A 55,809-nucleotide genomic window follows, 5' to 3' on the forward strand; every position below is an offset into this window, starting at 1 on the left:
GATGATGCTTTCATCGGTAGCGGTCGCTGGATCGTCGACGGTTGCGGAGTCGCGGATTACCATCGTCCATTCGTTCGAACTTCCCGTCGTGGGAACGCTTGGTGTGAAGCTGATGTCGAGCGTTTCAGACGTTCCGAGGTTGCCGAAATACTCAACCGAGAGAGGCAATGTATCGCCTGCAGCGCCTGCTTCGGTATCAACCGCGGGCAGGTTCACGCCAAGGTTCATCTTCGTCGTCGGGTCGCCAGCTGTCTGGTTGGCATTGATGACCACGGGCTCAAGGCCAGCGGTGGTGTCGCGTGGCATGACCGAGATCGTCCCGTCGGCATTTGCGGGCCAACCCATCAGGACAAGGCCGGATTCTGTTTTGAGCGTGCCGTCAGCATCGGTGCGAAATGCGCCGGTTGTGGTCAACAGGAGCGTCGGGTCACCAGAAGACGCTTCGACCTCGACCGAGGTGGCCACAGGCAACATGCCACGGTCCGACACCGCGATATCAAGCGCGTTCGAGGTGCCCACAAGCGCACCGCGTTCTTCGATCAAGCGGTTGGTTGAGGCGCGCACGCCACCAGCGGAATACGACCCCGCGCCATTTGAATCGTTGATCACCATACTTTCGAATTCAGCGACCACGCGTTTATAGCCGTAGGTTCCAGAGTTCGCGATATTGTCTGAAATTGTAGCGAGCCGGGTGGCGTTGGCTGCCAGACCGGCTACGCCAGCGTTCAGCGAAGAGGAAATGGACATAAAAGGCGCCTTTCTGCTGCAGTGTCCGAATTGCCGCTAGATTGGCGCGCTTTGGTTTAAGATCGTCCTAACATCTCAAATTTTTCCAACTTCTTTTTAGCGACGACTGCGCAACAAGATGACTTCAAGCCTGTTATTGCGTACATCCATCGGCTTTTTGACGCTTGGTTTGCGGTCCGCAAAGCCCGTGACGCGCTGAATACGGTTCTTATCGAACTCCGCCGATTCCAGCAGTTCGCGCATGGTTTGCGCACGCGCCGATGACAGTTCCCAGACCGGATCCCGCTTGAGCATTTGCGGATAAGACCGCGTGTAGCCGTTGATTGCGACCTGATTCTTCACCAAGCCGAAAACACGCGTCAGCATTTCTGCAAGCTCGCGGGTCAGCGGTTCTGGCGTGGCACTATCACCGTCAAAAAGCGGCTCTCCGGGAAGATCGAAAAACTCTACGATCAACCCCTCATCGGTCACTTTGGTCACGATATGGCGCGCCAGCTGTTCCGAGACCATCGACTCACCGCCGACACCCGTCAGAGCCTTTTCAAAGTTCTTCGCGGCTTGGTCGAACTGCGCCTTTTCCGTGTCGTCTTTGTCCTCGGCCGAGTTTTGACCTTTGGCCTGATGTTCCTCGCTCGGATGCTGCGCGGTGGCGCCAGTGCCGGTCTGCGCGATCTGATCTTCGGAAAAGACAGACTCGCCACCAAAGGCCCCATCGCCACCACCGGAAATCCGGTTGATCGGAATCGTCGGACTAAAATAATCCGCGATTCCCTTGCGTTGTTTTTCAGTCGTTGCATTCAAAAGCCACATCAACAGAAAGAAGGCCATCATGGCAGTCACAAAGTCAGCATAGGCAACTTTCCACGCCCCACCGTGGTGCCCGCCGCCGCTAACGACCTTCTTGCGTTTGATGATGACTGGAGCCGCAGTATCGCGCGCACCCATCACACCACCTCATTTTCACCCAAGAGGAGGTTTAGCAGGGCGGGTTTAACGCGCGGTTTACAGATAAAATGCGCGCTATCTTGCTCAGCCCTTGTTGTTGGCCGGGCAATCGCTAGATTTGGCGCATGACGGGGCCAGTATTTCAGCAAGACCAAGACCTGAGCGGGCTGATTGCCTGTCCTCGCTGTGATGTCTTGCACCGTGCCGAGGAATTGGCCGATGGACAAAGGGCGAGATGCGCGCGTTGCGGCACGGTTCTGATGTGGCCGCGCGAGGGTGCGTTTTTGCATGTCGTGGCGTTCTCGTTCACCGGGATGATCCTGATGATCGGGGCGATTTTCTTTCCGTTTCTCGAAATCGCGGCGAGAGGTCTGTCGCATAAAAGCTCGATATTCGGGGTTGCGATGGCGTTTTCGGACGGGTTTCTGGCGCCACTGGCCTTCGCAGTGCTGACGATGATCGTGGCGTTGCCGATATTTCGTTTTGCCGCCCTGATCTACACGCTTTGGCCGCTTGCCAATGGTCGACCAGCCTATCGCCATGCCGCCACCGCGTTCCGGCTGGTGCAGGAACTGCAACCTTGGGCGATGGCCGAGATTTTTATCATCGGCACAGCCGTGGCACTGGTGAAAATTGGCGGGCTTGCGACCGTGTCATTAGGTCCGGCCTTTTGGGCGTTTTGCGTCTTGATCATCGTGATTGCGCTGAAAAACAGCTTTGTCAGCGACTGGACGATATGGAAAGCAATAGGACAGAAATGAACGCATTAACGGCGACTGATGCCGGGCTGGTCGGCTGCACGCGTTGCGGTCTTGTCTGGCATCAAGATGAGTCGCATTGCGGGCGCTGTGGGGCGCATCTGCATGTTGTGAACAGTCACGGGCTTCAGGCTGTCTGGGCGTGGTGGATTGCGGGGCTGGTATTTTACATCCCGGCCAACCTTTTGCCGATGCTGGTTACGACAACGCTGGGCCACGCGCAAAAGAATACCATCGTCGGCGGTGCGATTGAGTTGTGGAAACACCACAATTACGGGGTCGCGTTGATTGTATTTGGTGCCTCTATCATGATCCCGATTGGCAAATTCATTGCCGTCGCCTATCTGGCAATTACGGTCGGCAATGAAAACCGACGAGGTGGGGCACCGCATTTGCATATGCTAGAGGTTGTCGAGTTTATCGGGCGATGGTCGATGATTGACGTGTTTGTCGTGGCGATCCTGTCTGCGCTTGTGCAACTGGGTTTCGTGGCATCAATTCATCCCGGCCCGGCGGCGGCGTCTTTTGCGCTGTCAGTTGCTTTTACAATGCTTTCCGCACAAAGCTTCGACCCGCGTCTGATCTGGCGTGGCATTAACAGAGAGAAAAGATGACCGACACGCCAGAGCCCGGTCCGGCCAAACTTGACACCTCCAAGGCCCCGCGTCCGATCTGGTCGCGGCTTTCGGTGGTTTGGATCGTGCCATTGCTGGCGCTGGTGGTCACGCTTGGGGTCGCCTTCAAGACGTACTCTGATCGCGGAGTGCTTATTCACATCGACTTCAAAGACGCCACCGGAGTCGAAATTGGCACGCCGCTGAAGTTTCGCGAAGTTGATGTCGGTAAGGTTGAAACTATCGGCTTTACGCCGGATCTGACGCAGGTGCGTCTTGGCGTGCGCGTGGACAACGACGTTGCGTCTTATATCGACACGAAAACAAAGTTCTGGCTGGTGCGCCCCGAAGTGTCGGCGCGCGGGATCGAAAACCTCGGGACGGTGTTGTCCGGCACCTATCTTGAGGGGTTCTGGACCAACAAACCCGGTGCCCCGCAAGTCCAGTTTACGGGGCTTGAGCAGCCGCCGATCTCGCCAGATCCCAGCAAGGGCACCAGTATCGAACTGAGCGCGAGTGATGCGGGCGGTATCGTGGACGGCGCGCCGATCTTGTATCGCGGGATCACGGTGGGCCATTTGCAAAATCTGCGTCTGGACAAGGACTCATCGGGCGTGATCGTGGATGCGTTCATCGAGGCGCCGTATAACAAATTGCTGTCGACCCAAACGCGGTTCTGGGACACGTCCGGGTTCTCGGTGAAAGTTGACACATCAGGCCTAAGCCTTGATGTGCGCTCGCTGGCGACGCTGGTGCAGGGTGGGGTCGAGTTCGACACATTCACAAGCGGTGGCGGGATCGTGGATAACGGTCACTCGTTCCGCTTGTTTGCAAGCAAGGACACGGCTGAAAACTCGATCTTCCAATCCGATCAGGTCGCGCCGCCACGTTATACGCTGTTGTTTGATGATCCGGTGCAGGGGCTGAGTGTTGGCTCCAAAGTGCAATTCCGCGGCGTCGAGGCGGGCGAGGTTACGGGACTTGCGATCAAGATCCGTGAAGATTCGACGGGTCAGCGATTTGCACAGCAGGAATTGACGATCGCGCTTTCGCCCGACCGTTTGGGGCTGGCGCGCGATACGGACGCTGAACAGGTCACGCAGTTCCTTGAAGGCCAGATTGAGAACGGGTTGCGGGCGCGGATCGCCTCGGTTGGGTTGCTGGGCGGAACGATGGTCGTCGAGCTGACCGATGTGCAAGATCAGCCCAAGGAAACGATGAATCTGGATGCGAAACCTTACCCCACTATTCCGACGGCACCGATGTCTGAAAACGATCTCGCGAAATCGGCCAAGGGGGTGTTCAAGCGCGTCGAAGATTTGCCGATTGAGGATCTGATGAACTCTGCCATTCGCACGCTGGATTCGATCTCGGCTGTGGCAGAAAACGAAAACACGCGCAAAGTGCCGGGGGAACTGTCCGGGCTTCTTGAACAGCTACGTACCTTTATGGGCGATCTGAACAAGCAAGGCGCTGCGGATAAAACAGTGGCGGCGCTGGATCGTGTGACCGAGGCTGCGTCTTCGGTTCTTGAGGAAATCTCTGGCCTCGATCAAACGCTTGATTCCGCTGATAAGGCTGCGCAGGCCATCGCGGACATGCCGCTGGGCGATATCGGTAAGAAAATCGACACGAGCCTCGCCAGTATCAATGACTTGTTGAACAAGCAGGGCACGCAGGATCTGCCGCAATCTCTCAACGACACGCTGGAACAAACGGCCGCGATCTTGGAGCAGTTGCGCAAGGCGGGCGCGGCGGAGAAGCTGAACCAGACGTTGGATGCGACACAGCAAGCGGCTGGGTCAATTTCCAAGGCGGCTGATCGCTTGCCCGAGTTGACGCAGCAGTTGCAAGACCTTGTGGGGCAGGCGCGTGCGCTGGTGGCGACTTATGGTCAAGGGTCGAATTTCTCGAACGAGACGAATAACATGCTGCGAGAACTGCGCCGCTCGGTTGCCGATATCGGCGCGGTGGCGCGGCTGATTGAACGCAACCCGCGTGCCTTTATTCTGGGCCGCTGATTGGAGATACCGATGACATTGTTGCGCCTTATCCCGCTGTGTTTGCTAGCCCTCGCCGCGTGTTCGGACCCTGAAAAGGTCGCGCGCTATCCGATCGAGCCGCCTGCGGCCACCAAGACCCTTCCCAATCGGCTTGGCACTGCCGAGCTGCGCGAAGTGTCGTTGCCGCAATATGCCACGGCGCAAGAGATTCCCTATCAAACGCCCGATGGGGCGTTGCGGTCGAACCCGGATAATCTGTGGGCAGATGATCCTGCACGTTCGATCACGCTTGCACTGGCGCGCCAGATTTCGGCGGTGTCGGGGGCAACTGTGTTGTCTGACCCTTGGCCGCTTTCTGATCCGCCGCGTCGCCGCATTGAGGTGCGCATCGAACAGATCCTGCCGGGCGCAGATGGTGCTTTGCATGTCGCGGGGGTGTATTTCGTCTCACCAGCGGGTCTTGATGCTGGAAATGACGTCGTGCGTCGCTTTGACTTTACAGTGCCGATTGCAACGACCGAACCCGGCGCCGCGCCGACCCCCGCCGCCATTGTCGCGGCTCAGGGTGCAGCGGTGAGCGAATTGGCGCGGCGGATTGCTCAGCTTAACTAAGTCTCGCTCAGGAAGCGTCCGAATTCGCCTTTGGCAAAGACCAGCGGGGCGCCTTTGGAGGGCATGCTAAAACGTGTGACGCGACCGATGATGATGGTGTGATCGCCCCCGTCATGGCGGGCCTCTGTGATACATTCGAACCGCGCGAGCATATTCTCAAGCAACGGCACGCCTTCGGCATTGAGCGTGTATGGCAGCCCGTCAAACCCGTCGCCGCGCTTGGTGAAGCGTTGCACCAGAGCCTCTTGGTCGTCGCGCAACACATGAACGGCAAAAGCGGGCGTTTGCGTGAAATGCGCGTGGCGCATCGAGCTGCGCGCGGCAGACCACAAGACCAGCGCAGGCGACAGCGAAACCGAGGCAAAGCTGTTTACGGTCATGCCGACCGGTGTGGCCTCATCGGAGCATTCACAGGCTGTGACAACGGTCACGCCCGTCGCGAACTGCCCTAATGCCTTTCGCAACAGCCGCAGGTCGCTCGGGTCTGGCACATGGCCAAGCCCCAACGCTTCCGCTTGGGTCATCGCCGCCTCGATATCGTCGCTTTCACTCATTCTCTCTCCTTGCCTGTCCCCTGAAATAAGGGACGGGCTGGCAAGAGCAAGCCTTAGCGGTCCAATCTGAGAAAATGATCCAGAGAAAACACGCCTGGCCCCTTTTTGATCACAAGTATAAAGCAGATCGCCCAAAGCCCATGTGTTAACCACGCATCGGGAAAGACAAAGGTCTGAATGACGAGCGTCATCATCAGCAATGCCAGCGCCGAAGCTCGCGTAAACAGACCCAAAACAAGCAAGATCGGCATCAGGTGCTCGGCAAATGTCGCCGCGACCGCAGCGATGTGGGGCGGGATCACAGGCAAAGCATAAACGTGTTCAAACAGCGTGTAAGTTGCGTCCTTGATCGAGAGGCCATCCACCTTGGTGCGCCCGGATTTCCAGAAGATCACCGCTGGAAAAATCCGTGCAGCGAGCAGAACGACACTGTCAGGAATGCGTCCACCTACCTTTGGGATATGCGAATATAGGCGAAATAGTCTCTGATTTGAGCGTTGCGCCAAAGTTTGATCGGTCATTTCAGCCTCCCTCAGGTGATGTCTGAGATCAATTCGTTTTGGATTAACAGGACCAGCGCTTTGGTGAGATCAAGCTCTGGTCCTGCTTGCGTGCAGGCAGTCGCAAGTGTTTGCAGCGCCAAAAGCTGTCGAATGAAAACGCCGGTCTGCGGCGAGATCACTTGTGTGATGACATTCGCAAGGCCGCGCCGCGCGATCATCACGGTTTCGGGCCGCCAGCTTTCAGGAGAGGGCGGGGCCGGACCGTCCGGTTGTTGCGAGGCCCAGATGCTACCTGCCGGCGTTGCAAGCGTCAGGATTTGTACGGAGGAATGCAGGTGAAGCCGATGATGTTGCGCCAAGGTGTTTAGCTGTGTCGCGTCAACCGGCTTCGCATCAGCCGCATGATAGGCGCGGCTGCGTGCCCACTCGATGCGTGCGACGTCAGGAAGATAGGGTAGAGACGAAAGAGACCCTAACCCCGCCAAAAACTGCGGAAACTCGATGCCCCAATCGGTGAGTATCGGGCTACGCGGGGGGGACTGTTCGATGAATATTTTTGCCATGCCTGCAAAGCACTCTTCCCCGACAAGCCGTTCTGTCGCCGGAAACTGTCGCGATAGCGCTTGCGCCAATCCGTAGGCGACATTGTTGCGATAGACGTTGAAACGCTGGGCAATCTCTGAGGCATCATCCGCTTGCGCCCCTACCGGCAATTGATCGGCGTTCAGCGCGATCTGAAAGCTACGCGCAAATTCAAGATGCGAGGGCATGGCGCGTGTCCTCTAATATTCGGGCCGCACGATGCGCTTCGGCCATCAGGGTCACAAAATCGGGCACGTCATTGTCCCACTCAACCAAGCTGGGCAGCGGGCCAAATTTAGAGACTATTTCACCATAAAGCGTCCAAACGGGTTCACTCACGCGTTTGCCATGCGAGTCGATCAGCAGAGGGCCAGAGGGCAGTTCTTCGCTGTGATGCCCGGCCAAATGAATCTCGCCGACGGCCTGCATCGGGAACGCTGCAAGATAGGCGCGCGGATCTGTGCGATGGTTTACGCAAGATACAAATACGTTGTTCACATCCAAAAGCAGACCGCACCCGGTGCGCTGCGCGATCTCCGTCAGAAACGCGGTCTCGGGAATATCTGATTGCGTAAAGGTCAGATAGGTCGCGGGGTTTTCGAGCAGGATTTTGCGCCCGAGAACCTCTTGCAGGCGATCTATGTGATCACACACGATACGCAATGTTTCGGTTGTGTAAGGCAGGGGAAGAAGGTCGTGCATCCATGTGCCGCCATGGCTTGCCCAGGCAAGATGCTCGGAAAAGCTCTCAGGTTGATAGCGATCACAAAGGGTCTTGAGCCGCGCTAAATGGGCTTCATCCATCGGGTCAGGGCCGCCAATGGACAGCCCGACACCATGCACGGAGATGGCATAGTCCACGCGCAACCGTTCCAGCATTGCATGCGGCATTCCGCCGGCATTCATGTAATTCTCGGCATGCACTTCAAAGAAGCCGAGATCCGGTTTCGTCTCTATTACTGCGGGAAAGTGCTCTGGCTTAAAGCCGAGGCCGGTTTTCGCGGGTAACATTTGCGCCTCCATGATGGGGTGCCGGGGCAGGTCCAGGCCTGCCCCGATGCGTGATCACATTTCGATCGCTTCAAGCGAGCCCATGTGGTCGGGCGTCTTGATCTCGGTGCAGGTGCCAGCCGGAACGAGCTTCCAAGCGTTGCCTTGATAATCCTGCGTGGAGGTGCCCGCGCAGGTGGTGCCGGGACCAGCGGCGCAATCGTTTTGACCCGCCAGCGCCACGCCAAAACATTTCTCCATCTTCTTGGACATGTCCTCAGCATGTGCAGCGGTCGCGATACCCAAGGCACAGGTGACAGCGGCGGCGATCCCCATCGTGGTTTCCATCTTGCTCATTTTTAGTCTCCCTAATTGGTTGCGGGCACGTTACGGCCCTGTAAACCATTCGCATCCGCTCACCGAAGCGTTACGTTGACAGAAGAAAAAAATTTTGCGTAGGAGCGGTAACGAATGCGGGCCGCTCCGCGAAGGGACGGGATGATGCAAGATCGCCAAGCAGAATGGACGCGGTTGCTGCGCGCTGCCAATGGCGGGGATGCGGAGGCCTACAAGGCATTTCTTCATGCCGTGACGCCGGTTTTGCGCGGGGTTGTGCGCGCGCGCTCGGCAGGGTTGCCGCCCGATGATTGCGAGGATGTGGTGCAAGAGGTGTTATTGGCGATCCATCTCAAGCGGCATACATGGCGTCAAGATGAGCCCGCCGCGCCGTGGTGTTACGCGATTGCGCGCCACAAGGTGGTTGATGCGTTTCGAAAACGCGGGCGCCGGGTGCATGTGCCGGTTGACGACTTTGCCGAGATTTTGCCTGCCGCGCCGGTGGCCGACCCCACCGAGCGCAACGACATAGAGAGGGTGATCGATCATCTTGAGCCGCGCGCTGCGCAACTGGTGCGCGCTATTGGGCTTGAGGGGCAATCGATTGCTGAGACCGGCGACATGCTGGACATGAGCGAGGGAGCGGTGCGTGTCATGCTGCATCGAAGCCTCAAGAAGTTGGCTGCGCTAAGAGAAAGGCTGATCGAGATATGAAAACCGATGATCTGCTGAACATGCTGGGCACTGACCGCGTGGCCGAGAGGCCCTCGGGCACGGTGCTGTGGCGTTGGCTGGTGCCTGCGGCTCTGTTTTCCTTTGCGGCGATGGCGGTGGGGCTTGGCGTGCGATTCCCGCTGTCTCAGAGCCTGTTTCCGCCTGAAATTCTGCCCAAATTCGTGTTGCCGCTTCTGCTGGGAATATTGGCCGCGCCTCTTGCGATGCGTTTTGCGCGGCCTTTGGCGCGACCGCGGCTGGCTTGGCTGTGGGTGATCCCGTTGCTTGGGCTTGCGCTGCTGGCCTTTGCTTATATCACGACGCCGTCGCAGGCGCGTATGATGGCGTTCACGGGCAAGTCGATTATCCCCTGTTTAGTCTCTATTCCTGCACTTTCCGCACCGCTTTTGGCGGCGTTCCTGATGGCCTTGCGGCGTGGTGCGGTGATGGCACCAATGCGCGCGGGTCTGATCGCAGGCTTTGCCGCGGGCGGTTTGGGCACGGCGATCTATGCGCTGCATTGCACCGAGGACAGCCCGCTGTTCTACGTCATTTGGTATGGTGCCGGGATTTTGATCACGGCCGGGGCAGGTGCGCTGATTGGGCGTAAATTGCTGCGGTGGTAATCAGGTTAGCCCGGCCAGACGCTCAATTCGTTCAAAAAGGCCGCGTGCAGAGCCGGGTTGGCCACGACCAATCCGTTGGATTGCGGCACTGGCGCATTAAAGCGCAGCGCCTTGCCTTGCCGGTCGGTTGAAACCAGACCAGCGCGTTCGGCGATCAGGCTCGCAGCGGCGGTGTCCCACTCCCAAGCGGGGCGGAGCGATATCGTGGCATCAAACTTTCCCTCGGCCACAAGGCACATACGCCACGCCAAAGACGAGCGGAAATGGCGATGATACCCCGGTACGCCCCGTTTCCACTGGCTGGGATTGTCCGAAAGTTTCGAGGTCAGCACCTCGGCCCCGTCGATCTCGGCGCGGTTGCCGGTGGTAATCGGCGCGCCATTCAGCAAAGCGGGGCCGTTGATCGTCGCGCTATAGGTCATGCCAAGCGCGGGCAGGTGCACGACGCCCGCCACGATACGGCCAGCCTGTGCCACCGCAAGCGCATGGGCGAACCCGCCATCACCATGCAAAAACGCTCGCGTCCCGTCGATCGGATCTATGATGAAGGCCTGCTCTGCATCAACGCGCGCAGGGTCATCGACGCTTTCTTCCGACAGCCAGCCGTAATCGGGCCGCGCCGCGCGCAGGTTTTGCTCCAGCATCGTGTTCACAGCAAGATCGGCCTCAGAGACGGGGCCTGCCCCATCCTCTTTGTCCCAAGCCTTGGGGTCTCTTTGCCAATAGCGCAGCGCGATTTTTCCCGCCTCTTCGGCGGCGTCGCACAAAAGCTTCAGATCAGTCACCGGCAAGCGTCATCCCTTCGATCAAAAGGGATGGCACGATGTGACTTAGGTGCAGGCGCGCATCGTTGGCTGGGCGGATCGAGCGCAACATGTCGCGCAGGTTGCCCGCGATTGTGCATTCATTGACGGGATATTGAATCTCGCCATTTTCGACCCAGAAACCTGATGCACCGCGCGAATAGTCGCCGGTATTGGGGTTGATCGTGGCGCCGATGAACGAGGTCACGAGCAGTCCGGTGCCCATATCCGCCAGCAGCTCGGCGCGGCTTTGATTGCCTTGAGTTAGGGTCACATTTCCTGCACCCGGCGATGGCGGCGACGAGGTGCCACGCCCGGCATTGGCGGTCGATTTCAACCCCAACTTGCGCGCTGTCGCCAGATCAAGTGTCCAGCTGCGCAACACGCCATTGTCGACGATGGCGCGGCGCATTGTTGGCAGGCCTTCGGCGTCAAAGGGGCGCGATCCCGAAATGCGTTTGCGATGGGGCTCTTCGATGAGCGAGAGCGCGTCGGGCAGCACGGCTTGATCCATCGCATCGCGCAGCCAAGAGGCCCCGCGCGTGATCGCTTGACCGTTCACCGCTGCCAGCAGATGCCCGATCAGCGAGCCTGAGATGCGCTCATCCAGCAGCACGGGATAAGCGCCGGTTTTCGGGCGGCGCGGATTGGCGCGCGCCGCGGCGCGTTCGCCTGCGAGACGCCCGATTTCGGTGGCGCCGGGCAGGTCTGATTGAAAGATCCGGCTTTCGGCGGCCCAGTCGCGTTCCATCTCAAGGCCCTCGCCCGAGATCGCCACGGCAGAGGTCGAGCGGGAACTGCGGCTGTAACCACCGTTAAACCCGTTGCTCGCCGCGAGATGAATGCGGCGGAAACTATAGGCGGCAGAGGCCGATTGCACCTGATGGACGCCCGCGACCTTTAGCGCCGCGGCTTCGGCCATGCGGGCATCTTCCTGCAAAGCTGCGGCTGCGGGTTCTTCGGCGGGATCGGACAGCTCGAGGGCCGCGACATCCCAATCTTTCGCAAGATCGGCGGCATCCGCCAGCCCGATATAGGGATCTTGCGGAGCCTCACGCGCCATGGCGACCGCGCGTTCCGCCATCTGTTCCAGCGTGCGCGCGGAGGTATCAGAGGCAGAAACGCAGGCCTGCCGCCCGTCCATCAGCACGCGCAAACCGATCTCGACGCCTTCGGCGCGCTCGGCCTGTTCCAGATGACCCGCGCGCACGTCAATCGCGACGGATCGCCCATCAACGGCGATTGCGTCAGCTTCAACGGCACCCGCGCGTTTGGCAGCAGCCAGCAACGCTTCGGTCAGCTTTGGCAGGGATTGCTCGGTCATGCTCACCTCATGAATGACTTGGGGCCGCCCGGTCGTGCCGGACGGCCCCGGTTGTTCTGCTACGTCTCTTACTGGACGCGTTGACCATTGACGAGGATTTCCCCGCCATCTTTGAATTCAACCTGCGACTGCATTTCGTCATCGCCGGTCGGCTTGGCGTAAAGACCCAACATCATCCGGCCAAACATGATTTGATCTTGCGGAACCAATCCGGCGGCAACCAGATTATCCATCAACGCATTTGCGCCTTTGAGGGTGAAATCAAGCGTGCCAATAGGTTTCGGGGTCGGTCCGGCGTTGTCAAACTCGACTGCACCATTCCCGCGCAAATCCGCGCCCGCAACGGTTAGTTGCAGCGCATCCACATTGGCGCTGTCCACTTTCATCGGCGGTACCGACATATTTGCCGTTTCGGGGGAGAAAAGGTCAGACGTGACCGTAGCGTTACCTGAAAGATCAATCACCAAACTTGCCGGATCGCGCGGCAGCTTGCTTTGAGGATCAAACAGCGACCAGACATTGTCCGACAGCGTCAGCCTCTTGAGCGCGATTTTCGCTTTGTAGGGTTGCGTGTCACCTAACGCACTCACTGGAATTGTGAAATCAGCGTCCAATTCATCCATCGCAGCCGAGACCGGGAAGGGCAGTTTCTGCGACGTCATTTCCAGCGTCGCTTTGGTGCCGGTTCCGGCGTAATGCATCCCGTCTTTGGCCATTTTGACGTCGAACGAGCCAGATTGGGAGCTGCTTTTCATTTGCACGGGGCCATCTTTGGAATCTGCCGTGATCTCATAACTTCCAGCGCCGTAGCTTGCTTTGAAATCGAGATTCATGCCGGCGTTCAACGCTTGATCAAGTTTTTCCATTGCCACGCCATTGGGCAGGATGAAATTGCCGGAATACGCAACATCCGCGATTTGGCCGGTCATGTTGAACGTGCCGCTGGATTCCGGGTCAGCGCCGGATGCGGTGAACTTTACCAGCGCGCTTTTGATTTGCGAGGCAACGTCATGGCTGTCGCCTTGTTTCATCTCGTAGCGTCCGGTCGTGTCCTTGATCGAGGCCCAGACTTTGACCGGCACTGTTTCACCATCCGTGCCAATTTTTTGATCCATCTCGATGGTCATATTCGGCGAGGTGATATCGTAGATCATATCTTCGGGAGAGCCCGAAACGACGACCGATGTTCCCGTCTGGGTCATCACCATATCCATCTGCATCGGGTCTTCTTCCGGCAGATCAGCGGTGGCTTCGCCGGTCATTTTTTCAGCCATCGTGGCCTCGACCGTGCCATCGCCGCGATCACGCAGCATGATCTTGGGGATGGTCATGGTGAAACTAGAATCATCCATCTCGTTAACGAGTTTCACGTCAGACACATTCAGCGTGTCGCCCTGACGATCTGTGCTACCGGCAAGCACCTCATAGCCATAGGCCTCATAGCCCTTTTGCCATGCGTCCCAAACCTGTTCCGGCGTGACATCCGCGAATGCGGCTGTCGTCGAAAGCAGTGTGACGCAAACTGCGCCGATTCCAGCCGTGTTAACCCGTGCCATAACGCACCTTTCCTGATACCTGAATCTTGGCGCCATCCTCTTGTGACCTCGGGTGATGGTCAAGGGGGCGCGGCGCTGTTAAAGCGGAACAATCCGCTCATTAACGGAGATATGCATGATCCGGCTTAAGATTGACGAAGGTTTTTGGCTTGTCACGCTTGATCGGCCGGAAAAAGCGAACTCGTTAACGGGTGCGATGTTGAATGAAATCGCCGATATCGCCGAGCGGGCGCGGGCCGAAGACGCGCAGGTTTTCGCGATAACCGGGGTCGGCAAGGTGTTTTCAGCCGGGGCTGATCTGGATGAGGCGCGCGCCGGGCTTGCGACGGATCGCGTCTGGGAGCGCTTGTCTGGTGCGATTGCCGCGTTGCCCTGTCTGAGTATCGCGGCGCTGAATGGCACTTTGGCGGGCGGTGCGATGGGCATGGCGCTCGCCTGTGATTTGCGTATCGCGGTGCCGGGGGCGAAGGTGTTTTATCCGGTGATGAAACTGGGGTTTCTGCCTCAGCCATCTGACCCCAAACGTATGGCAAAGCTGATTGGCCCTGCGCGCACCAAGATGATTTTGATGGCGGGACAGAAAGTGCCCGTTGAAGAGGCGCAGGCTTGGGGATTGATCGACCGCATCGTTGCACCAGATCAGCTGCTTGAAAGCGTGCGCGATTTGGCGGGCGATGCGCTAGGGGCAAAGGCGACCCATGTCGCGGCGATCAAGGCGCTGATCGCCTGAAAAAGCCCGGAGAGCTTCTCCGGGCTTTGAGTTTGGCACGAGGCTGCGTTTACGCGAAAACGCTCTCTTTGCCGAAATGCTTAACAAGCATGTAATAGACCACGGCACGATATTTGCTGCGCTCCGAGCGGCCATAGGTTTCGATCACGGAATCGATCGCTTCCATCAGCGCGGGGCCATCGGCCAGCCCAAGCTTTTTCACGAGGAAGTTATCCTTGACGGTTTCAAGCTCGGATTTGTCCGAACCGGCAACGGTCGACGCATCGGCGTTATAGATCGAGGGGCCGCAGCCAATCGTCACTTTCGTCAGCAAGTCCATATCCGGGGTCATACCGCATTTGCTTTTCAGATCGTCCGCATATTTGGCGATCAAATCGTCTCTTTTACCCATTTGTCCCACCTGTTTTCGAATTTCGGCCCTGAAGAGGGGCCTGTGAATGCGCGAAGCCTAAGCCGAGTTAAGGAAATTAAAAAGACAAAATCTACGGGGAAAACAGCTGTGGGATTCCCCCGTTGGATGTTGCGGAATTTGCAAAGGCTTTGCCCTTTCGCCTGTTTTCCCTCGACGCCGAATGAAGAAGGGCCGCCCCCGAAGGCGCGACCCTGTCATTTGATTGGCAGCGATTCAGTAGCGGTAATGTTCCGGCTTATAGGGGCCTTCGACAGTGACGCCGATATAGGCGGCTTGATCGGGCTTCAATTGCGTCAGTTTCACGCCGATCCGGTCCAGATGCAGGCGCGCAACCTTTTCGTCCAGCGCCTTGGGCAGGATGTAAACGCCGGGCTGGTAATCCTCGCCCTTGGTCCACAGCTCGATCTGCGCGAGCACCTGGTTGGTGAAGCTGGCCGACATCACGAAGGAGGGGTGGCCCGTGGCATTGCCGAGGTTCAGCAAGCGTCCTTCAGACAACAGAATGATGCGATTGCCCGAGGGCATCTCGATCATATCCACCTGTTCCTTGATTTTGGTCCATTTGTGGTTCTTCAGGTTGGCGACCTGAATTTCATTGTCGAAATGGCCGATATTGCCGACGATCGCCATGTTTTTCATCTCGCGCATGTGCTCAATGCGGATGATGTCTTTGTTGCCGGTAGTGGTGATGAAGATGTCGGCGCTATCGACCACATCTTCGAGCAGCACGACCTCGAACCCGTCCATCGCCGCTTGCAGCGCACAGATCGGATCGACCTCGGTAACTTTTACGCGCGCGCCTGCACCGAATAGCGATGCTGCGCAGCCTTTGCCGACGTCGCCATAGCCGCAGACCACGGCGACCTTGCCTGCCATCATCACGTCGGTTGCGCGGCGGATGCCGTCGACGAGAGATTCCTTGCAGCCGTATTTATTGTCGAATTTCGACTTGGTCACCGAGTCATTCACGTTGATCGCCGGGAAGGGCAGTTGTCCCTTTTTGTGCAGATCATACAGGCGGTGAACGCCAGTCGTCGTTTCCTCAGACACACCCTGAATGGCGGCTTTGGTTTTGGTGAACCAGCCGGGAGTTTCGGCCATGCGCTTTTTGATCTGCGCGAAAATGACCTCTTCCTCTTCCGAGGTCGGCATTTCAATCAGGTCTTTTTCACCCGCTTCGACACGCGCGCCCAGCAAGACATAGAGCGTCGCGTCGCCGCCATCGTCGAGGATCATATTCGCGCCTTCGGGGAACATGAACGAGCGATCCAGATAATCCCAATGCTCGGCCAGTGACTGGCCTTTAATTGCGAAGACGGGCGTTCCGCCAGCCGCGATGGCCGCCGCTGCGTGGTCTTGCGTCGAATAGATGTTGCAGCTTGCCCAACGCACATCGGCGCCCAGCGCGATGAGCGTTTCGATCAAGACTGCTGTCTGGATCGTCATGTGCAACGACCCTACGATCCGCGCGCCTTTGAGAGGCTTGGAGGTGCCGAACTCTTTGCGGCACGCCATCAGCCCCGGCATTTCGGTTTCGGCGATTTCAAGTTCCTTGCGGCCATACTCGGCCAGCGCAATATCTTTGACGATGTAGTCGGCCATTCTCGGCTCCTGAAAGTTCATTTGCGCCGTATGTAACACCGCTGCCTTAACCCGGCAATAACGGCAGCAATGACCTTAGGTCGCTGGCAAAATGCCTTCTTTGTGCAGTAGAGCAATGGGGTTTTCGCCGCTTTTCCAGTCCATGCCCGAGGACACGACGCAGGAGACGCCATCTGCGCGCGTATAAAGTGCAGTCCAGGTGCCCATCACATTCGAGCCAAGCAGCTCAACCTTGCGGTTTGACCCAAGGGATTTTTCAAAACGCGGGCTTTCGGCGAAATCATCCTGCAGAACCTTGAGCATCTCCCCTCGGTGATCGCAAAACGGCACATCCGGCGATTGCGCAGCACCAATCGTTGTGATTTTGTCAAAGGCGGACAGGTCGCCATAAGGTATCGCGGCGCTGTTAGAATCCATTGGGCGACCGCTGCCGACATAACCGTTGAGCATTGTCTGACGGGGTGTTTCCATCTGCGGATCAGCGCTATTGCTGACGCTCGCCAACGCGATGGTTGCGGGGATGCTAAGCGCGAGGACGCCTGCGAAGATAACTTTTGAACGCGAGAAGCTCATCGAGCCCTCCTTTCATTGTTTGTTGACCGTTGAACGCGCGATTTTGCGAAATGTTCCGCGCAGTGCTTGCGTTTACATGCCAACGGGTCTTGGCTAGGGGTTTGAACACCTTTGGTTAAATACGCAGAGAACGGATTTTTGGATGAAACGCGCGTGGCAAAGAATGCTTTCGGGGCGTCGGCTTGATCTGCTGGATCCGACGCCGGTCGATATCGAGGTTGAGGATATCGCTCACGGGCTTGCCTTTGTGGCGCGCTGGAACGGGCAGACCTTTGGCGATTGGCCCTATTCGGTTGCTGAACATTCGCTGTTGGTCGAGCAAATTTTCACCCGCCAGAACGCGAAAACCGAACCGCGCTGGCAATTGGCGGCGTTGTTGCATGATGCGCCGGAATATGTGCTGGGGGATATGATCAGCCCGGTGAAAGCAGCCGTTGGTGAAGGGTATGGAGAATTGGACGCGCGGTTGGTGGCGGCGGTTCATATACGGTTCGGTCTGCCAGCCGCTTTGCCGGTTAAAATAAAGCGCGCGATCAAAAAGGCCGATATCATTTCTGCCCGCCTCGAGGCCGAACAGATTGCGGGGTTTTCTAAAACCGAAGCGGATCGCATCTTTGGAAAAATTGATGCCGATGTCGCGGCGGAATATGAGATTCGCCTACGCCCGCCCTCGCAGGTGCGCAAAGATTATACGCAGCGCCACGCGGACTTGCTGGCGCAGATGGCGATCTGAAAAAGGCCCGCGCATGGCGGGCCCTTTTAGCGGAATTCATGCTATCTTAGATCGCGAGATCATCCAGCGACTTGCCATCGTCAAGCGCGGCCTGCACCCAAAGCGGCTTGCGCCCGCGACCGGTCCAGGTCTGGCTTTTATCAGCGGGGTTGGCATATTTCGGAGCAACGGTGCGACGCGGCTTAACACCACCTGCGCTTGTCAGTTCAGCTAGTGAAAAGCCCATATCACGGGCGGTCTTTTCCAGCTGGTCGATCGCTTCTTTCTTTTTGCGATCCTGAAACGATTCGATTGCTTTCTCTACACGCTTGCGGAGCGATTTAAGCTCGTCCAGCGGCATATTTTCTAGATCCATGTGAATACCTCAATTACTGATCAATGAGGTGTTCATATCATATTCAATAAAGTTTCAAGTAGGCTTTTCGTTAGCGCGGGCTACGTTTGGCGAGAATTCGCTGCAAAGTGCGACGATGCATATTCAATCGACGTGCCGTTTCCGAAACATTGCGATCGCATAATTCGTAAACACGCTGGATATGTTCCCAACGCACACGGTCCGCGCTCATCGGGTTTTCGGGCGGCGGCGGCAGGTCTTCGCCACGCGCCAAAAGCGCATTTGTGATATCCGTCGCATCCGCGGGTTTCGCGAGATAATCCGTGGCGCCCATTTTCACCGCGGCAACGGCCGTAGCGATTGCTCCATATCCGGTCAAAACAACAATCCGGGCATCAGCGCGTTTTTCGCGCAGCAATTCGACGACATCTAAACCGCTGCCATCTTCAAGTCGCAAATCAATCACTGCATAGGCAGGCGCGCTTGATTGCACGATGGCACGTCCTGCAGCGACGGTTTCCGCAGCTTGCGGCTCAAACCCGCGTTTCTCCATCGCCCGCGCGAGGCGCGTGAGAAACGGCACGTCGTCATCTACAAGAAGAAGCGAACGATCCTGCCCAAGTTCGGCGTTGTTTCCGTCTACCATGCTATCCCCCGGCGTGTTGCGCTTGTTAGGTTCTAAAAGGTTGCGCCGCTGCGGTCAATTTCCGCTTTTGGCGCCCTTCCACGCATCGACAAAGCAACCGATGCGGTCCGCCATTTCTTTAGGCGGCGTGTCGCGATTGAAGTATTCCACGAAACCGATATCGGGAAACACCAGATAGCTTTGAGTGGAGTGGTCGATCAGAGTGTAGGGGTCGCCCGGATCTTGCACGTGATAGTAGGTGCGATATTCCTTGGAGACCTGCTTGATCTGTTCCGGCGTTCCCGTCAGTCCGATCATTTTCGGATCCATGATATCGGTGAATTCCTTGAGCAGCTCTGGCGTGTCGCGCGCGCTATCGACCGAGATAAAGATCGGCGTTACCGAGTAGCCTCTTTTCTCAAGCAGCTCTGTCGCCTCGGCATTGCGCGCATTGTCCAGCGGGCAAACGTCGGGGCAATAGGTGTAGCCGAAATACAAAAGGCTCGGTTCGGTGATCACATCCTTATCGGTCACCTGTTTGCCGTTCTCGTCCGTTAAGGTAAACGGCCCGCCAATCTGGCCAGCACCTCCCGCGACAACGCTGGATCGGCATTGCGCGAAGATATCGCTGCTTTCATTGCGCGAGATGGAAAACCAAGCGGCGCCAAGGCCAATCGCGACGATGGCAGCGGCGGCTAGTGCGGCGGTGGATGTTTTCATTGTGAAGGCTCCTTCATCACACTCCATTGATCGCGCGAGAGCGGGCGACTATCAATGCTCTAGCGCAGGTTTTTATTCACTGTGCCCTTTCGACGCGGAGAAAACATGCCCCAGCGCCATGAGGCCCAACTTGGCCCCCCCGAGACCCATCAGGATTGGGTGCGACTGCGCACGCTGATTTTTCTGCGCTGGGCGGCGATTGTGGGGCAGCTTGGCGCTATCACGATCACCTACTACATATACGATATCGCGCTTGATTTGCCACTATGCTTGGCGACGGTTGGGGCCGCTATCGCCGCAAATATCGTCGCGATCTACCTTTTCCCCGACACCAAGCGTCTGACGCAAACCGAAGCGGCCGCCACTTTGATGTTCGATATGGCGCAACTGGCGCTGCTGCTGTCGATCACCGGCGGGCTGAATAACCCCTTCGCGTTGTTGATCCTTGTTCCGGTGACAATTGCGGCGACGGCGCTCAGCCGTTCGGCCACGATCATTTTGGGGCTGGCGACGATGGTGATGATCTCGATTGTCGCGCTGGTCCATCTGCCGCTTGAAACACATTCAGGTGAAGTCCTGACAGTGCCTGCGGTTTTCGAATTTGGCTATTGGCTGGCGATCGTGATCGGAGTCGCTTTTCTGGGGGCTTATGCGCATACGATCTCGAATGAGAACCGGTCTATGGGCGATGCGTTGCGCGCTACGCAACTGGCGCTGGCGCGCGAGCAGAAGCTGACAGATCTGGGCGGTGTTGTGGCCGCCGCCGCGCATGAGCTGGGCACGCCCTTGGCCACGATTAAGCTGGTGTCGTCGGAACTCGCCGATGAGTTAGAGAACAGCCCCGAATTGCGCGACGACGCGCTGCTGATCCGTGAGCAAGCGGATCGCTGCCGCGATATTTTGCACTCGATGGGGCGGGCGGGCAAAGACGATTTGCATCTGCGCACCGCGCCCCTGCTGGCGGTATTGCGCGAGGCAGCAGAACCCCATTTTGAACGCGGCATCGACATTCTCTTCGATACGCGGCCCCTGCCCGGCGGTAGTGAGCGCCAGCCCACGATCTATCGCTATCCTGAACTGATCCATGCGCTTCGCAACTTCGTGCAAAACGCCGTGGATTTCGCGCGCACCACGGTCTGGGTCGAGGCGGAATGGGATGATGAGACGATCCGCGTGCGTGTCAGCGATGACGGGCGCGGCTATCCGAGCAACGTGCTGAACCGCATTGGCGACCCGTTCTTGCAACCGCGCTCCAACGCGTCAGAGCGCAAGGAATATGAGGGCATGGGCTTGGGTGTTTTCATTGCAAAGACCTTGCTAGAGCGCACGGGCGCGCAGTTGGCGTTTTTCAACGGCGATGCGCCTTATGGCGCGCGGTCGGATAAGCCGCTGCGCTGTGGGGCCGTGGTCGAAGTGCGCTGGCCCGCTGCCCAGATTTTGGCGCCTGAAACGGGGGCTCTGGGGCTGAACCAGCCGATCTTGGCCTAAACGCCTCGCATTTGCCCTATTCGCTTAACGCGCCATTAACCTATTTCCTCTCATTCTCGCCTTGGGACAGGTAAGAGAGGCCAGGTGATGGCGAATATTTGGTTTGAGGCGGGAGTCATTGCATTCACCTCGATTGGATCGGGTGTGCTTGCGCTTTTCATTCTTTGGAGGGTTCTCGGACGCAGTGCTGCGCCGCAATTAACGGCTGTTGCGCATCCGGCGTTAGAAGAAACCGTTTTCCTGTTTGACGATGAGGTGTTGGTCGATGCCAGCGGCCCTGCGCGCGCCTTGCTTGAGGCAACGCCAATGGGGGCCAGCGACTGGGCGCGCCTGTCTGCGTTCGTCGCTCCGCGCTTTCGCGATTTTAGCGCGCAGATGGCGTCATTATCCGAGCATGGTCGGCTTGAGATGACCGCGAAAGAGACTGACGCAGGACTGCGGCCGCTCCAACTGCTTGCCGAGAATGTGAACGGGCTGGCGCGGATCACGCTCAGCGATCCCAATGCCGAGGGAATTGGCAAGCTGGTCGATAGCCTGTCGCAATGCGCCCTTGAAGATGAGCTGGAGATGATGCGCCAGACGCTGGATCGCTCCCCCGCATTGGTCTGGCGCGAGGATGAAGGCGGTGTCGTTGGTTGGGCGAACCGTGCCTATATTCTGAAGTCCGGCGCGTTGGAGGCAACGGAAGACGGGTTTGTCTGGCCGCTTCCCTCGTTGTTTCAGATCGACGCGGATACGATGAGCAAAGGCTCCCGCAGGCTATCGCTAGACGCCCGTGATGGCAGCAAATCTTGGTATGATTGTTACTCATTTGCCCTGCATGCAAGCGTACTGCATTTTGCGCTGCCCGCCGACGCGACCGTGCGCGCAGAAAAGGCGTTGCGCGATTTTGTGCAGACGTTGACGAAGACATTTGCGGATCTGCCCATCGGGCTTACGATTTTTGACCGTCAGCGGCAGCTACAATTGTTTAATCCCGCGCTGATTGATTTGCTGCAACTGAGCCCGCAGTTTCTGTCGGGTCGGCCCACGCTATATGCGTTTCTCGATCGGCTGCGCGAGGCGCGGATGATGCCCGAGCCGAAAGACTATCGCAGCTGGCGCCAGCAGATGACGGAACTGGAAGCCGCCGCCGCCGCCGGGTTTCACTCTGAAACCTGGAGCCTGCCGGGCGGGCAGACCTATCGCGTGACCGGGCGTCCGCATCCTGATGGCGCAGTGGCGTTTCTATTCGAGGATATCTCGGCGGAAATTGCAGCGACGCGGCGGTTCCGCGCTGAGCTGGAAGTGAGTCATGAAGTGCTTGATCAGTTGGACGATGCTGTCGCGGTGTTCCAATCCACTGGCGAGTTGGTGCTGTCAAACACGGCTTACGGCGCGATGTGGTCTCTCGATCCCGAGGCGGTTTTGGGTCAGATGCCCCTGATGGATGCGATCGGGCATTGGCAAAAGGGCTGCAAGCCGACCGCCTTTTGGGCGAAGCTGCGCGAGCGCGCCAATCGGATCGGAACGCGCGATAGTTTAAGCGAAACGATTTCGTTGCGTAACGGTGAGGTTCTGACATGCACCCTAAGCACGCTAAGCGGCGGGGCCTTGATGGTGCGTTTCCTCAGCAATAGCGCAGCCGTCGTAAAACAGCCCGCTCCGGCGCGGCGTGAAAGCAATTTGATTGCGCACGGTTAACCCCTTGCAGCGCGCGGGCAGCAGCGTAAAACTCGCGCTATGCATTCGCGAGCGCCCTGTCTGACCCTGCCCGATCCTGATGCGACCAGCCGGTTTGGCGCGGTTGTCGCCGACGTGCTGCAATCTGGTGATGTCCTGCTGCTAGAGGGTCAGATCGGCGCGGGAAAGACGCATTTCGCCCGCGCGCTGATCCAGCACCGTCTGGCGGCGCAGGGGTTACATGAAGATGTACCTTCGCCGACCTTTACACTGGTTCAGACCTATGAGGCCGATTGTGAGATTTGGCACGCAGACCTTTACAGATTAAGCCATCCAGATGAACTGTACGAGTTGGGGCTTGAGGCCGCCTTTGAAAGTGCGATCTGTTTGATCGAATGGCCGGACCGTTTAGGCTCTAATACACCGGAAAACGCCCTTAAACTGTCGTTTGAGTTGACACATGACGGGCACGCCCGCCGCGTCTGTCTGAGTGGAAACACCGATTTGGCGGCACGGATTATGGAGCATTGGAATGGTTGATCCTCGTGCCCTGACCCGATTTCTGGCGCAGGCCGGATGGGCCGATGCGACGCGCGTGAAACTGGCGGGTGATGCCTCTGCGCGCAGCTATGATCGGTTGTCGCAAAATGGGCGAACGGCTGTCTTGATGAAGGCGCCACCGGGCGAAGAGATGGCGCGGTTCCTGCGCATCGGGGACTATCTTGCGCAAGCCGGGTTTTCGACGCCCAAAGTGCTTGCGCGCGCCGAGGCTGACGGGTTTTTGCTGCTTGAAGATTTTGGCGATACCTTGGCGGCGCGCGCCTTAACGGACGCGCCAGACCGCGAAGATGAAATCTATGCGCAAATCACCGACTTTTTGTTAACTTTACAGGATGTACCACCGCCCGATTTCCTGCCGCTCCTTGATGGGCCAGCGCTCGCGGAATTGCTGGCGCTGACGCCAGAATGGTATCCCTGTCGCTCGCTTGAAACTGCCGCTGCGCTCACTGAGAAAATCGCGTCTCTTTACACCGAGCTTGCGCAAGAGCCGAGCGGGATTTGCCTACGCGACTTTCATGCCGAGAACATCATTTTGCTTGATCGCCCCGGGGTGCGCGCCCTCGGAATTCTCGATTTTCAAGACGCGGTGCGGTGCCATCCGGCCTATGATTTAGTCTCTGTTTTGCAGGACGCGCGCCGCGATGTCTCGCAAGCCTGTGCGCAACGTGAAATTGCCCGTTTTGCGGCACGAAGCGGGATTGAGGGTGATCGTTTTGCCGCGATTTATGCGTTGCTGGGCGCTCAGCGGGCGCTTCGCATTCTCGGCATATTTGCGCGACTGTGCCTGCGCGACGGGAAAGCGGGTTATTTACAGCTGATGCCGCGGGTCTGGCGCAATATTGAACGCAATTTGCGCCATCCCGCGTTGAGCGCCATCGCGCAGGATCTTTACGCTGCCTACCCTGCACCTACTGCCGCACGTATCGCTGAACTGGAGGCCGCATGCGCGACACGCCGCAATCCGTAATACTCTTCGCCGCCGGGTTCGGCACACGCATGGGGGCCTTAACCAAAACCCGCCCCAAGCCCTTGGTCGAAGTCGCCGGAAAGCCGCTGATTGATCATGCATTGGATCTGATCAAAGAGGCCGGGGTCGAGCGTGTCGTTGCGAATGTCCATTATCTCGCCGATCAGGTTGAGGATTATCTCGCCGGGCAGAACGTGATGATCTCGGACGAACGGGCGCAGATTTTGGAAACCGGAGGAGGGCTGCGCAAGGCTCTTGGTCTTCTCGGCGAGGGGCCAGTGATGACGTTGAACACCGATGCCGTCTGGCGTGGGGAAAATGTGATCACAAAGTTGCGTGCGCATTGGGACGGCACAAAAATGGATGCGCTGCTGGCTTTGGTGCGCCCGGAAAATGCGCTGGGTCATTCCGGAAAAGGGGACTTTTCGATGGATGCGAAAGGCTGTCTGATGCGCGGGGAAGGCTACGTTTACACCGGTGCACAAGTCCTGAATCCATCTGGAATAGGGTCTATTTCGCAAGATGTTTTCTCGCTCAATTTGCTATGGGATGAGATGATCGCACGGGGCCGCGTTTACGGGGTGCTCTATGATGGCGGTTGGTGTGATGTCGGGCAGCCTAGCTCAATTGCTTTGGCTGAATCCCTGCTGCGTGGAGATAGCTGATGAGCGTTTTCGCGCTTCCGCCGGGCGTGGATTTCCCGAAAGAACTGGTCACGGGCCTGTTAGAGCGCATGGCATCGCAGCCGCCTGAATCGATGGCGCGGGTGCAGCTTTATCTGAACTCGGGTCGAATGCTGCGTCGGGTTCGCGAGGAGTTTCAACGCAGTGGTGCGCGCTATCTGCCGCGTCTGCGTCTGGTAAGTGATCTTGGGCAAGATCCGCTCGCCGGGATGCCGCTGGCCGTGTCGCCATTGCAGCGCAAACTTGAACTGGCGCAGCTGGTCGAACAATTAACCCGCGCCATTCCCGCATTCGAGGCGGGTTCAAGCCATTTTGCGCTGGCAGAGAGCCTTTCTGCGTTGATGGCCGAGATGCAAAGCGAAGGCGTGCATCCCGACGCGCTTGAGGCGATCGAAATTTCGGAAAGCCATGCCGAGCACTGGCGTCGCAGCCTTGATTTCATTCGTATCGTCGCGCGCTATTTCGAAGACGATGCGGCGCTTGATGCCGACGCGCGTCAACGCCAAGTCGTCGAGGCGATCGCGCAGCAATGGCAAACGCACCCGCCTTGCGACCCGATTATCGTCGCTGGATCGACCGGGTCACGGGGGGCAACGGCGACGTTCATGCGCGCGGTTGCTAGGCTGGATCAGGGCATGATCGTGTTACCCGGATTTGACCGTGAGATGACAGATGCGGCATGGAATAGTCTCTATTCTGGCGTTTTTCCTATCGAAGACCATCCTCAGTTCCGCTTCCGTGCCTTGCTGGACAAGATGGATTTGGCGGTCGGCGATGTTGAGGATTGGCGGGCCGCAACCCCGCATGACGAGGCGCGCAACCGCCTGATCTCGCTCGCCTTGCGCCCCGCGCCTGTCACCGATCAATGGCGGGTCGAGGGGCGGAACTTGGGCGATCTGCGCGACGCTTGCCAAGGGTTGACCTTAATTGAGGCGCGTGATCCTCGCCAAGAGGCCTTGGCTTTGGCGCTTATCTTACGCGAGGCCGCCGAGACGGGCACATCCGCCGCGCTGATTACGCCGGATCGCTTGCTTGCACGCCGGGTGACCTCTGTGCTTGATCGTTGGGGGATTATTCCCGATGACAGCGCAGGCCAACCGCTGCAACAAACGGCTCCCGGGCGGTTGTTGCGCCATGTGGCAACCTTTCTGGGTCAGCCGATGACGATTGCGGATCTTCTGGTGCTGCTCAAGCACCCGCTTTGCGCGACGGGGGCCGGTCCGACCGCGCGCGGTGAACATTTGCGCCTGACGCGCGATCTCGAGTTGGAGCTTCGCCGCAACGGCCCGGCCTTTCCAACACCGGATGCGTTGCGCGCTTGGGCGTCGAAAAAGCCAGAGGATCGTGAGGTTTGGGTCGGTTGGCTATCTCGTGTTTTAACCACATTCGAAACCCCGGAAAAAACATCACTTTCCGCCAGTGTAGACACGCATTTGACATTGATCAGTTTGATTGCCGCTGGCCCGGATGGAAGCGTCAATACCAGCGAGCTATGGCGCGAAGAGGGGGGCCGCGAGGCGTTGCGTTTGATGGAAGAGCTGCAGCGCGAGGCGTCGCATGGCGGAGACATTACACCCTCCGCCTATGCCGATCTGATTAACCGACATTTGCAAAGCGGTATCGCGCGTAGCGGCGTTTCTGCCCATCCGTTGATTGCGATCTGGGGCACGCTTGAGGCGCGCGCGCAGGGTGCCGAGTTGGTGATTTGCGGCGGGTTGAACGAGGGGAGTTGGCCCGAGGCACCCGCGCCAGATCCTTGGCTGTCGCGGCAAATGCGACTGGAAGCGGGTCTATTGCTGCCCGAACGTCAGATCGGCTTATCGGCGCATGATTTCCAACAAGCCGTTGCGTCCAAGACTGTCGTGCTAAGCCGCGCGCGGCGCGATGCCGAGGCCGAGACGATCCCGTCGCGTTGGCTCAATCGTGTGCTAAATCTCGTTCAAGGTTTGCCGGATCAGCATGGACAAGAGGCGATCGACGCGATGCGTGATCGGGGGACGCAGTGGTTGCGATTGGTCGATGCCTTGGAAGCGCCGCGGCTGGAGCTGCGCTCTGCCACGCGCCCTTCGCCGCGACCACCCGTGGATCAGCGTCCGAAAAATCTCTCTGTTACGGCGGTTCAGACCCTAATTCGCGATCCTTACGCAATTTATGCGAAACGTGTTCTGAAGCTCTTTCCGCTTGATCCGCTACGGCCATCCCCCGATCCGCTTTTGCGTGGACAAATTCTGCATGAGATTGTCGAGCGGTTCACGCGCGAGCGGCCTGTGAATGAAGAGGCAAGTGATGCACGCAAGCGTTTGATCGCGATTACGGATGACGTCCTGGAAACCGAAGTGCCTTGGCCGAGCACGCGGCGAATTTGGCGTGCGCGGATTTCTCGGATTGCGCAGAAATTCTGTGAGGATGAGGTGGAAAGGTTGCAAGTCGGCACCCCTGCTATCATCGAAGAAAAGGTCACTATTCCACTGGAAAACGTCGATTTCACCATCACGGCGAAACCGGACAGAATTGATCTTCTGAGTGACGGGACAGTGCGGATCTATGACTATAAGTCGGGCGCTTTGCCCAGTGAAGCCGAGGTGATCGCATTCAATAAACAGATGTTGCTTGAGGCTGCGATGGTTGAGCGCGGCGCATTTGAGACACTTGGTCCGCGTGCTGTCAGCGATATGACCTATGTTCGCCTTGGCGGCGGTGGTGAAACACGTGACATCAAAGGCAAATCGAAGGATCGGACCGAGACGCCGGAGGAGGCATGGGCGCGACTGACCGAACTGGTTGCACGCTATCAGCGACCGTCTCAGGGGTTTACGGCGCGGCGGGCGATGCAAAAGACGCGCGACAGCAGCGATTATGATCTGCTCTCGCGGTTTGGTGAGTGGGACGCGACGGATGAGCCTGAACCGGAGGATTTGGAATGAGCCGGGATGAAGCCAGCGAGCGGCAGATCCAAGCCTCGATGCCGCGAGATTCGGTTTGGTTGGGCGCGAATGCGGGTTCGGGCAAGACAAAAGTTCTGACGGATCGAGTCGCGCGGATGCTGCTCAACGGCACCGAACCGCAACGGATTTTGTGTCTAACCTACACCAAAGCCGCCGCCGCAGAGATGCAAAACCGTCTCTTAAAGCTGCTTGGCGGCTGGGCGATGATGGAAGAATCCAAGCTGCGCAATTATCTTGCAGCGCTGGGCGAAGAGGGTGTGATCACAGACGGGCGCTTGGCCGAAGCGCGCCGGCTGTTTGCGAAGGCGATCGAGACCCCCGGCGGGCTGAAAATCCAGACGATCCATGCGTTTTGTGCCTCTTTGTTGCGGCGTTTCCCGCTTGAGGCCGAGGTGCCTCATGGATTTAGCGAGATGGATGACCGCGCGGGTGATCTGATGCGCGAAGATCTGTTGGAGGAGATCGCGCTGGGCCCTGACCGGTCGGTGTTGGATGCGCTGTTGCTTGCCTATTCGGGTGAAGATCTAGAATCGATATGTCGTGAAATTGGCCAAAATAGAGCCTATTTTATACCAGATCGCAGCCGTGCCGAGATTTTCTCCAGCTATGGTTTGCCAGATGATGTGACGGCGCAAACTATAGCCGCGCGCGCCTTTGAGCCGGGTGATCTGGACTTGATCCAAGGCGCAGCGCCGCTTTGCTTGGCCAGTGGCACCAACGACCAAAAGGTCGGCGCTGTGTTTGCACAGATCGACACGCTGGACCTCACGGCGCTAGGTAAGCTTGCCGATGTGATGAACCTGAAAAGCGGTGCCAAGGTGCCTTACGGGCCCAAGGGCGACAAGTTGCTGACCAGAGCTTTACAGGAGAAGCTTGGCGACGCCGTATTTGAGGCGCTCAAGGATTTGGCGGAGCGGGTGGCTGACACGCGAGAAGAGCGTCTTGCTTTTGTGGCCGCTGAGCGTAGCCATGTGCTGCATCGTTTTGCGCAAATCTATTTGCCGCAGATCGCGCGCTATAAGGCACAGCGCGGCTGGCTTGATTTCGACGATCTGATCGAACGCGCCGCTGCGCTGCTATCGAACCCTTCGGTGGCGCAATGGGTGCTGTTCAAACTCGACGGTGGGATTGATCACATTCTGGTCGATGAGGCCCAAGATACCAGCCCCGGCCAGTGGCGCGTGATCGAACGGATTGCCGATGAGTTTACCTCTGGGCAGGGCGCGCGCGAGGCAGATCGCACGTTGTTTGTTGTGGGCGATCGCAAGCAGTCGATCTATTCCTTTCAAGGTGCCGATCTAGAGCATTTTGAGGCGATGCAGAGCCACTTTCAGGCGAAATTCGAGGGTATCGGATCGCCTTTGCGAGCGCTTGAGCTGGAGCACTCCTTCCGGTCCTCTGCCGCTGTGCTGCGCGTTGTGGATCAGAGCTTTGCGCAAGGCGCGGTGCAGGGCTTAGGCGGCCCGCCACATCATATCGCTTTCCAGACCGATTTGCCGGGGCGGGTCGATTTGTGGCCGGTGGTCGCGCAAGATGTCGCGAATGAGGACAGTGACTGGCAAGATCCGGTTGATCTGGTGCGTGAGACCTCGGACACGGTGGTGCTTGCGCGCGCGATCGCGGCTGAAATTCGCGCGATGATTGATCAAGGCGTTCAAATCCCGGATCGCGAGGCGGATACCGGGGCGCGTCGGGTGCATGAGGGCGATTTTCTGATCCTCGTGCGCCGTCGCTCTGATCTATTCGCCGAGACCATTCGCGCCTGCAAGGCCGCCAACCTGCAAGTTGCAGGGGCTGACAGGCTGAAATTGGGTGCGGAATTGGCCGTGCGTGATATTCGCGCACTTTTGGCATTTCTTGCGACGCCCGAGGACGATTTGTCCTTAGCAGAAGCCCTGCGCTCGCCTCTTTTGTGTTGGAGCGAGGCAGAGGTTTACGCTTTGGCGCATGCGCGTGAGGGGTATTTGTGGCAGGCATTGCGTAAATCTGAGGCGCGTCCTGACACGTTGAAAATCCTTTATGATATGCGCGATCACGCAGATTTCCTGCGCCCGTTTGAATTGGTTGAACGGCTTTTGACCCGTCATGGCGGGCGTGAGCGGCTGTTGGCGCGTTTGGGGGCAGAGGCCGAAGACGGGATTGACGAATTGATCTCGCAAGCCCTCGCCTTTGAGCGCAGCGAAGTGCCTAGCCTGACCGGGTTTCTAGGCTGGCTTGAGGCCGATGAGGTCGAGGTAAAGCGCCAACTTGAAGGGGCAGGGCGTGCTATTCGGGTGATGACGGTGCATGGATCGAAGGGTCTTGAATCGCCAATAGTGATCTTGCCCGACACGGCAGAGCGCAAACCCAAAAATGACGCGCAAGTCGTCAAGCTGGCGGGGGATGTTGCGGGCTGGAGTGTCACCAAAGACCTCGCGCCCGATGCGCAACGTCAGGCTCAAGAAGAGACTGCGGCGCGACGTGAGGCGGAATCGCTGCGTTTGTTATATGTGGCGATGACGCGGGCCGAAAAGTGGTTGATCGTTGCGGCTGCGGGCAAGACGGGCGAGGGCGAGGATAGCTGGTATTCGCGGATCGCGGAAGGGATGGAAAAGGCCGGAACAGAGACTTTTTCAGGCTATAGCGCGCCGCTTAACGATCTTGGCCAGATCCAACGTCATAGTCACGCTAAGTGGCCTGAAGCCTTAGCGGATACGCCGGCCGAGACTCAGACATCGGCGATGGCGGTCTTGCCAAAATGGGCGCATGAAGCCGCTCCAAAGATTCATGAAGCTGAAATGGCGCTTTCTCCGTCCAATTTAGGCGGCGCAAAGGTGTTGCCGGGCGAAGGGGCAATACTGGACGAGGACGCGGCAAAGCAACGCGGACGCCAGTTACACTTGCTGCTGGAACACCTGCCGCAGCGCGACAAAGCGGAGTGGCCAGAGGTTGCGCGTTCATTGCTGGGATATGGCGAAGATGCGCTGCTTTGGGCCGAAATAGAGCCTGTTTTGGCGGAAGCGAGCCGTGTTCTGGACGCCCCGCACATGGCGGAGTGGTTGGGTGAAGGTGCGCTTGCCGAAGTCGAGATCAGCGCCGAGCTGCCTGAATTGGGCAATCGCCGCATTCACGGCTTCATCGACCGCCTCGTGATCGGGGACGATGAAATCCGCGTGTTGGATTACAAATCCAACGCCGTGGTGCCCGATCACCCCGATCAGGTGCCCGAGGGATTGGTGCGCCAGATGGCGGCCTATCGCGGGGCCTTGCGGCTGATCCATCCCGACAAGCTAGTGCGCTGCGCAATTTTGTGGACGGCCTCGGGCGAGGTGATGCCGCTCGGTGACGCACAGCTTGATGCGTCATTGCGCACACCCCCAGTATCTTGACGCAGGGCGGGTCAAATCCTACGTTCACCTCAACCGAATTAACAGGAGGCTGATATGGCTACCGTTGCTGTTACCGACGCCACGTTCGACGAAGAAGTGCGCAAGTCCGACGTTCCCGTCGTCGTTGATTTCTGGGCTGAATGGTGTGGCCCGTGCCGGATGATCGGCCCGTCGCTTGAGGAGCTGTCCGAAGAAATGTCGGGCAAGATCAAAGTCGTGAAGATCAACGTCGATGAAAACCCCGACAGCCCGGCAACGCTGGGTGTACGCGGTATTCCGGCGCTGTTCCTGTTCAAGGACGGCGAAGTGGTGTCGAACAAAGTTGGCGCTGCACCCAAAGCTGCGCTGCAAAGCTGGATCGAATCGTCGATCTGAACGTTTCGCAAATGATCAAAAAGGGCGCCTTCGGGCGCCTTTTTTTCATATCGGCCAGTCGAAATTTTTGAGATGAGCGCGTAACTGCTCTTCAAATTCGGGGCGGCCGGCGTTCAACGCGTTGCGCTGAAAAAACCAATAGAGATAGCGCGCGACTGGCGGGGTTTGGTTGAGCCTGCGAAACGCGGCATCTAACCCATCGCGCGGAACAGATCCCGCGATATGGTGAAACTCTGACTTCGCAAACAGGATCGCGGGCTTGCGTAAAAAGAACCCTTCCAGCGCGAGGGCGCTGTTTTGCGTTGCGACATAGCGGCAAAGCGGCAGCAGGTCTGGCGATCCGCCCAGTTGAAAGCGAAAGCGGGAGAACTGCGATGCGATACGCTCAAGCGCGGTGATTTCGTCGGGTGTATAGGTTTCCTTAGGGTGCAAGGTGGCCACGACCGGCCCCGCATGACGCGCCAGAACCTCCTCGATCATTTGAATTGGGCTCATGGCCTGAAACGAGCGGTGATCGCGCAGCTTTCCTTGCAGTGCGATCAGGGCCAAATCGTCTTCGTTCGTCGGATTCGCGCCGGAATAGAGCCTGTTTTTCCACATCCCGAAGAAATGCGCGGCCTCCGTTCCGTCAATGTCATCGGCATTGAAATCCGCCTTGGCGACCGGCCATTCCCAACGCTCGGCGCTGTCCTCGATATGCCAAAACGCCCCGACATAGCTGCGCCGGCAAGTCAGCGCGCGCGCATGGGTCGGTGGCTCCATATGATACAGCGCATAGCCCGGTTTCTTGCGCGCGGCGCGCCGTGCGGCGGGGCTGGTTTCATGCAGATCGACGCTCCAGTTCACTGTCCGTAGCGCGCCAATCAGACGGGTAAAGAAATTGTGTTGCCCCTTGCGCACCTGAGACAGGGTCGCCGGATCGAGGTAGATGGAAAGGTGCCGCTCTGTCATGGCCGGACGCTAGCGCGCGCGGGCGAACCGGGCAAGCGGGGTTGCAGGGCGCGGCTTGCGGCCTCATATCTGCGTTAACACGGAGGTAGTTATGGCAGACGACAAGTTCCCGGGTTGGCACGGCACAACGATCATTGGCGTTCGCAAAGGCGGTCGGGTGGTCGTGGCGGGTGACGGGCAAGTGAGCCTTGGCCAGACCGTCATCAAGGGCACCGCGCGCAAGGTGCGCCGCCTCAGCCCAGGCGGACATGATATTGTGGCGGGCTTTGCCGGATCGACCGCCGATGCGTTCACCTTGCTGGAACGGCTTGAGAAAAAACTCGAGGCCTCGCCGGGTCAACTGGCGCGCAGTTGCGTTGATCTGGCAAAAGACTGGCGGATGGACAAATATCTGCGCAATCTCGAAGCGATGCTGATCGTGACCGACGGTAAGGATCTTTTCGTGCTGACAGGTGCGGGCGATGTGCTGGAACCCGAGAACGACATCGCGGCGATTGGCTCGGGCGGGAATTATGCGTTGGCAGCGGCGCGCGGCTTGATGGAAACCGATCTCGATGCCGAGGCTGTGGCGCGCAAGGCGATGGCGATTGCGGCTGATATTTGCGTCTACACCAACGGCAACCTGACGGTGGAGACCATCGGTGAGTGAGATCACGAAGGACGATCTGCGCGCTGCCGTCGCCGCTGGTCATCTAAGCGAGGCACAGGCCGCAAGCGTGATGGCGCTCGCCGCCAACCGCATATCCGGTCGTGCCGCGCTACCAGCCGAGGACGAACCGTTTGAGCTGTTTCGCGGTTTTGCAGAGATATTCGTGACCGTCGGCCTTGCGATCCTGATTGCCGGCACGTTCGGGTTTTTGTTGTTTCTGGGCGGGAATGGTGGCTACGTCTTTCTGATCCCGCTCACAGCGTTATTCGCCGAGTATTTCACCCGCAAGCGCCGCATGGTGCTGCCCTCGATTCTGCTGACGGTGACGCTGGCGGGCGCGGTTCTGGCGAGTTTCCTCGGCATCCCCATCCTTAGCATACGCTTTGTTGCGCAGGATCCGAGTTTGAACCTCGCGCTCGGCGTCACGGCGCTGGCGCTGATTGCGTGGTTTCTGCGCTACCGCGTGCCGTTTTCGATGTTTCTCGTCGGGCTCTGTGTGCTGGCGATCCTGCTTAATCTTGCCAAGGGGCTCGGGCCGGATGTCGAGATGGCGCAGACCATCGATATGTTCGATCTTGCGCAAGGCTCGCCGATTTCACTGGCGATGTTGCTGTTCGGCTTTCTCGCGCTGGCGGGCGGCATCTGGTTTGACATGCGCGACCCGCATCGGCTGGGGCGGCAATCGGCCTCGGGCTTTTGGCTGCATGTGCTGGCCGCGCCTGCGCTGGTGAATACCGTGGCGCTGACCTTTTACAAAATGGGGCCGGGCACCGGGTATGGCTTCCTTTTGCTGGCCCTGATCGTGGCCGCCGCGCTGGCGCTGATCATCGACCGGCGGTCCTTTTTTACCGCTGGCATCGGCTACATGATCTTTCTCAGCTTCTACGCGTTTGGCGATGCTGCCGATCCGCGCAGTTGGTGGGTGGTGCTGATCCTGATCGGGCTGGCGTTGACTGCGCTTGGCTCGTTCTGGACCGAGCTGCGCACCCGCCTGATGCGCCTGCTTCCTCAATTTCCCGGCAAATCTCGCTTGCCGCCTTATGTTACGGAGTGATCCATGACCGACCTGACCCCCCGCGAAATCGTTTCCGAGCTTGACCGTTTTATCATCGGGCAGAAAGAGGCCAAGCGCGCCGTTGCTGTGGCGCTGCGCAATCGCTGGCGTCGTCACAAGCTGGCCGATGATATCCGCGAAGAGGTCTATCCCAAAAATATCCTGATGATCGGCCCGACCGGGGTCGGCAAGACCGAGATCTCGCGTCGTCTGGCAAAGCTGGCTAAAGCGCCGTTTCTGAAGGTCGAGGCGACCAAATTCACCGAGGTCGGCTATGTCGGGCGCGATGTCGAACAGATCATCCGCGATCTGACCGATGTTGCGCTGGTGCAGACTCGCGATCAGATGCGCGAGGACGTTAAGGCGCAGGCTCATAAATCGGCTGAAGACCGCGTGATCGAGGCTTTGGCAGGCAGTGATGCGCGCGAGGCAACGCGCGAGATGTTTCGCAAGAAACTGCGCGACGGCGTGCTGGACGACAAGGTGATTGAGGTGGAAGTGTCGGATACCTCTGGCGGTATGCCGATGGGCATGATGGGTGGCCAGCCGGGCATGGAAACGCAGATGCAGGGTCTGCAAGACCTGTTCAAGGCGTTTGGCGGCAACCGCACGGCCAAGCGCAAGATGACGGTGGCCGAAAGCTATGACGCGCTGATTTCGGATGAGGCCGACAAGCTGCTCGATGATGAAAAGGTCAAAGCCGCAGCACTTGAGGCGGTGCAATATTCCGGCATCGTGTTCATCGACGAGATCGACAAGGTCACGGCGCGATCCGATGCACGCGGAGCCGATGTATCGCGTGAGGGCGTGCAGCGCGATTTGCTGCCGCTGATCGAGGGCACGACGGTTTCGACGAAACACGGCCCCGTAAAAACCGACCACATCCTGTTTATCGCCAGCGGCGCGTTTCACATTGCCAAACCCTCGGATCTACTGCCCGAATTGCAGGGGCGCTTGCCGATCCGGGTAGAGCTGCGCGCTTTGACAGAGCAGGATTTCACGCGGATTCTGTCGGAAACAGATAACGCGCTGACCCGGCAATATATGGCGCTGATGGCGACCGAGGACGTCACGGTCTCATTCACGCAAGACGGCATCGAGGCGCTCGCCCGGATCGCCGCCGAGGTGAACCACTCGGTCGAAAATATCGGTGCGCGCAGGCTTTATACCGTCATCGAACGGGTGTTTGAGGAACTGGCCTTTACCGCGCCGGACCGTGCGGGGGAAAGCGTGACGATCGATGCTGATTTCGTCGAGAAGGAACTGGGTGCCTTGACGCGCGACAGCGATTTGAGCCGATACGTTCTTTGAGACTGGCATCATAGCGCAGCTTTGCTATCGTGCGCTTGTCTGGTCGGAGGCCAACATGCTGCGCGTGATGATTGTCATGGTTCTGGTTGTGCTATCTGGCTGCGCACCGCGCGGTCGGCTGGCCTATCTGGCGCAGCCATCTCCCGAGGCGCGCACGATCTTTGTCGGCTCCACGCGCGCGCCCGATCCGGAAACCCGGCAGCCTTTCGGCACAGCCCGTAGCTTCGATCTGCGTCTGGCGAAGTTTGACGTGGCAACACCGCCCGATCATCAAACTGGCACTATCGACTACCCGAAAAATGGACAACCAGCCGACCCGCAAACGCAGTTCATGGTGTCCAGCGCGCAAATCGACATGCCGCAAAATGCGTTTCGCCGCGACCTAAGGGCGGCGCTGGTGCGGCAGAACGGGCAGGCGGTGGTGTTCGTTCACGGCTTTAACAACGATTTCTCCGAAGGGCTGTATCGCTCCGCGCAGCTTGGTGCTGATTTCGATTTGCCCGGTGTTCTGGTGCATTATTCATGGCCCTCACGTGCGCATGTTCTAGGCTATGCCTATGATCGCGACTCCGTCCTGTTTGCGCGCGATGGTTTGTCGAAATTGCTAACAGACTTGCAGGCAGCAGGTGCGCGCCAGATTCTGCTGATCGGGCATTCTCTGGGGGCGCAACTGTCGATGGAGGTGCTGCGCCAAGAGGCGCTCGCGCATAACAAAGGCTTGTTTGACCGGATCTCAGGAGTCGTCCTGATTTCGCCAGATATTGCCGTTGAAGTCTTTGAATCGCAGGCCGATGCGATTGGTGCGTTGCCCCAGCCGTTTGTCATTTTTACCTCGCAGCGTGATCGCGCCTTGCAACTGTCGGCGCGCTTGTCGGGACAGGAGGACAGGCTGGGCGATCTCAAAGATTTCAAGCGTGTTGCGCGTTATCGCGTCACGGTGGTCGATGTAGGGGCCTTCAGCGTCGGAGACGGGCATTTTGATCTCGCGCAGTCTCCGGCCCTCATCAAGCTGCTGGATCGGGCCGGACAAGTGGCGCAGGTTCTCACCGGAGAGCAGACAGGGCGTACCAGCCTTGCCTCGGCGGTCATCCTGACGGTCGATAATGCGACCCAGATCGTGCTAAATCCGCTGTCGGGGGGTTAGCGCAGTCGGCGCAAATAAACATAATAGGCCCCGCCGCCGCCATGTTTGAGATGCGCCTCATTGACCTGCATCACCGCGGGGGCAAGCGGCATCATGCGCAGCCATTGCGGCACCTGATGGCGCAAAACGCCCACGCGGCGCGGGATCGGCCCGTCATCATCGCCGCGTTTTCCCTTGCCTGTGATCACAAGAACCAACCGCTTCCCGTGGCTTTGCCCGTTGAGGATGAACCGGATCAGTTCGGGATGCGCCTCGGCCAGCGTCATGCCGTGCAAATCCAGCGTGGCCTCGGGTTTCAGCTTGCCGCGCGTCATCGCCTTATGGGCCTTGCGATCCATTGTGACGGGTTGGCGGGCCAATTGTTCGGCGGGGCTGGGAGCAAGGTCAAAGCGTTGCGCGCTAGGCTTGGCGTGCTGGCCAAGATGAAATCCGCGCAATTCCGGTTTAGGCTGTTTGGGGGGCTTGGCAGGAGAGGTTCCGTCCAAAAAAGACTCTAATTCGGCGGAATCGGCTCGTTTCTCGCGAATGCTGCGGGTGCTGGCGGCGACGCGCGACCACAGTTCCCGCTCTTCGGGGGTAAGTTTGCGCCGCTTGCTCATGCGCGCCTCCGCAAGACGACCATCCGTCCCTTGGCGTTAATCGCACCTGCGCGCTGCCCCGCGCCCTGACCCGAGCCTAGAAAGATGTCACCGCGTCCCGCGCCCTTGATTGCAGAACCAACATCTTGCGCGACCATCAAGCGCGCGCCAAAGCCGGGGCAGTCGATCCAGACCGGGCTGCCAAGCGGGATAACATCTGGATCAACGGCGAGGGTGCGCCCCGGCGTGACCGGACGACCCATTGCGCCCGGCGGACCCATATCCTCAGGCAGATCGAGGATGCGGAAGAAAACGAAAGACGGGTTGTGATTGAGCAGGTCTTGCACCTGATCGGGATGCGCGGCGCACCATTCGCGAATGCGATCGGGCGTCATTTGCGCGACGGGGGCCACGCCTTGCGCCACCAGTTGCGCGCCGATGGAGCGATAGGGCTGTCCGTTCTTACCGTCATATCCAAGGCGCAGCGTCTGGCCATCCTCAAGACGAATGCGAACCGAGCCTTGGACCTGCGCCAAGAAGGCCTCGATGGCGCTTTCGACAAAGACGAGTTCATGGCCAGCCAGCAGATTGCCCGCATTAATCTCGGCGCGGGAAAACCAAGGCTGATCAGGCTCTATTGCGCCGGGATTTGCGTAAAGAGGGTATGCGAAGCGCGTTGACTTAACGCGTGCACCCGCAAGTTCAGGCTCATAATATCCGGTGAAATGCGCGCCGTTTTCGCCAGCGATATCGACCGGCTCGAACAAGATCTCAAACGCTGCACGCGGATTGTCAGTATGCGCAGGCGCAAACCCGAACAGATCGGCAGTGACGCAAAACGCCGCCCATGCGGCGGCGTGATCGTCCCGGTCCCAGCCGGAAAGGGTGTTGAACGCTACGGCCACGCGCCTCAGCCGCCCGTGGCGACAAGCTGCCAGTTCGGGTCATTGCTGCCCATCTTGCGCGCAAAGGTCCACGTATCGCGCTGCTTGCGCGGGGCTTTGGGATCGCCCTCCACCACCTCGCCTGCGGCATTTCGCGCGACCGAGATCAATTCACCGCCAAAACGCACTGTGACTTCGGCGTCGTTTGTCGCGTGATCAAAATCGGCATCGCTAAGCACCAGTTCACGCAGGCCCAAGAACTCGGCATGCACGTCAAGCCCCTGTTCCTTGCGCGCGTTCACCGCACTCTCAAACGCCTCATAGACGTCGGGCGACAGAAACGGTTTGATTTTCTCGACATCGCCGGTCTCAAACGCCATCAGGATCATTTCGTAGGCACCGCGCGCGCCTTGCAGGAATTCCGAGACCGAGAATTTCGGCTCAACCCGCTTCATCGCGGCCAAGGCGATGGCCGCGGTAGACCCCTCATCGACGTGGTCAATAATGTCGGGGTCCGGCCCGCCCTCGATCACCTCGAAATCGCGTTTTGCGGTGGGCGTGGGCTGTTGTTCTGGCTCGATCGGCTGTTCGTAGCCGTCGCGTGTCCCGAGGACATTTTTCAGCTTAATAATCAAAAAGATCGCGATCGCCGCGAGAACAATTAGTTGGATGACGGCGCTGGACATCGAAACCCCTGTGAAACGAGCTGCATTTGTGTATCGAGTGTTGGCTACTTATGTAAGGCAGCATCAGGATCAAGTCCACCTGCGCGGCTTCGGACGTGCAGAGCGAAGAAAGAGGATGATATGTGGATCTTTTTGGCCTTTTTGGCCGTGCCGTTGATCGAGATCGGGCTGTTCGTCAAGGTGGGCGGGATGATCGGCTTGTGGCCGACGCTTGCGATTGTGGTGATTACCGCCGTTTTGGGGACCGCGCTTGTGCGTCGCGAAGGGGCGCGCGCGCTTGAGGATTTGCGCCGTTCGCTGAATGAGCTTAGCGATCCCTCGCGGCCTTTGGCGCATGGGGCGATGATCTTGGTGGCGGGTGTGCTGCTGCTGACGCCGGGTTTTTTCACCGACGCGATGGGGCTGCTGCTGTTGATCCCGGGTGTGCGCAACTGGGTGATGACGCGGCTGGCCAGCCGGGTAAAGGTCGCGCGGTTTGAGATGGGCGGGTCGCCATTTCCGCCCGGTGGCGCTGATCCGCGGCGTCCGCGTGATCCATATGTGATTGATGCCGAGGAAATCGATAACATGGCGCCGCGCAGGCCGCCGCGCAACGGGCCATCGGGCTGGACGCGAGATCAAGACCAGTGACAAAACCACATTATTGAGAATTGAGACAAGCGCCGAGCAGTGCTACACCCGGCGCAAACAAGGTTGGAGATATTCATGACTGATCAAGCCAATGGCGCTGATACCGCTGAGCAGCCGCAACTGCGGATGAACATTCTCGCACAGTTCGTGCGCGATCTTTCGTTTGAAAACAATGTTGCCCTGAAGGGACTGCAAGCGGCTGATGTTCAGCCCGAAATGCAGGTTCAGGTTAGCCTTGATGCGAAAAAGCGTGCGCAAGACGACCAGTATGAGGTGATTTCGAAATTCAAGATCACCGCGACGAACCAGACCGACAATTCGACGCTTTATCTGCTCGAAGTCGATTACGGCGGCATTTTCCAAATTGAGGGCGTGCCCGAAGACCAGCTGCACCCCTTCCTGCTGATCGAGTGCCCGCGTCAGTTGTTCCCCTTCGTGCGCCGGATCGTTTCGGACGTGACGCGCGACGGTGGCTTCCCGCCCTTCAACCTCGAAATCGTGGATTTCGTCGCGCTGTATCGCGCCGAACTGGCCCGTCGCCAGCAATCGGAAGCGGGTGAACCCGCTCCGCTGTCCTGATTTTTCAGCCTGCTTGATAGACCCGGGGCGCGGCATGCTGCCTCAGGGACAAGCTGACACCGTGACTTTGAACGCCGCCATACGCATCCTATGGCGGCGTTCTGCGTTTGCAGCGCGCGTTCGCATGGGACGCGATCACGATGACACAAATTCAGGCCTGGGTCGGCGATAAGCTGATGCCAGTCGACAAGACTGAAGCGCATGCACGGGGACTTCGCCATAAGGCAGTCTCCATTTTTGTCATGGATGGTGACAAGCTGCTGATCCAGAAACGGGCGGCGGGGCGCGATCATTCGGCGGGGAAATGGTCAAACACCTGTTGTTCGCACCCCGATTGGGATGAGCGCCCGGAACATTGCGCCGTGCGTCGCTTGCGGGAAGAATTGGGGATCACCGGCCTTTATCCGGCCCATGCGGATCGCATCGAATATCGTGCCGAGGTCGCGGAGGGGTTGATCGAGCATGAGGTGGTCGAGGTGTACCTTGCCCATGTTCGCCCCGGTATGCAGATCACGCCCGATCCCCATGAGGTCAGCGAGACGCGTTGGGTGGGCCTGTATGATCTGGCTGCAGAGGTGCGCCGCCATCCCGAGCGGTTCTCAAAATGGCTGCGGATCTACATGAACGAGCAGATGGGGCGGATTTTTTCGACGCTAATTTGCTAGCACCGACAGCGCGTTGGATGATTTCCGCCGATCCCCTTCACAAACAGCGCGGAACCTTGCGCAAGCTATGGCGTTTCCCTGCGATACTTGCGATTCTGCCCCTGCATATGGGGGCGCGATATGGGAACGGGACAGATTAAGACATTCACACTCAGTTTCGCGATCAGCGTGCTGGCGGCGCTGCCTGCCGCTGCCTATGATCTCAGTTTCACGACACCGGGTGCGTCGGACAGCCTGCGCGATACGATCAAGGGCGTGTCCCTCCTCGAGCAATCCGCCTCGGACAAAAGCAAAGATGCGCAGGATATTTTTTCTGCGGCACGTGCCGATTATAATCGCATCGTCTCGACGCTGTTTTCCGAAGGCTATTATTCCGGGATAGTGTCGATCAAGCTGGACGGGCGCGAGGCGGCTTCGATTTCGCCCCTCGATGCGCCTTCCAGTGTTCGCAATGTCGTGGTCTCCGTAACCCCCGGCCCGAATTTTCGTTTTTCCAAGACAGAGGTCGCACCGCTCGCGCCAGATACGAAACTGCCTGAGGGGTTCGCGATTGGTCAGCCTGCGAAATCGGGCCTGGTCGTTGAGGCGGCGACGGCTGGCGTAGACGCTTGGCGCGACGATGGTCACGCCAAGGCGCAAGTCGCCGGTCAGTCGATCATTGCCAATCACCGCACAAACACGCTGGCGGCCGATGTTCGCCTTGCCCCCGGGCCTTTGGTGCATTTTGGCACGCTTGATGTGTCGGGAAACAAACGCTTGCGGACCAAGCGTCTGCGCCAGATTGCGGGCTTTCCCACTGGGGAGGTCTATGATCCCAAAGATCTGGAGAAAGTGCAGGCACGGCTGCGGCGCACCGGTATCTTTAGCTCGGTCGCTGTGACCGAAGCAAAGACGCTCAACCCCGATGACAGCATGAATGTCGACCTTGCCGTGGTCGAGCAGAAGTCGCGCAAGATCGGCGCGGGGGCCGAGTTGAACAGTGATGACGGGATCGGGCTGACCGCCTATTGGCTGCATCGCAACCTGCTTGGCGGCGGCGAGCGGCTGCGTATTGATGGCGCGATCAGCGGGATTGGCGGCGCTACGGGGGGAACAGATTACTCGCTGGGCACGCGGATTGAACGCCCCGCAACCTTTGGCCCCGACACTTCGGCCTATTTCGAGACCGCGATCAGCCAATCGAATGAAGAAGATTACGATGAGAACGCCTTTGATATCGGCTTCGGTGCCAGCCGCATCTTCAGCGATAAGCTGACCGTCGATACGGCGATCAAATATCGCTGGTCGAAAGTGACCGACAGCTCTGGCGAGACCTACTTCCGCCAGATCTATCTCCCGACCAATGTGATCTATGACAATCGCAACAATGATCTTGATCCGACCAAGGGATATTACATCAAGACCGGCCTGACGCCTTACGTGGGTTTGGGTGGCGACACAGGAACAGGCGGGCAGATCACCGCGGATCTGCGTGGCTACAAAGGGTTTGGCGCGCAGGAGCGTTTCGTGTTGGCGGGGCGGCTGCAACTGGGCCGGGTGTTTGGCTCTGATCTGGCAGAAACGCCGCGCGACTATCTGTTTTACTCTGGCGGTGGTGGCACCGTGCGCGGTCAGCCCTACCAATCGCTGGGCGTCACGATTCTGGACGGTGGCACTTTGACGACCGGTGGCACGGAATTCGTTGGCGTCTCGGGCGAGGCGCGCGTGGGAATCACCGACACGATCGGCGTCGTGGCATTCTATGACTACGGTTATGTGGCTGGCGGCGGCGAAAGCGGCTCGCAGGCCGGTGCCGGTTTGGGTTTGCGCTACAAGACGGGGATCGGCCCGATCCGTCTTGATGTCGGCTTTCCGGTCAGCGGCGACACTGGCAGCGGCGCACAGGTTTATATCGGGATTGGACAGGCATTTTGATGAAACGCGTTCTCCTTTCTCTTGCTCTGGTGATCTGGCCTCTGGGTGGTTTTGCCCAAGACAGCACGCCGGTGGATCAAACTGGCGGCCCTGCGACCGAGGGGCAGACGCAGCGTGATCGGTCTTATCTGACCGGGCTGATCGAGGATTCGCTTTCGGGCGCTGGGCGCACGGTGCGTCTTGACGGGTTTGAGGGCGCGCTGAGTTCGCGTGCGACGTTTACCTCGCTGACGATATCGGACGATCAAGGCAGGTGGTTGACGATCAAGGATGGCGCGATCCAGTGGAACCGCACGGCGTTGTTGACTGGCAAGATCGAGATCGACGAGTTGTCTGCCGCTGAAATCGACCTGCCGCGCCTGCCAAGCGCCTCGTCCACGGAGAAGGCGGCCCCGACGCCCGAGGCCAAACCCTTCGCGCTGCCCGATCTGCCTGTGGCGCTCAATATCGGTAAGATCGACGCGAAAAAAGTCGTCATCGGCAAGCCGGTGATCGGTGAGGCGGCAACGGTGAAAGTTGTCGGTTCGGTGTCGCTGGCTGGCGGTGAGGGCAAGGCCAAACTCGATATCGACCGGATTGACGGGCAAAAGGGAAAATTCTCGCTGACCGCGTCCTATGATAACAGCACGCGCGAGCTGGGTCTGGATCTGCTGGTTGATGAGGGCAAGGGCGGGATCATTTCCAAACTGATCGGACTGCCGGGAGAGCCTGCGATTACATTGGCGGTATCGGGCAGCGGGCCAATCGACAAGTTTTCCGCCGATGTCGTGCTAAGCACCGATGGCCAGCAGCGATTGGCGGGCAAGGTCTCGGTTAACAAAGCCGTGCCTGCGGGCGCCGCGAAGGGAACTGCCCCGGAAACCGGGTTCTCGGCGGCATTTTCGGGCGATGTTTCTCCGCTACTGCCTCCGGAATACCGCGAGTTTTTTGGCAATGACGTGTCTTTCGTAGCGCAAGGAGCGCGCACCGCTACGGGTCAAACGAACCTGAGCGCGCTTGATATCAAGTCCCGTGCGCTCAATCTGCAAGGCTCGGCGACGGTTGGCGCGAATGGCTTGCCGCAGAAATTTGACCTGACCGGGCAGCTGGGACTGGGCGATGGTCAAGAGGTGCTACTGCCGGTCTCGGGTGTGAAAACTTGGGTGCAGTCGGGTGATATCAAGCTGGCCTATGACCAAGCGACTGGCGACGGCTGGTCGCTGGGTGGGCGGCTGAGCGAGCTGCGCCGTGAAGATGGCACGAAACTTCTCAGCGCGCTTTTATCGGGCTCGGGGCGTATTCGCCAAGGCGCGCCTGCCAGCGTGGGCGGTACAGTGGTGCTTAGCGCGAACGGGATCGAACTGGCGGACGAAAAGCTTGCGCAAGCCGTTGGGCCGTTCGTGACGGGCAAAGCCGTGTTCTCGTGGCAGCAAGACCAGCCGCTGCGCCTGTCGCAACTTTCGCTATTGGGTCGGGGCTATCGCGCCGACGCCAATCTGCGGATCGCGGATCTGAAAAAGGGCGCCAAAATCACCGGCACGGCGCAGATTGATGATGGCGATATTTCCCCGCTGTCGGGTTTGGCAGGACGTCCGCTGAGCGGGGCTGTGTTAGGCTCTATTTCGGGGAATTACACGGTGCTGACGGGGGCGTTTGACGCGGATCTGGATGTGACAGGACAAGATGTCACGATCAACCAGCCGCAAGCTGATGCTGCGCTCAAGGGCAGTTCCAAGATTACGCTATCAGCCAGCCGGGACGAAACCGGCCTGACGATCAAGGCGTTCAATGCCACCACACGCGCTGTCGTAGCCTCGGCGCAGGGCACCTTGAACAGTAAAGACGGTGTGCTGAATGCACAAGTCGAGACGAAGGACTTGTCAGTTCTCGGTGGTGGCTATCACGGCCAGCTAAGCGCGGATGCCAAGGTGACGCGCTCGGGTGAGACATTCTCGGCCAAGCTGGATGCGAATGCGCAAAACCTTGGTGTTGGTCAGGCCGAAATTGATCGCGTCTTGGGTGGAAAGACAACCGTCTCGCTGGCGGCCGATTACACCGGCGGACGTGTGAAACTACAGAACCTGAGCGTGAAGAACCCGCAGGTTACGATCTCGGCGAAGGGTGCTGTGACCGATACGAACCGCCAGATCACGCTGGACGCGCGCCTTGCAAATGCGGCCTTGCTGGCCCCCGGATTTCCCGGCCCTCTCAGCCTGAATGGCACGGTGACAGATGACGGCACTGGGTATCAGGTGAATATTTCGGGCAACGGTCCGGGCGGCACCAGTGCGACAGTTGCGGGTCAGGTCGCCTCTGACTTCTCTGACGCCGATCTGTCGATCACGGGCTCGGCGCAGACCGCGCTGGCCAATGCCTTTATCGAGCCGCGCTCGGTGCAAGGCCCGTTGAGTTTTGATCTGCGGCTCAATGGCAAGCCGGGGTTGTCTGCCCTGTCAGGAACGATCACGGCCAATGGCACGCGTATCGTGGCCCCTAACCTTGGGATGGAGTTGGAGCAGGTGAACACTCGCGTGCAACTCTCGGGTGGCAAGGCGCAACTGGGTCTGACCGGACAACTGGGGTCGGGCGGGTCGCTGACGGTGAATGGACCGATTGATCTGACCGCACCCTTTAACGGCAATCTGACGATCCGCTTTGATCGGGCGCGCCTGCGCGATCCAGAGCTGTATGACACGCGCGCCTCTGGCACGATCACGATGGACGGGCCACTGGCGGGTGGTGCCAAGATTGCGGGAAAGATCACGCTTTCGGATACCGAACTGCGCGTGCCCTCATCTGGTGTTAGCGGCACGTCTTCGGTGCCTGAAGGGCTGACACATGTGGGCGAAAGCGCGGCGGTGCGCGCCACGTTGGAACGCGCAGATCTGTTGAATAACGGCTCTACATCCGCTGAAAACAGCTCTACCCCACGACGCGCCTATCCGCTGGATGTCACAATCGCCTCTAGCCGTGGCATTTTCGTGCGCGGGCGTGGGTTGGACGCTGAACTGGGCGGTAGCTTGCGCATTAGCGGCACCACGGCCAATGTCGTGCCGATCGGACAGTTCAACCTTGTCCGTGGGCGGCTTGAAATTCTTGGACAGCGCTTCACGCTGGATAAGGGGCAGATTGCGCTGCAGGGCGCACTGTTGCCCTATATTGATTTCTCGGCAGTCACCACGCAGGGCGATTACACGATTACCATCGCGATCTCTGGTCAGGCGAATGAGCCGCAAGTGACGTTCTCTTCGTCGCCCGATCTCCCCCAAGACGAGGTGATATCGCGCCTGATCTTTGGACGTGGCCTTGAAAACCTGTCGGCCATACAAGCCGCGCAACTGGCGTCGGCGGTGGCGACTTTGGCGGGGAAAGGTGGCGTTGGGATCATCAGCAAGCTGCGCAAAAGCACCGGGCTGGACGACCTTGATATTTCGACGGATGCGTCGGGAAATGCCCAGCTAAAAGCCGGTAAGTATCTGTCGAAAAACCTGTATACGGACGTAACGGTTGCGGGTGACGGCACCTCCGAGATCAACCTCAACCTTGATGTGAACAAAAACGTCACGGCGCGTGGCACGGTTGGGTCGGACGGCAAAAGCGGGATCGGAATTTATTACGAGCGCAACTACTGATCGTCCTGTCGTGCCTTGGTACGATGGGCGTTCAGCTCAGCGTTCAGCGCGGCCCCCAACAGCACGGATAACGCGCTGATGTATAGCCAGAACATCAGCGCAATTACCGCGCCGATAGAACCGTAAACCTTGTTATATGACCCGAAGTTCGCGAGGTAGTAGGTTAGCGCCAGCGAACTGAGACCCCAAACAGCCGTTGCCAGAACCGCGCCCAGCGAGACGATGGGATCGCGCCGCCCCGCCTTTATATTGGGGCCATAGCGGTAGAGGATTCCAAGTGCCGTCAGCATCAGCAGCAACATCGCCGCCCATGGCAGGCCCGATAGTAGAATGCTTGTATATTCATGAAACGGCAGGAAATTGATGGCGATCGGCACGATCACGATGGTCGCCATTGCTAGCAGCATAACGCCCACGAGCGAAACCGTCATGATGTAGCCGAGCACGAAGCTCCAGATGGTATTACGGGGTTTGGTGTCATGAATCACGTTGAGGCCGAGCACGAGCGCCGCCACGCCGGCGCGCGCGGAGAGCAGGGTCACCAGTGCCGAGAGTAGCGTGCCAAATCCGATCGTGGCGCGTGGTCCGATCAACCAGCTTTGGATTTGCTCGTTCAGCAGGCCGTAGGCCTCTTGTGGGATGAACTCTTTTGCGACGGCCAGATATTGGTGAATCACGGCCGGGTCGGAAAATGCGCTCCAGATTGCAATTGTCGCTGAAATGCCGGGAAAGACCGCAAGCATTGCGTAAAACGCCACGCCGGCCGCCACCAAAGTAATATTAGAGGCCATCAGTCTGCCCAGCAGATTGATCCCGAATTTTGTTAAGTCGCGCAATTGTTTCTCCTTTCAGCCACCTTCGCGCATGCTTTCTTTGAGCGCAACTTGCGAAGCGCCCTGCGCTATGTTTCTGTTTCCGCTAACAGGAGGAGACCCAGCATGACTTATCATCCCGCCGAAGATCGCTATTCCAAAATGGTTTATCGCCGTTGCGGTAAGTCCGGCCTGAAATTGCCCGCAGTATCATTGGGGCTGTGGCATAATTTCGGCCACGACACGCCCCATCAGGTGAAGCGCGCGATCTGTCAGACGGCGTTTGATTGCGGCATCACCCATTTCGATTTGGCGAATAATTATGGTCCTCCTCCCGGCTCGGCAGAAGAGGCGTTCGGGGATATCCTGCGCACTGATTTCGCAGGGTTCCGCGACCAACTGATCATCAGTTCCAAGGCTGGCTATGACATGTGGCCGGGGCCTTATGGCGAGTGGGGATCGCGCAAATATCTGATCGCATCGTGTGACCAGTCGCTCAAGCGGATGGGGCTGGATTATGTCGATATTTTCTACTCGCATCGCTTTGACCCCGAGACGCCGCTGGAAGAAACGATGGGCGCGCTGGAACATATCTGGCGGTCCGGGCGCGCGCTATATATCGGGATTTCCAGCTACAATTCGCAGCGCACGCGCGAGGCCGCCGCGATCCTGCGCGAAATGGGGGTGCCGCTGCTGATCCATCAGCCCAGCTACAACATGCTCAACCGCTGGGTCGAGCGCGACGGGCTGACCGATACGCTGGATGAATTGGGCGTGGGGTCCATCGCGTTTACGCCACTGGCGCAGGGGTTGCTGACGAAGAAATATCTGGGCGGTATTCCCGAAGGCTCGCGCGCGGCGCAGGGCAAGTCGCTGAACCGTGATGTGATCACTCCTGAGGCGATCGCAAAGATCCATGCGCTTAACGAAATCGCGCAGGCGCGTGGGCAAACTCTGGCGCAGATGGCGATTGCCTGGGTGCTGCGTGGGGGGCGGATTACCTCGGCACTGATTGGGGCATCCAAACCATCGCAAGTGCTCGATTGTGCTGGTGCAGTGTCTAATCTGGATTTCTCAGACGCGGAACTTGCGGAAATAGATACCCACGCGCAGGACGAGGCGATCAACCTCTGGGCGCGCTCATCCGAGAGTGTATGAGCGATGTATATCGGTCTCGATCTTGGCACGTCTGGTCTGAAAGGTGTTCTGATCAACGACGATCAAACGGTGCTGGCCGAGGCAAGCGCGCCGCTGACCGTCACGCGCCCGGCGGATGGCTGGTCAGAGCAAGCACCGCAAGATTGGATCACGGCAGCTGAGCACGTTATGGGGAAGCTCGCGGCGTATGGGCTGTCCGGGCTACGCGGGATTGGGTTGTCGGGACAAATGCATGGCGCGGTTTTGCTGGATGCAAGTGACGCGGTGTTGCGGCCTTGCATCCTGTGGAACGATACGCGCGCGCACGGCGAGGCTGCGATGCTGGACGCCAATCCGCAGTTTCGCGCGATCTCCGGCAATGTCGTGTTTCCCGGCTTTACCGCGCCTAAACTTCTTTGGGTCGCCAAGCATGAGCCGGAGATATTCGCGAAAACGGCGAAAGTCTTGCTGCCGAAAGACTATCTGCGGCTTTGGCTGACGGGTGAGTATGTGTCCGATATGTCAGATGCAGCGGGCACAAGCTGGCTTGATACCGGTGCGCGGGATTGGTCGGACGTTTTGCTAGTCGCAAGTCGCATGCGCCGCGATCAGATGCCGCGTCTTGTCGAAGGGTCCGGCGTCTCGGGCCAGTTGCGTCCGCAATTGGCGGCGCGGTTTGGTGCTGGGGCGGGTGTGATCGTTGCAGGTGGCGGTGGCGACAACGCCGCTTCGGGAATTGGCGTGGGCGTGGTGAAGACGGGGCAAGCCTTTGTCAGCCTCGGCACGTCGGGCGTGTTGTTTGCGGCCAATGATGGCTATCAGCCCGATGCGGCCTCGGCTGTGCATACGTTTTGCCACGCACTTCCTGATACCTGGCACCAGATGGGTGTGATCTTGGCGGCCAGCGACGCGCTGAATTGGTTCGCGCGCCTGACGGGGGTGCAGGCCAAGGATTTGACGGCTGATCTAGGCACGCTGAAAGCGCCCGGAAAGACCCTATTTCTGCCTTATCTGGGCGGAGAGCGTACTCCGCTAAACGATGCGTCGATCCGCGGGGCGTTTATCGGCTTGGAACATGCTACGGATCGCGCAGCCGCCACGCGCGCGGTTCTTGAGGGCGTGACCTTTGCTATCCGCGATTGCCGTGACGCCTTGGCTGCGACCGGGACGCAGATACAAAGCCTTTTGGCGGTGGGAGGCGGTTCGCGATCCGACTATTGGCTGCAAGCAATTGCAACGGCGCTGGACATGCCCGTGAAGCTGCCTGTTTCAGGGGATTACGGCGGTGCGTTCGGGGCGGCGCGATTGGGGCTGATGGCGGCAACTGGAGCTGGGGCCGAAATTGCAACGCCACCGCAAATCGCGCGTGAAATAGACCCTATTTCTGCCCAAACGGCAGATTTCGACGCGACACATGCGCGTTATCGAGAAGCCGCGTCCCGAATATCCGGCCTGACCTGAAACGCAAAAAGCCCCGGCTAGAAACCGGGGCTTTGAACTTGACGTGATCGGTAATTTAAGCTGCGAGCGTCTCGGTCGACGAGAAGAACATCGCTTGCGAAACCGCCGACTGCACCTGCGCCTCGGTATAAGGCTTGGTGATCAGGAACGCAGGTTCGGGCCGCTCGCCGGTCAGCAAACGCTCGGGGAAGGCGGTGATGAACACCACCGGCAAATCCGCCCCGAATTGGCCCAAGATATCGTTCACCGCGTCAATGCCCGACGAGTTATCGGCAAGCTGGATGTCGGCAAGGATCAGATCGGGTTTCTCCTTGGCGGCCAGCTCCACAGCCTCGGAGCGCGTGCGCGCGATCCCGGTGATGGAGTGCCCCATATCCTCGACGATGGCACGGATATCCATCGCGATGATTGCCTCGTCCTCGATGATCATGATTTTGCCGGCGACAGAGGCTTCCATTTCGCGCAGCGCGATGTCGATCAGGTCCTGCGCCTCATCGGCGTCGATCTGCATGATCGTGCCGATTTCTTCAACGCGGAAGCCTTCGATCGAGTGAAGCAGCAAGGCCTCACGCGTGTTCGGTGTCAGCGACGACATGTGGTCCTGCGCGCTTGCCGAGAGACGGCTGTCAGGCTCTCCCAATGGCGAACCAGCCGAGGCCCAAACGAGATGGAACGCAAGGAACAAAGCAAGCTTGGGATCGTTATCCTCAAAAGGTGTCGTATCTTCGAGAATCGCTTCAAGCGTGGCGGCGGCGTATCGGTCGCCACTGTCTTGGCTGCCGGTAAGGGCGCGCGCGTAACGACGTAGATACGGTAGGTTGGCCCCAATGGTGCCGACGATGTCTTCGGACATAAAAGCCCCCTTTTTCGTTTTCTGGGAACCAAACGCTGTAGCCCTGCGTTTGGTTCCGTGCAAAGTATGTGGGATCGGAAACCGGAATGTATAGTGACATGGCTGACGAAAAGTCCAAGTCCAGTATCAAAGAGCAGATCAACGCCAATCTCAAGCGAGTCTACGAAGAAGCCTTGCAAGAAGAAGTCCCTGATCGGTTCAAAGATCTACTGGCGCAACTTAAGGCGAAGGAGAGTGGCAAATGAAGACGCCCTCCAAAACCGCTCCGGAGACTGAAATCCGCGATCCGCGCGATGAGTTGCCCGAACATCTGGGCGCGTTGCGCGCTTTTGCGCTGTCGTTGACCCGAAACGGGGCTTCGGCCGATGATCTGGTTCAGGACACGATTGTTAAGGCTTGGTCGAATATCGACAAATTCGAGAAGGGCACGAACCTTCGGGCGTGGCTGTTTACGATTTTGCGCAACACGTTTTATTCCGACCGGCGTAAGCGCAAGCGTGAGGTGGCCGACCCTGATGGGGTGCACGCGGCCAGCTTGTTTGAAAAACCGGCCCATGACGGACGTCTTGCGATGAGTGATTTCGTGCGCGCCTTCGATCAACTCAGCCCGGAACACCGTGAGGTTCTGACTTTGGTCGGGGCCTCGGGATTCTCCTATGAGGAAGCCGCCGGCATGATGAGCGTGGCCGTGGGTACGGTGAAGAGCCGTGCCAACCGCGCTCGGGCGCGTCTGGCTGAGATGCTCGAACTGGAAGAGGGCGAGGATATCATGTCGGATTCGGACGGTAATTCGATGGCTGTTATGGGGCGTTCCGGCGTTGCCGCCGCATGACGACAGAGGCCCCCGAAGGGGTGCAACCCGAATCCACGCCTGAAATGGACTGGCCGCGCGCGCGCCCGAGAGGCCTGGGCGCGGCCTTCAACGGGTTGGGCGTGCGGCTGGCTTTGATGCTGGCGGTTGCGCTGTTCCCGCTGTTGATTATCGCGATTCTGCAATCGTCATCCGTGGCGCGCGAGGCGCAGGCGCGCTCGGAAGCGGCCTTGATGGGCGAGACGATGCGCGCGGTGGCGGGGGAAACTCGCGTTATCCAACATGCACAGGACGCAGCCCGCTTGCTGTCGACCACTGTCTTGCCGTTGCTTGATAATCCGCAGGCCTGCTCGGCGCGCATGCGGCAGGTGGCCTCGGCATTTAAGAATTTCTCGCTTGTCGCCTATATTCCCATGAACGGGCAGATGACATGTTCGAATACCGGAGAGCGCTTTAATTTCTCGGGTGAGGATGTTTTCGATAAAATTTCAGCAGCGACCGACACCACGTTCTTCGTCAATCGTACTGCGCCCGTGTCAGGGACATCGGTATTGGGCGTGGCGCATCCGGTTTATGACGACGCGGGGCGCCATATCGGGCTGATCTCGATCTCGATGCCCCATACCGAGCTGTCGCTCGCGAAAGATGGCCCCAAGCTGGACGATAAACGTCCACTGGTGATTATGACGTTCGATGAGGAGGGCACGATTTTGACGTCCTCCGACGGTTTAGGCAAAACGCAAGGCCATCTGCCCGCAGATCGTTCGCTCAAGTTGTTGGCGGGCGCTGGGGCGATGACGTTTTCCGGGGTTTCGAATGTTGGCCACGAGCGCGTCTATTCCGTTGTCGAAGTGGTTCCGGGGCAGCTTTACGCGCTGGGCAGTTGGCCTGCCGAGAAGGTCTCATCCCTTAGCCCGTTTGCCGATATTTCGCCGATCTTGTTTCCCGCATTGATGTGGGCGGCAAGCCTGTTGGTGGCCTATTTCGCGATGCAGAAACTGGTGATTGGCCATGTTCGCAAGCTCGCCTTTGCGATCTCGAATTTCGCAACGGGTAACCGAATTGTCGGAACGCTCAATCTATCGGGCGCGCCGACCGAAATCCGCGATCTCGCCGAGGCCTATGATCGCATGACCGAGACGATTCTGCATGACGAGGCAGAGCTTGAGGACATCGTTCACCACAAAGAGGTGCTGCTGCGCGAAGTGCATCACCGGGTGAAAAACAACCTTCAGCTTATCGCGTCGATCATCAACATGCAGATGCGTCAGGCCCGCACGCCCGAGGCGAAGGGGCTGATGAAAAGCTTGCAGGAACGCGTGATCTCGCTCGCGACGATCCACCGGGGGCTGTATCAGACCTCGGGGTTGACCGACATTCGCGCCCAGGAACTGCTGCCCGATATCGTGCGCCAGATCACGCGTCTGGCTACAGGGCCTGGGCGGCGGATCGCGGTGGATTGTCAAATCGACGATATTCATCTGACGCCAGATCAGGCGGTGCCGCTGTCGCTTTTGCTGACCGAGGCCATGACCAATGCGATGAAATATGCCTCGAATGCGGGAGGTAAGCCGACGCTTGATATCACGCTGCGCAAGCTTGACGGAGCGCGGGCGCGGCTGCGTGTCAGCAACACCGTGGATCCCAACGCCGCCCCCTCTGCAAGCGTCGATGGCACCGGGCTTGGGTCGCAACTGGTGAATGCGTTTGTGCAGCAGCTTTCGGGACAGCTTCAAATCGAGACGGTGGACGAGATTTATATCCTTGTGACCGAGTTTGCACTGCGTCCGCTGGAAGAAAGCGAATTGCGCCATGAAGAACACTTGAAATCTAATACGGATGAAACAGCTAAATCTGATGAGAAATCGTGATTGCATGCCAAATGTTGTCAGCGCCGATCTAATCTGACGGAAGTGAACGGGTTGCATGGACCGTCTACAACAAGCCGGAATTCAAGCTACAAGCAGGACGAAACTGCTTTTGACCGCAGCCGAGGCGTATCCTGCGCTTGAGGGCGCGTTTCTGGATGCGCGCCATGATATCTCTCTCTCTTTCCGCATTTTTGATCTCACGACCAAGCTGCGGTCAAAGCGTGGGCGTGAGGTTGGAAAGACATGGTTTGATCTGATCCTGCACGTGCTGCGCCGGGGGGTGGCGGTGCGCATTGATATCACAGACTTTGACCCCTGCGCCCGCCCGCAACTGCATCGCGGCACTTGGCGCACGATGCGGATGTTGGCCGCCGCGCGCGAATTGGCGGGGGCGCAGGCCCGGCTAAGCACCCGCGCCCTGATGCATCCTGCGCAATCGGGATTCTTCGTCCGTCTGGCGTTTTGGCCGGTGGCGATGCGCAAGATGGGCAGGCACGCGCAATGGCTTAATGATCAACCTGCGGGGCAGCGGGAAAACATCCTGCGCGATATGCCCGGGCTGGTGCCGTATCTGACGGGGACTGCCAGCCAAGGGTTCAAAAAGCGGGTGCTGTCTTTGCCCAAGCTGTTCCCCGCGATTCACCACCAGAAAATCGCGCTTTTCGATGAAAAATGGCTCTATATTGGCGGATTGGACCTGAATGACCGCCGTTACGACACACCCAAACACGCGCGCAAAGGGTCGCAGACTTGGCATGATGTCCAGTTGCTAATGTCGGGTCCGGTCATCCGTGAGGCGCGTCTTCATCTTGATAGCTTTCACGAGGTCGCAGCGGGTCAACAAGACGCGGCACCGCCCCGGCGTTTGTTGCGCACGATTTCCTGCCGCCGCCGCTTTGCGCCCTTCGCGATTGGACCGAGCGAGAAGAACCGTGAAATCGCCACTGCGCATGAGATGCTGACGGCGCGGGCGCAGAAACTGATTTATCTCGAGACCCAGTATTTCCGCTCGCTGTCTCTGGCGAGGCATCTGGCCAAAGCGGCAAAGGAACGCCCGGATCTCAATCTGATCCTGATCGTGCCAGCCGCGCCCGAGGAAATGGCCTTTGACAATGGCATCAGCGCTGATCTGCGCTATGGCGAATATCTTCAGGCGCGCGCGATCGGGATCGTGCAACAGGCCTTTGGCGCACGCGCATTTGTGGGCAATCCCGCGCAGCCCCGGTCGAAAAACACCGCAGGGCCTGATCACGGGCGGGACCACGTCAAAGGGGCTCCGCTGGTCTATCTGCATGCGAAAGTCTCGATTTTCGATGACGAGTCCGCAATTGTGACATCGGCTAATTTGAATGGCCGCTCGCTGGCTTGGGATACCGAGGCTGGCGTTTATTTACGCCGCAGCGATGGGGTTGCGGCGATGCGCGGGCGTGTCATGCGCCATTGGCTGCCCGAGGACGTTGATCCGTGCTGTCTTGAGCTGGACAATGCGGCTGCGCATTGGGCGCAAATTGCCCAGCAAAATGCTGCGCTGCCCCCCGATGACCGCGATGGCTTTCTGATGCCTTATGATTGCGAAGCCGGTCGGCGCATTGGCAAGCGCCTGCCCTTCGTGCCTGAGGAAATGGTTTGATCAGCTTTCGCTGGAGGGTTTTTGTTCGCGCAGGCTGTCGGTCAGCACCAAAGCCCAAAGCAAAAGCGGGATCGCGACGACACCGCCAAGCGGCCCCCATAGCCAGATCCCGAAGGTCAGCGACAAGAAGATCAAAAGCGGATTGATTTGCATGTGCTTGCCAACAAGCGTCGGGGTAACGAACTGCCCCTCTGTGCTGTTCAAGCCGAGATAAACGAGCGCTGGAAGCAACACACGAAGCCCGTCAAACGCCGCAACCCCGGCGAAAATCAGCGCCACGGCCAGCATCGCCGGGCCAAGATAGAGAATATAATTGATCAAAAAGGCGATAACGCCCCACAGGGCCGCGTTCGGCATGCCGATCAATTGCATGGCTGCCGCCACGAACAGGCCAAGCCCGGCATTAATCACCGAGATTGTCAGAAAATAGCGCGAAACGCGGTTCTCGGCGGCGCGCAGACGCAGCGCCGTGTTCCCCCGTTGCGTGGATTGCGCAAGATGCTTGGCAACCCAGTCGTAAATCTCACGCCGGGAGAGTTGGAAAAAGAAGAGTGTCCCGAAATACAGCAGCGCTTGCCCCAAAAGAGCCGGGGCGAGCAAAAGAACGTCGGTCGCGCTTGGCATTGCCGACGAGCCGCTTGCGTCCTTACCGCTATCCGAGGCCGGTGTGATCGCCTTAGAGACTTCGTTGCTGGCGTCTTGAATGCCCTTAAACATCTGACGCAGATCGAGAACGCTCGATTGCATATCGGCCCAGACCTTGGGTGCCTGAACGATCATCTGCGCCACCAATGGCTGGATCACCAGTATCAGCAACGCTGCGACCAACAGCGAGATAACGATCGAGGTCAGCGCCCCCCAGACGGGCGACAAACCTCTGGTTTCCCATGCATCGGAAATGGGTGAGAGAACGATCCCCACCACCAGTGCAAGCACGACGGGGGCAAGCAGGCTCTCCACCTGTTCGAGCGCGGCAACTACGGCAATCACGGCGACAACGATGATTGCGACGCGCGACAGGGTCTCTAGGCGATTCATGGTGTGAGTAAAGCTCCCAATATCGTGAACAACGCGGTTTTCGCGCTGTGGTTCCGTCTATTCGATCAAATAGTTTTTGGAACGTATGGCGCGTG

General features: G+C 58.7%; 54 protein-coding genes (1 of these 54 cut by a window edge). 31 read left to right on the forward strand and 23 right to left on the reverse strand.

Annotated elements, in window-relative coordinates:
- Both DT23_RS02515 and DT23_RS02520 read right to left on the reverse strand, forming a co-directional pair.
- Positions 1-747, reverse strand: the 5' portion of a protein-coding gene (locus DT23_RS02515; RefSeq protein ID WP_038127912.1) for a flagellar hook protein FlgE. 585 nt of this gene lie to the left of the window's left edge; the window shows 747 of its 1,332 coding nt (coding positions 1-747); its start codon is at positions 745-747; its stop codon lies off the left edge, out of view.
- A gap of 96 nt (positions 748-843) precedes the next feature.
- A complete protein-coding gene (locus DT23_RS02520; RefSeq protein ID WP_038127914.1) occupies positions 844-1,692 on the reverse strand; it encodes a flagellar motor protein MotB in 849 nt (282 codons plus the stop codon).
- A 125-nt stretch (positions 1,693-1,817) separates the two neighbouring features.
- Here DT23_RS02520 and DT23_RS02525 point away from each other — a divergent pair, with 125 nt between their 5' ends.
- Genes DT23_RS02525 through DT23_RS02540 form a run of 4 tightly spaced genes read left to right on the forward strand, consistent with a single transcriptional unit; the run spans position 1,818 to position 5,679 of the window.
- Entirely contained in the window at positions 1,818-2,453 is a 636-nt protein-coding gene (locus DT23_RS02525; protein ID WP_038127916.1) for a paraquat-inducible protein A, read from the forward strand.
- The gene (locus DT23_RS02530) at positions 2,429-3,064 is read left to right on the forward strand and encodes a paraquat-inducible protein A (protein WP_038127919.1); all 636 of its coding nucleotides are present in this window, start codon (positions 2,429-2,431) and stop codon (positions 3,062-3,064) included. The genes DT23_RS02525 and DT23_RS02530 overlap by 25 nt, the downstream gene beginning before the upstream one ends.
- On the forward strand, positions 3,061-5,085 hold the full coding sequence (locus tag DT23_RS02535) for an MlaD family protein (protein WP_038127921.1): 2,025 nt from the start codon (positions 3,061-3,063) through the stop codon (positions 5,083-5,085). The genes DT23_RS02530 and DT23_RS02535 overlap by 4 nt, the downstream gene beginning before the upstream one ends.
- Positions 5,086-5,097: 12 nt before the next feature.
- Positions 5,098-5,679, forward strand: a complete 582-nt coding sequence (locus tag DT23_RS02540) for a PqiC family protein (RefSeq protein WP_038127922.1) — start codon at positions 5,098-5,100, stop codon at positions 5,677-5,679.
- On the opposite strand, the gene DT23_RS02545 is transcribed toward DT23_RS02540, so the two are convergent.
- From DT23_RS02545 to DT23_RS02565, 5 genes are all read right to left on the reverse strand, one after another.
- Positions 5,676-6,203, reverse strand: coding sequence for a flavin reductase family protein (locus DT23_RS02545; RefSeq protein WP_038128017.1), 528 nt, complete (start codon positions 6,201-6,203; stop codon positions 5,676-5,678). The two genes, DT23_RS02540 and DT23_RS02545, sit on opposite strands and share 4 nt — an antisense overlap.
- An 83-nt stretch (positions 6,204-6,286) precedes the next feature.
- Positions 6,287-6,754, reverse strand: coding sequence for a DoxX family protein (locus DT23_RS02550; protein WP_038127923.1), 468 nt, complete (start codon positions 6,752-6,754; stop codon positions 6,287-6,289).
- 11 nt (positions 6,755-6,765) lie between these two features.
- The gene (locus DT23_RS02555) at positions 6,766-7,506 is read right to left on the reverse strand and encodes an HvfC/BufC N-terminal domain-containing protein (RefSeq protein WP_038127924.1); all 741 of its coding nucleotides are present in this window, start codon (positions 7,504-7,506) and stop codon (positions 6,766-6,768) included.
- A complete protein-coding gene (gene bufB / locus DT23_RS02560) occupies positions 7,490-8,329 on the reverse strand; it encodes an MNIO family bufferin maturase (protein WP_240473527.1) in 840 nt (279 codons plus the stop codon). Before bufB ends, DT23_RS02555 begins: the two co-directional genes overlap by 17 nt.
- 54 nt (positions 8,330-8,383) lie before the next feature.
- Positions 8,384-8,665, reverse strand: a complete 282-nt coding sequence (locus DT23_RS02565) for a BufA1 family periplasmic bufferin-type metallophore (protein WP_038127927.1) — start codon at positions 8,663-8,665, stop codon at positions 8,384-8,386.
- 144 nt (positions 8,666-8,809) lie between these two features.
- Here DT23_RS02565 and DT23_RS02570 point away from each other — a divergent pair, with 144 nt between their 5' ends.
- Both DT23_RS02570 and DT23_RS02575 read left to right on the forward strand, forming a co-directional pair.
- On the forward strand, positions 8,810-9,358 hold the full coding sequence (locus DT23_RS02570; RefSeq protein WP_038128019.1) for a sigma-70 family RNA polymerase sigma factor: 549 nt from the start codon (positions 8,810-8,812) through the stop codon (positions 9,356-9,358).
- Positions 9,355-9,984, forward strand: coding sequence for an NrsF family protein (locus tag DT23_RS02575; RefSeq protein WP_038127929.1), 630 nt, complete (start codon positions 9,355-9,357; stop codon positions 9,982-9,984). Before DT23_RS02570 ends, DT23_RS02575 begins: the two co-directional genes overlap by 4 nt.
- Positions 9,985-9,989: 5 nt before the next feature.
- Here the strand turns inward: DT23_RS02575 and DT23_RS02580 are convergent, their stop codons facing one another.
- The 3 genes from DT23_RS02580 to DT23_RS02590 form a co-directional block, all read right to left on the reverse strand.
- Entirely contained in the window at positions 9,990-10,775 is a 786-nt protein-coding gene (locus DT23_RS02580) for a 3'(2'),5'-bisphosphate nucleotidase CysQ (RefSeq protein ID WP_038127931.1), read from the reverse strand.
- The gene (locus tag DT23_RS02585) at positions 10,762-12,111 is read right to left on the reverse strand and encodes a TldD/PmbA family protein (protein WP_038127934.1); all 1,350 of its coding nucleotides are present in this window, start codon (positions 12,109-12,111) and stop codon (positions 10,762-10,764) included. Before DT23_RS02585 ends, DT23_RS02580 begins: the two co-directional genes overlap by 14 nt.
- Before the next feature lie 68 nt (positions 12,112-12,179).
- Positions 12,180-13,667 (reverse strand): DUF2125 domain-containing protein, encoded by a 1,488-nt coding sequence (locus tag DT23_RS02590; RefSeq protein ID WP_038127935.1) that lies wholly within the window; start codon positions 13,665-13,667, stop codon positions 12,180-12,182.
- A gap of 115 nt (positions 13,668-13,782) precedes the next feature.
- Here DT23_RS02590 and DT23_RS02595 point away from each other — a divergent pair, with 115 nt between their 5' ends.
- Positions 13,783-14,397: an enoyl-CoA hydratase/isomerase family protein gene (locus DT23_RS02595; protein WP_038127938.1), complete on the forward strand. Its 615-nt coding sequence runs from the start codon at positions 13,783-13,785 to the stop codon at positions 14,395-14,397.
- 49 nt (positions 14,398-14,446) lie between these two features.
- On the opposite strand, the gene DT23_RS02600 is transcribed toward DT23_RS02595, so the two are convergent.
- From DT23_RS02600 to DT23_RS18355, 3 genes are all read right to left on the reverse strand, one after another.
- A complete protein-coding gene (locus tag DT23_RS02600) occupies positions 14,447-14,788 on the reverse strand; it encodes a DUF2853 family protein (protein ID WP_038127939.1) in 342 nt (113 codons plus the stop codon).
- A gap of 234 nt (positions 14,789-15,022) precedes the next feature.
- On the reverse strand, positions 15,023-16,411 hold the full coding sequence (gene ahcY, locus DT23_RS02605; protein WP_038127942.1) for an adenosylhomocysteinase: 1,389 nt from the start codon (positions 16,409-16,411) through the stop codon (positions 15,023-15,025).
- A 75-nt stretch (positions 16,412-16,486) separates the two neighbouring features.
- Positions 16,487-16,984 (reverse strand): hypothetical protein, encoded by a 498-nt coding sequence (locus DT23_RS18355; RefSeq protein ID WP_051696996.1) that lies wholly within the window; start codon positions 16,982-16,984, stop codon positions 16,487-16,489.
- A gap of 142 nt (positions 16,985-17,126) precedes the next feature.
- Here DT23_RS18355 and DT23_RS02615 point away from each other — a divergent pair, with 142 nt between their 5' ends.
- Positions 17,127-17,717, forward strand: a complete 591-nt coding sequence (locus DT23_RS02615) for an HD domain-containing protein (RefSeq protein WP_038127944.1) — start codon at positions 17,127-17,129, stop codon at positions 17,715-17,717.
- A 46-nt stretch (positions 17,718-17,763) separates the two neighbouring features.
- Here the strand turns inward: DT23_RS02615 and DT23_RS02620 are convergent, their stop codons facing one another.
- The 3 genes from DT23_RS02620 to DT23_RS02630 all read right to left on the reverse strand — a co-directional run bounded on the left by DT23_RS02620 (position 17,764) and on the right by DT23_RS02630 (position 19,396).
- Complete coding sequence (locus tag DT23_RS02620) at positions 17,764-18,072, reverse strand: H-NS histone family protein (RefSeq protein ID WP_156023825.1); 309 nt, start codon at positions 18,070-18,072, stop codon at positions 17,764-17,766.
- A 70-nt stretch (positions 18,073-18,142) separates the two neighbouring features.
- On the reverse strand, positions 18,143-18,697 hold the full coding sequence (locus DT23_RS02625) for an ActR/PrrA/RegA family redox response regulator transcription factor (protein ID WP_038127948.1): 555 nt from the start codon (positions 18,695-18,697) through the stop codon (positions 18,143-18,145).
- Positions 18,698-18,751: 54 nt separating this feature from the next.
- Positions 18,752-19,396 carry an SCO family protein gene (locus DT23_RS02630; RefSeq protein ID WP_038127950.1) on the reverse strand — a complete coding sequence of 215 codons (645 nt, stop codon included), beginning with the start codon at positions 19,394-19,396 and terminating at the stop codon, positions 18,752-18,754.
- A gap of 105 nt (positions 19,397-19,501) precedes the next feature.
- Between DT23_RS02630 and regB the strand changes: the two genes are divergently transcribed.
- The 8 genes from regB to trxA all read left to right on the forward strand — a co-directional run bounded on the left by regB (position 19,502) and on the right by trxA (position 31,445).
- Positions 19,502-20,884, forward strand: a complete 1,383-nt coding sequence (regB, locus tag DT23_RS02635) for a sensor histidine kinase RegB (protein ID WP_038127951.1) — start codon at positions 19,502-19,504, stop codon at positions 20,882-20,884.
- Between the two features lie 87 nt (positions 20,885-20,971).
- Entirely contained in the window at positions 20,972-22,567 is a 1,596-nt protein-coding gene (locus DT23_RS02640) for a PAS-domain containing protein (RefSeq protein ID WP_051696997.1), read from the forward strand.
- Between the two features lie 39 nt (positions 22,568-22,606).
- Entirely contained in the window at positions 22,607-23,086 is a 480-nt protein-coding gene (gene tsaE, locus DT23_RS02645) for a tRNA (adenosine(37)-N6)-threonylcarbamoyltransferase complex ATPase subunit type 1 TsaE (protein WP_051696998.1), read from the forward strand.
- Complete coding sequence (locus tag DT23_RS02650) at positions 23,079-24,074, forward strand: aminoglycoside phosphotransferase family protein (RefSeq protein ID WP_038127953.1); 996 nt, start codon at positions 23,079-23,081, stop codon at positions 24,072-24,074. Before tsaE ends, DT23_RS02650 begins: the two co-directional genes overlap by 8 nt.
- Positions 24,050-24,739, forward strand: coding sequence for a nucleotidyltransferase family protein (locus DT23_RS02655; RefSeq protein WP_038127955.1), 690 nt, complete (start codon positions 24,050-24,052; stop codon positions 24,737-24,739). The genes DT23_RS02650 and DT23_RS02655 overlap by 25 nt, the downstream gene beginning before the upstream one ends.
- Positions 24,739-27,681 carry a double-strand break repair protein AddB gene (gene addB / locus DT23_RS02660; RefSeq protein ID WP_038127957.1) on the forward strand — a complete coding sequence of 981 codons (2,943 nt, stop codon included), beginning with the start codon at positions 24,739-24,741 and terminating at the stop codon, positions 27,679-27,681. The genes DT23_RS02655 and addB overlap by 1 nt, the downstream gene beginning before the upstream one ends.
- Positions 27,678-31,070 carry a double-strand break repair helicase AddA gene (addA, locus tag DT23_RS02665; protein WP_038127959.1) on the forward strand — a complete coding sequence of 1,131 codons (3,393 nt, stop codon included), beginning with the start codon at positions 27,678-27,680 and terminating at the stop codon, positions 31,068-31,070. Before addB ends, addA begins: the two co-directional genes overlap by 4 nt.
- 54 nt (positions 31,071-31,124) lie before the next feature.
- Complete coding sequence (gene trxA, locus DT23_RS02670; protein WP_038127961.1) at positions 31,125-31,445, forward strand: thioredoxin; 321 nt, start codon at positions 31,125-31,127, stop codon at positions 31,443-31,445.
- 45 nt (positions 31,446-31,490) lie between these two features.
- Here trxA and DT23_RS02675 read toward each other — a convergent pair whose 3' ends face one another.
- Complete coding sequence (locus tag DT23_RS02675; protein ID WP_038127963.1) at positions 31,491-32,396, reverse strand: hypothetical protein; 906 nt, start codon at positions 32,394-32,396, stop codon at positions 31,491-31,493.
- A 91-nt stretch (positions 32,397-32,487) separates the two neighbouring features.
- Between DT23_RS02675 and hslV the strand changes: the two genes are divergently transcribed.
- Genes hslV through DT23_RS02695 form a run of 4 tightly spaced genes read left to right on the forward strand, consistent with a single transcriptional unit; the run spans position 32,488 to position 36,554 of the window.
- On the forward strand, positions 32,488-33,045 hold the full coding sequence (hslV, locus tag DT23_RS02680) for an ATP-dependent protease subunit HslV (RefSeq protein WP_038127965.1): 558 nt from the start codon (positions 32,488-32,490) through the stop codon (positions 33,043-33,045).
- The gene (locus tag DT23_RS02685; RefSeq protein WP_156023826.1) at positions 33,038-34,099 is read left to right on the forward strand and encodes a hypothetical protein; all 1,062 of its coding nucleotides are present in this window, start codon (positions 33,038-33,040) and stop codon (positions 34,097-34,099) included. Before hslV ends, DT23_RS02685 begins: the two co-directional genes overlap by 8 nt.
- Before the next feature lie 3 nt (positions 34,100-34,102).
- Entirely contained in the window at positions 34,103-35,410 is a 1,308-nt protein-coding gene (gene hslU, locus DT23_RS02690) for an ATP-dependent protease ATPase subunit HslU (protein ID WP_038127966.1), read from the forward strand.
- A gap of 55 nt (positions 35,411-35,465) precedes the next feature.
- Positions 35,466-36,554, forward strand: coding sequence for an alpha/beta hydrolase (locus tag DT23_RS02695; protein WP_038127968.1), 1,089 nt, complete (start codon positions 35,466-35,468; stop codon positions 36,552-36,554).
- Here DT23_RS02695 and DT23_RS02700 read toward each other — a convergent pair.
- Genes DT23_RS02700 through DT23_RS02710 form a run of 3 tightly spaced genes read right to left on the reverse strand, consistent with a single transcriptional unit; the run spans position 36,551 to position 38,702 of the window.
- A complete protein-coding gene (locus tag DT23_RS02700; protein WP_038127969.1) occupies positions 36,551-37,153 on the reverse strand; it encodes a Smr/MutS family protein in 603 nt (200 codons plus the stop codon). The two genes, DT23_RS02695 and DT23_RS02700, sit on opposite strands and share 4 nt — an antisense overlap.
- Complete coding sequence (gene mltA, locus DT23_RS02705; RefSeq protein ID WP_240473528.1) at positions 37,150-38,037, reverse strand: murein transglycosylase A; 888 nt, start codon at positions 38,035-38,037, stop codon at positions 37,150-37,152. The genes DT23_RS02700 and mltA overlap by 4 nt, the downstream gene beginning before the upstream one ends.
- 5 nt (positions 38,038-38,042) lie before the next feature.
- The gene (locus DT23_RS02710; protein ID WP_038127973.1) at positions 38,043-38,702 is read right to left on the reverse strand and encodes a Tim44/TimA family putative adaptor protein; all 660 of its coding nucleotides are present in this window, start codon (positions 38,700-38,702) and stop codon (positions 38,043-38,045) included.
- Positions 38,703-38,822: 120 nt separating this feature from the next.
- Here DT23_RS02710 and DT23_RS02715 point away from each other — a divergent pair, with 120 nt between their 5' ends.
- From DT23_RS02715 to DT23_RS02735, 5 genes are all read left to right on the forward strand, one after another.
- Complete coding sequence (locus DT23_RS02715) at positions 38,823-39,332, forward strand: FxsA family protein (protein WP_038127975.1); 510 nt, start codon at positions 38,823-38,825, stop codon at positions 39,330-39,332.
- Between the two features lie 75 nt (positions 39,333-39,407).
- A complete protein-coding gene (gene secB, locus DT23_RS02720) occupies positions 39,408-39,911 on the forward strand; it encodes a protein-export chaperone SecB (protein ID WP_038127976.1) in 504 nt (167 codons plus the stop codon).
- A gap of 140 nt (positions 39,912-40,051) precedes the next feature.
- Positions 40,052-40,576 carry an isopentenyl-diphosphate Delta-isomerase gene (locus tag DT23_RS02725; RefSeq protein ID WP_038128033.1) on the forward strand — a complete coding sequence of 175 codons (525 nt, stop codon included), beginning with the start codon at positions 40,052-40,054 and terminating at the stop codon, positions 40,574-40,576.
- Between the two features lie 120 nt (positions 40,577-40,696).
- On the forward strand, positions 40,697-42,490 hold the full coding sequence (locus DT23_RS02730; RefSeq protein WP_038127978.1) for an autotransporter assembly complex protein TamA: 1,794 nt from the start codon (positions 40,697-40,699) through the stop codon (positions 42,488-42,490).
- Positions 42,490-46,101, forward strand: coding sequence for a translocation/assembly module TamB domain-containing protein (locus tag DT23_RS02735; protein ID WP_038127979.1), 3,612 nt, complete (start codon positions 42,490-42,492; stop codon positions 46,099-46,101). Before DT23_RS02730 ends, DT23_RS02735 begins: the two co-directional genes overlap by 1 nt.
- Here DT23_RS02735 and DT23_RS02740 read toward each other — a convergent pair.
- Positions 46,095-46,937, reverse strand: coding sequence for a YihY/virulence factor BrkB family protein (locus DT23_RS02740; protein ID WP_051697000.1), 843 nt, complete (start codon positions 46,935-46,937; stop codon positions 46,095-46,097). The genes DT23_RS02735 and DT23_RS02740 overlap by 7 nt on opposite strands.
- A gap of 102 nt (positions 46,938-47,039) precedes the next feature.
- Between DT23_RS02740 and mgrA the strand changes: the two genes are divergently transcribed.
- Complete coding sequence (gene mgrA / locus DT23_RS02745) at positions 47,040-48,071, forward strand: L-glyceraldehyde 3-phosphate reductase (protein ID WP_038127981.1); 1,032 nt, start codon at positions 47,040-47,042, stop codon at positions 48,069-48,071.
- Positions 48,072-48,074: 3 nt separating this feature from the next.
- A complete protein-coding gene (gene xylB / locus DT23_RS02750; RefSeq protein ID WP_038127983.1) occupies positions 48,075-49,511 on the forward strand; it encodes a xylulokinase in 1,437 nt (478 codons plus the stop codon).
- A 55-nt stretch (positions 49,512-49,566) separates the two neighbouring features.
- Here the strand turns inward: xylB and DT23_RS02755 are convergent, their stop codons facing one another.
- Positions 49,567-50,364 carry a response regulator gene (locus DT23_RS02755; protein WP_038127985.1) on the reverse strand — a complete coding sequence of 266 codons (798 nt, stop codon included), beginning with the start codon at positions 50,362-50,364 and terminating at the stop codon, positions 49,567-49,569.
- Positions 50,365-50,450: 86 nt separating this feature from the next.
- Here DT23_RS02755 and DT23_RS02760 point away from each other — a divergent pair, with 86 nt between their 5' ends.
- Genes DT23_RS02760 through DT23_RS02775 form a run of 4 tightly spaced genes read left to right on the forward strand, consistent with a single transcriptional unit; the run spans position 50,451 to position 54,676 of the window.
- Positions 50,451-50,609, forward strand: coding sequence for a NepR family anti-sigma factor (locus tag DT23_RS02760; RefSeq protein WP_240473529.1), 159 nt, complete (start codon positions 50,451-50,453; stop codon positions 50,607-50,609).
- Positions 50,606-51,196 (forward strand): RNA polymerase sigma factor, encoded by a 591-nt coding sequence (locus DT23_RS02765; protein WP_038127986.1) that lies wholly within the window; start codon positions 50,606-50,608, stop codon positions 51,194-51,196. The genes DT23_RS02760 and DT23_RS02765 overlap by 4 nt, the downstream gene beginning before the upstream one ends.
- Positions 51,193-53,046: a sensor histidine kinase gene (locus DT23_RS02770; RefSeq protein WP_240473530.1), complete on the forward strand. Its 1,854-nt coding sequence runs from the start codon at positions 51,193-51,195 to the stop codon at positions 53,044-53,046. Before DT23_RS02765 ends, DT23_RS02770 begins: the two co-directional genes overlap by 4 nt.
- Before the next feature lie 55 nt (positions 53,047-53,101).
- The gene (locus DT23_RS02775; protein ID WP_081846887.1) at positions 53,102-54,676 is read left to right on the forward strand and encodes a phospholipase D family protein; all 1,575 of its coding nucleotides are present in this window, start codon (positions 53,102-53,104) and stop codon (positions 54,674-54,676) included.
- On the opposite strand, the gene DT23_RS02780 is transcribed toward DT23_RS02775, so the two are convergent.
- Positions 54,677-55,714: an AI-2E family transporter gene (locus DT23_RS02780; protein WP_038127987.1), complete on the reverse strand. Its 1,038-nt coding sequence runs from the start codon at positions 55,712-55,714 to the stop codon at positions 54,677-54,679.
- Between the last annotated feature and the right edge of the window lie 95 nt (positions 55,715-55,809).

Source organism: Thioclava indica, assembly GCF_000714545.1.
In the GTDB taxonomy this organism is placed as follows: Bacteria; Pseudomonadota; Alphaproteobacteria; order Rhodobacterales; family Rhodobacteraceae; genus Thioclava; species Thioclava indica.

What these genes read in the sequence shown, in the direction of transcription:
- DT23_RS02520 (WP_038127914.1), bottom strand. Translation starts at nt 1,692, where the DNA reads ATGGGTGCGCGCGATACTGCGGCTCCAGTCATCATCAAACGCAAGAAG.
- DT23_RS02525 (WP_038127916.1), top strand. Translation starts at nt 1,818, where the DNA reads ATGACGGGGCCAGTATTTCAGCAAGACCAAGACCTGAGCGGGCTGATT.
- DT23_RS02530 (WP_038127919.1), top strand. Translation starts at nt 2,429, where the DNA reads ATGGAAAGCAATAGGACAGAAATGAACGCATTAACGGCGACTGATGCC.
- DT23_RS02535 (WP_038127921.1), top strand. Translation starts at nt 3,061, where the DNA reads ATGACCGACACGCCAGAGCCCGGTCCGGCCAAACTTGACACCTCCAAG.
- DT23_RS02540 (WP_038127922.1), top strand. Translation starts at nt 5,098, where the DNA reads ATGACATTGTTGCGCCTTATCCCGCTGTGTTTGCTAGCCCTCGCCGCG.
- DT23_RS02545 (WP_038128017.1), bottom strand. Translation starts at nt 6,203, where the DNA reads ATGACCCAAGCGGAAGCGTTGGGGCTTGGCCATGTGCCAGACCCGAGC.
- DT23_RS02550 (WP_038127923.1), bottom strand. Translation starts at nt 6,754, where the DNA reads ATGACCGATCAAACTTTGGCGCAACGCTCAAATCAGAGACTATTTCGC.
- DT23_RS02555 (WP_038127924.1), bottom strand. Translation starts at nt 7,506, where the DNA reads ATGCCCTCGCATCTTGAATTTGCGCGTAGCTTTCAGATCGCGCTGAAC.
- bufB (WP_240473527.1), bottom strand. Translation starts at nt 8,329, where the DNA reads ATGTTACCCGCGAAAACCGGCCTCGGCTTTAAGCCAGAGCACTTTCCC.
- DT23_RS02565 (WP_038127927.1), bottom strand. Translation starts at nt 8,665, where the DNA reads ATGAGCAAGATGGAAACCACGATGGGGATCGCCGCCGCTGTCACCTGT.
- DT23_RS02570 (WP_038128019.1), top strand. Translation starts at nt 8,810, where the DNA reads ATGCAAGATCGCCAAGCAGAATGGACGCGGTTGCTGCGCGCTGCCAAT.
- DT23_RS02575 (WP_038127929.1), top strand. Translation starts at nt 9,355, where the DNA reads ATGAAAACCGATGATCTGCTGAACATGCTGGGCACTGACCGCGTGGCC.
- DT23_RS02585 (WP_038127934.1), bottom strand. Translation starts at nt 12,111, where the DNA reads ATGACCGAGCAATCCCTGCCAAAGCTGACCGAAGCGTTGCTGGCTGCT.
- DT23_RS02590 (WP_038127935.1), bottom strand. Translation starts at nt 13,667, where the DNA reads ATGGCACGGGTTAACACGGCTGGAATCGGCGCAGTTTGCGTCACACTG.
- DT23_RS02595 (WP_038127938.1), top strand. Translation starts at nt 13,783, where the DNA reads ATGATCCGGCTTAAGATTGACGAAGGTTTTTGGCTTGTCACGCTTGAT.
- DT23_RS02600 (WP_038127939.1), bottom strand. Translation starts at nt 14,788, where the DNA reads ATGGGTAAAAGAGACGATTTGATCGCCAAATATGCGGACGATCTGAAA.
- ahcY (WP_038127942.1), bottom strand. Translation starts at nt 16,411, where the DNA reads ATGGCCGACTACATCGTCAAAGATATTGCGCTGGCCGAGTATGGCCGC.
- DT23_RS18355 (WP_051696996.1), bottom strand. Translation starts at nt 16,984, where the DNA reads ATGAGCTTCTCGCGTTCAAAAGTTATCTTCGCAGGCGTCCTCGCGCTT.
- DT23_RS02615 (WP_038127944.1), top strand. Translation starts at nt 17,127, where the DNA reads ATGAAACGCGCGTGGCAAAGAATGCTTTCGGGGCGTCGGCTTGATCTG.
- DT23_RS02620 (WP_156023825.1), bottom strand. Translation starts at nt 18,072, where the DNA reads ATGGATCTAGAAAATATGCCGCTGGACGAGCTTAAATCGCTCCGCAAG.
- DT23_RS02625 (WP_038127948.1), bottom strand. Translation starts at nt 18,697, where the DNA reads ATGGTAGACGGAAACAACGCCGAACTTGGGCAGGATCGTTCGCTTCTT.
- DT23_RS02630 (WP_038127950.1), bottom strand. Translation starts at nt 19,396, where the DNA reads ATGAAAACATCCACCGCCGCACTAGCCGCCGCTGCCATCGTCGCGATT.
- regB (WP_038127951.1), top strand. Translation starts at nt 19,502, where the DNA reads ATGCCCCAGCGCCATGAGGCCCAACTTGGCCCCCCCGAGACCCATCAG.
- DT23_RS02640 (WP_051696997.1), top strand. Translation starts at nt 20,972, where the DNA reads ATGGCGAATATTTGGTTTGAGGCGGGAGTCATTGCATTCACCTCGATT.
- tsaE (WP_051696998.1), top strand. Translation starts at nt 22,607, where the DNA reads ATGCATTCGCGAGCGCCCTGTCTGACCCTGCCCGATCCTGATGCGACC.
- DT23_RS02650 (WP_038127953.1), top strand. Translation starts at nt 23,079, where the DNA reads ATGGTTGATCCTCGTGCCCTGACCCGATTTCTGGCGCAGGCCGGATGG.
- DT23_RS02655 (WP_038127955.1), top strand. Translation starts at nt 24,050, where the DNA reads ATGCGCGACACGCCGCAATCCGTAATACTCTTCGCCGCCGGGTTCGGC.
- addB (WP_038127957.1), top strand. Translation starts at nt 24,739, where the DNA reads ATGAGCGTTTTCGCGCTTCCGCCGGGCGTGGATTTCCCGAAAGAACTG.
- addA (WP_038127959.1), top strand. Translation starts at nt 27,678, where the DNA reads ATGAGCCGGGATGAAGCCAGCGAGCGGCAGATCCAAGCCTCGATGCCG.
- trxA (WP_038127961.1), top strand. Translation starts at nt 31,125, where the DNA reads ATGGCTACCGTTGCTGTTACCGACGCCACGTTCGACGAAGAAGTGCGC.
- DT23_RS02675 (WP_038127963.1), bottom strand. Translation starts at nt 32,396, where the DNA reads ATGACAGAGCGGCACCTTTCCATCTACCTCGATCCGGCGACCCTGTCT.
- hslV (WP_038127965.1), top strand. Translation starts at nt 32,488, where the DNA reads ATGGCAGACGACAAGTTCCCGGGTTGGCACGGCACAACGATCATTGGC.
- hslU (WP_038127966.1), top strand. Translation starts at nt 34,103, where the DNA reads ATGACCGACCTGACCCCCCGCGAAATCGTTTCCGAGCTTGACCGTTTT.
- DT23_RS02695 (WP_038127968.1), top strand. Translation starts at nt 35,466, where the DNA reads ATGCTGCGCGTGATGATTGTCATGGTTCTGGTTGTGCTATCTGGCTGC.
- DT23_RS02700 (WP_038127969.1), bottom strand. Translation starts at nt 37,153, where the DNA reads ATGAGCAAGCGGCGCAAACTTACCCCCGAAGAGCGGGAACTGTGGTCG.
- DT23_RS02710 (WP_038127973.1), bottom strand. Translation starts at nt 38,702, where the DNA reads ATGTCCAGCGCCGTCATCCAACTAATTGTTCTCGCGGCGATCGCGATC.
- DT23_RS02715 (WP_038127975.1), top strand. Translation starts at nt 38,823, where the DNA reads ATGTGGATCTTTTTGGCCTTTTTGGCCGTGCCGTTGATCGAGATCGGG.
- secB (WP_038127976.1), top strand. Translation starts at nt 39,408, where the DNA reads ATGACTGATCAAGCCAATGGCGCTGATACCGCTGAGCAGCCGCAACTG.
- DT23_RS02725 (WP_038128033.1), top strand. Translation starts at nt 40,052, where the DNA reads ATGACACAAATTCAGGCCTGGGTCGGCGATAAGCTGATGCCAGTCGAC.
- DT23_RS02730 (WP_038127978.1), top strand. Translation starts at nt 40,697, where the DNA reads ATGGGAACGGGACAGATTAAGACATTCACACTCAGTTTCGCGATCAGC.
- DT23_RS02735 (WP_038127979.1), top strand. Translation starts at nt 42,490, where the DNA reads ATGAAACGCGTTCTCCTTTCTCTTGCTCTGGTGATCTGGCCTCTGGGT.
- mgrA (WP_038127981.1), top strand. Translation starts at nt 47,040, where the DNA reads ATGACTTATCATCCCGCCGAAGATCGCTATTCCAAAATGGTTTATCGC.
- xylB (WP_038127983.1), top strand. Translation starts at nt 48,075, where the DNA reads ATGTATATCGGTCTCGATCTTGGCACGTCTGGTCTGAAAGGTGTTCTG.
- DT23_RS02755 (WP_038127985.1), bottom strand. Translation starts at nt 50,364, where the DNA reads ATGTCCGAAGACATCGTCGGCACCATTGGGGCCAACCTACCGTATCTA.
- DT23_RS02760 (WP_240473529.1), top strand. Translation starts at nt 50,451, where the DNA reads ATGTATAGTGACATGGCTGACGAAAAGTCCAAGTCCAGTATCAAAGAG.
- DT23_RS02765 (WP_038127986.1), top strand. Translation starts at nt 50,606, where the DNA reads ATGAAGACGCCCTCCAAAACCGCTCCGGAGACTGAAATCCGCGATCCG.
- DT23_RS02770 (WP_240473530.1), top strand. Translation starts at nt 51,193, where the DNA reads ATGACGACAGAGGCCCCCGAAGGGGTGCAACCCGAATCCACGCCTGAA.
- DT23_RS02775 (WP_081846887.1), top strand. Translation starts at nt 53,102, where the DNA reads ATGGACCGTCTACAACAAGCCGGAATTCAAGCTACAAGCAGGACGAAA.
- DT23_RS02780 (WP_038127987.1), bottom strand. Translation starts at nt 55,714, where the DNA reads ATGAATCGCCTAGAGACCCTGTCGCGCGTCGCAATCATCGTTGTCGCC.